Source organism: Acidovorax sp. DW039 (genome assembly GCF_037101375.1).
Lineage (GTDB): Bacteria > Pseudomonadota > Gammaproteobacteria > Burkholderiales > Burkholderiaceae_C > Acidovorax.
This window is the reverse complement of record NZ_AP029019.1, coordinates 2,755,007-2,812,336: the sequence shown is the minus strand read 5'-3', so window position 1 is coordinate 2,812,336 and position 57,330 is coordinate 2,755,007. Positions and strand designations below refer to the sequence as shown.

At 61.9% G+C, this 57,330-nt stretch carries 49 protein-coding genes, 1 tRNA gene and 1 riboswitch (1 of these 51 running past the window's edge); of the genes, 31 read left to right on the top strand and 19 right to left on the bottom strand.

Annotated elements, in window-relative coordinates; genetic code table 11:
* Positions 1–153 precede the first annotated feature (153 nt).
* A complete protein-coding gene (locus AACH87_RS12545; RefSeq protein WP_338794794.1) occupies positions 154–933 on the bottom strand; it encodes an enoyl-CoA hydratase in 780 nt (259 codons plus the stop codon).
* Between the two features lie 2 nt (positions 934–935).
* Positions 936–2,459, bottom strand: a complete 1,524-nt coding sequence (locus AACH87_RS12540) for a 3-hydroxyacyl-CoA dehydrogenase (protein WP_338794793.1) — start codon at positions 2,457–2,459, stop codon at positions 936–938.
* 73 nt (positions 2,460–2,532) lie between these two features.
* Here AACH87_RS12540 and AACH87_RS12535 point away from each other — a divergent pair, with 73 nt between their 5' ends.
* On the top strand, positions 2,533–4,791 hold the full coding sequence (locus AACH87_RS12535) for a hypothetical protein (protein WP_338794792.1): 2,259 nt from the start codon (positions 2,533–2,535) through the stop codon (positions 4,789–4,791).
* A 65-nt stretch (positions 4,792–4,856) separates the two neighbouring features.
* On the opposite strand, the gene AACH87_RS12530 is transcribed toward AACH87_RS12535, so the two are convergent.
* From AACH87_RS12530 to thiO, 4 genes are read right to left on the bottom strand one after another with little or no spacing between them, the layout of a single operon-like run.
* Entirely contained in the window at positions 4,857–5,762 is a 906-nt protein-coding gene (locus AACH87_RS12530; RefSeq protein ID WP_338798941.1) for a thiamine phosphate synthase, read from the bottom strand.
* Complete coding sequence (locus AACH87_RS12525; protein WP_338794791.1) at positions 5,749–6,561, bottom strand: thiazole synthase; 813 nt, start codon at positions 6,559–6,561, stop codon at positions 5,749–5,751. Before AACH87_RS12525 ends, AACH87_RS12530 begins: the two co-directional genes overlap by 14 nt.
* 13 nt (positions 6,562–6,574) lie before the next feature.
* Positions 6,575–6,772: a sulfur carrier protein ThiS gene (gene thiS, locus AACH87_RS12520; protein ID WP_338794790.1), complete on the bottom strand. Its 198-nt coding sequence runs from the start codon at positions 6,770–6,772 to the stop codon at positions 6,575–6,577.
* Positions 6,769–7,902: a glycine oxidase ThiO gene (thiO, locus tag AACH87_RS12515; protein ID WP_338794789.1), complete on the bottom strand. Its 1,134-nt coding sequence runs from the start codon at positions 7,900–7,902 to the stop codon at positions 6,769–6,771. The genes thiS and thiO overlap by 4 nt, the downstream gene beginning before the upstream one ends.
* A gap of 56 nt (positions 7,903–7,958) precedes the next feature.
* Positions 7,959–8,093, bottom strand: a riboswitch (TPP riboswitch).
* 67 nt (positions 8,094–8,160) lie between these two features.
* On the opposite strand from thiO, the gene thiD reads away from it, so the two are divergent.
* On the top strand, positions 8,161–9,012 hold the full coding sequence (gene thiD / locus AACH87_RS12510; RefSeq protein WP_338794788.1) for a bifunctional hydroxymethylpyrimidine kinase/phosphomethylpyrimidine kinase: 852 nt from the start codon (positions 8,161–8,163) through the stop codon (positions 9,010–9,012).
* Positions 9,013–9,024: 12 nt separating this feature from the next.
* Here thiD and AACH87_RS12505 read toward each other — a convergent pair whose 3' ends face one another.
* A complete protein-coding gene (locus AACH87_RS12505) occupies positions 9,025–10,302 on the bottom strand; it encodes a cytosine permease (protein WP_338794787.1) in 1,278 nt (425 codons plus the stop codon).
* 313 nt (positions 10,303–10,615) lie between these two features.
* Positions 10,616–11,545 carry a pseudouridine synthase gene (locus AACH87_RS12500; RefSeq protein ID WP_338794786.1) on the bottom strand — a complete coding sequence of 310 codons (930 nt, stop codon included), beginning with the start codon at positions 11,543–11,545 and terminating at the stop codon, positions 10,616–10,618.
* A 171-nt stretch (positions 11,546–11,716) separates the two neighbouring features.
* Between AACH87_RS12500 and AACH87_RS12495 the strand changes: the two genes are divergently transcribed.
* On the top strand, positions 11,717–13,708 hold the full coding sequence (locus tag AACH87_RS12495; protein ID WP_338794785.1) for a Cache 3/Cache 2 fusion domain-containing protein: 1,992 nt from the start codon (positions 11,717–11,719) through the stop codon (positions 13,706–13,708).
* A gap of 65 nt (positions 13,709–13,773) precedes the next feature.
* On the opposite strand, the gene AACH87_RS12490 is transcribed toward AACH87_RS12495, so the two are convergent.
* Entirely contained in the window at positions 13,774–14,847 is a 1,074-nt protein-coding gene (locus AACH87_RS12490; protein WP_338794784.1) for a DUF72 domain-containing protein, read from the bottom strand.
* 398 nt (positions 14,848–15,245) lie between these two features.
* On the opposite strand from AACH87_RS12490, the gene AACH87_RS12485 reads away from it, so the two are divergent.
* The 3 genes from AACH87_RS12485 to AACH87_RS12475 all read left to right on the top strand — a co-directional run bounded on the left by AACH87_RS12485 (position 15,246) and on the right by AACH87_RS12475 (position 19,752).
* Entirely contained in the window at positions 15,246–17,612 is a 2,367-nt protein-coding gene (locus AACH87_RS12485; RefSeq protein WP_338794783.1) for a Tex family protein, read from the top strand.
* A gap of 83 nt (positions 17,613–17,695) precedes the next feature.
* Positions 17,696–18,523, top strand: a complete 828-nt coding sequence (locus tag AACH87_RS12480; protein WP_338794782.1) for an HDOD domain-containing protein — start codon at positions 17,696–17,698, stop codon at positions 18,521–18,523.
* A 38-nt stretch (positions 18,524–18,561) separates the two neighbouring features.
* On the top strand, positions 18,562–19,752 hold the full coding sequence (locus AACH87_RS12475) for a patatin-like phospholipase family protein (protein ID WP_338794781.1): 1,191 nt from the start codon (positions 18,562–18,564) through the stop codon (positions 19,750–19,752).
* Positions 19,753–19,774: 22 nt separating this feature from the next.
* On the opposite strand, the gene AACH87_RS12470 is transcribed toward AACH87_RS12475, so the two are convergent.
* Both AACH87_RS12470 and AACH87_RS12465 read right to left on the bottom strand, forming a co-directional pair.
* Entirely contained in the window at positions 19,775–22,531 is a 2,757-nt protein-coding gene (locus AACH87_RS12470; RefSeq protein ID WP_338794780.1) for an EAL domain-containing protein, read from the bottom strand.
* 171 nt (positions 22,532–22,702) lie between these two features.
* Positions 22,703–23,839: an iron-containing alcohol dehydrogenase gene (locus AACH87_RS12465; RefSeq protein ID WP_338794779.1), complete on the bottom strand. Its 1,137-nt coding sequence runs from the start codon at positions 23,837–23,839 to the stop codon at positions 22,703–22,705.
* A gap of 129 nt (positions 23,840–23,968) precedes the next feature.
* On the opposite strand from AACH87_RS12465, the gene AACH87_RS12460 reads away from it, so the two are divergent.
* From AACH87_RS12460 to AACH87_RS12450, 3 genes are all read left to right on the top strand, one after another.
* Entirely contained in the window at positions 23,969–24,838 is an 870-nt protein-coding gene (locus tag AACH87_RS12460; protein ID WP_338794778.1) for a fumarylacetoacetate hydrolase, read from the top strand.
* An 87-nt stretch (positions 24,839–24,925) separates the two neighbouring features.
* Entirely contained in the window at positions 24,926–25,852 is a 927-nt protein-coding gene (locus AACH87_RS12455) for an alpha/beta hydrolase (RefSeq protein WP_338798940.1), read from the top strand.
* 4 nt (positions 25,853–25,856) lie between these two features.
* Positions 25,857–26,714, top strand: a complete 858-nt coding sequence (locus AACH87_RS12450) for a YbgC/FadM family acyl-CoA thioesterase (protein ID WP_338794777.1) — start codon at positions 25,857–25,859, stop codon at positions 26,712–26,714.
* A gap of 83 nt (positions 26,715–26,797) precedes the next feature.
* Here AACH87_RS12450 and AACH87_RS12445 read toward each other — a convergent pair whose 3' ends face one another.
* Positions 26,798–27,721 (bottom strand): folate-binding protein, encoded by a 924-nt coding sequence (locus AACH87_RS12445; protein ID WP_338794776.1) that lies wholly within the window; start codon positions 27,719–27,721, stop codon positions 26,798–26,800.
* Between the two features lie 45 nt (positions 27,722–27,766).
* On the opposite strand from AACH87_RS12445, the gene mltG reads away from it, so the two are divergent.
* From mltG to AACH87_RS12415, 6 genes are all read left to right on the top strand, one after another.
* On the top strand, positions 27,767–28,756 hold the full coding sequence (mltG, locus tag AACH87_RS12440; RefSeq protein WP_338794775.1) for an endolytic transglycosylase MltG: 990 nt from the start codon (positions 27,767–27,769) through the stop codon (positions 28,754–28,756).
* 86 nt (positions 28,757–28,842) lie between these two features.
* Positions 28,843–29,520 carry a dTMP kinase gene (gene tmk, locus AACH87_RS12435; RefSeq protein WP_338794774.1) on the top strand — a complete coding sequence of 226 codons (678 nt, stop codon included), beginning with the start codon at positions 28,843–28,845 and terminating at the stop codon, positions 29,518–29,520.
* A complete protein-coding gene (locus tag AACH87_RS12430; RefSeq protein WP_338794773.1) occupies positions 29,517–30,545 on the top strand; it encodes a DNA polymerase III subunit delta' in 1,029 nt (342 codons plus the stop codon). Before tmk ends, AACH87_RS12430 begins: the two co-directional genes overlap by 4 nt.
* A gap of 5 nt (positions 30,546–30,550) precedes the next feature.
* Positions 30,551–30,910 (top strand): PilZ domain-containing protein, encoded by a 360-nt coding sequence (locus AACH87_RS12425; RefSeq protein ID WP_338794771.1) that lies wholly within the window; start codon positions 30,551–30,553, stop codon positions 30,908–30,910.
* A 164-nt stretch (positions 30,911–31,074) separates the two neighbouring features.
* Complete coding sequence (locus AACH87_RS12420; protein WP_338794770.1) at positions 31,075–31,884, top strand: TatD family hydrolase; 810 nt, start codon at positions 31,075–31,077, stop codon at positions 31,882–31,884.
* On the top strand, positions 31,878–32,549 hold the full coding sequence (locus tag AACH87_RS12415) for an ankyrin repeat domain-containing protein (RefSeq protein WP_338794769.1): 672 nt from the start codon (positions 31,878–31,880) through the stop codon (positions 32,547–32,549). The genes AACH87_RS12420 and AACH87_RS12415 overlap by 7 nt, the downstream gene beginning before the upstream one ends.
* Positions 32,550–32,640: 91 nt before the next feature.
* Here AACH87_RS12415 and msbA read toward each other — a convergent pair whose 3' ends face one another.
* Positions 32,641–34,431, bottom strand: coding sequence for a lipid A export permease/ATP-binding protein MsbA (gene msbA, locus AACH87_RS12410; protein ID WP_338794768.1), 1,791 nt, complete (start codon positions 34,429–34,431; stop codon positions 32,641–32,643).
* A gap of 224 nt (positions 34,432–34,655) precedes the next feature.
* Between msbA and tolB the strand changes: the two genes are divergently transcribed.
* The 10 genes from tolB to AACH87_RS12360 all read left to right on the top strand — a co-directional run bounded on the left by tolB (position 34,656) and on the right by AACH87_RS12360 (position 42,876).
* On the top strand, positions 34,656–35,975 hold the full coding sequence (gene tolB, locus AACH87_RS12405; protein WP_338794767.1) for a Tol-Pal system beta propeller repeat protein TolB: 1,320 nt from the start codon (positions 34,656–34,658) through the stop codon (positions 35,973–35,975).
* Between the two features lie 45 nt (positions 35,976–36,020).
* The gene (gene pal / locus AACH87_RS12400) at positions 36,021–36,557 is read left to right on the top strand and encodes a peptidoglycan-associated lipoprotein Pal (protein WP_338794766.1); all 537 of its coding nucleotides are present in this window, start codon (positions 36,021–36,023) and stop codon (positions 36,555–36,557) included.
* Positions 36,557–37,339 carry a tol-pal system protein YbgF gene (gene ybgF, locus AACH87_RS12395; RefSeq protein ID WP_338794765.1) on the top strand — a complete coding sequence of 261 codons (783 nt, stop codon included), beginning with the start codon at positions 36,557–36,559 and terminating at the stop codon, positions 37,337–37,339. The genes pal and ybgF overlap by 1 nt, the downstream gene beginning before the upstream one ends.
* 11 nt (positions 37,340–37,350) lie before the next feature.
* The gene (locus AACH87_RS12390) at positions 37,351–38,154 is read left to right on the top strand and encodes a tRNA threonylcarbamoyladenosine dehydratase (protein ID WP_338798939.1); all 804 of its coding nucleotides are present in this window, start codon (positions 37,351–37,353) and stop codon (positions 38,152–38,154) included.
* 46 nt (positions 38,155–38,200) lie between these two features.
* Positions 38,201–38,276 (top strand) — tRNA-Lys (locus tag AACH87_RS12385).
* Positions 38,277–38,960: 684 nt separating this feature from the next.
* Complete coding sequence (locus AACH87_RS12380) at positions 38,961–39,674, top strand: YebC/PmpR family DNA-binding transcriptional regulator (RefSeq protein WP_338794764.1); 714 nt, start codon at positions 38,961–38,963, stop codon at positions 39,672–39,674.
* A gap of 170 nt (positions 39,675–39,844) precedes the next feature.
* Positions 39,845–40,126 carry a J domain-containing protein gene (locus AACH87_RS12375; RefSeq protein ID WP_338794763.1) on the top strand — a complete coding sequence of 94 codons (282 nt, stop codon included), beginning with the start codon at positions 39,845–39,847 and terminating at the stop codon, positions 40,124–40,126.
* Positions 40,123–40,707 (top strand): hypothetical protein, encoded by a 585-nt coding sequence (locus AACH87_RS12370; RefSeq protein WP_338794762.1) that lies wholly within the window; start codon positions 40,123–40,125, stop codon positions 40,705–40,707. Before AACH87_RS12375 ends, AACH87_RS12370 begins: the two co-directional genes overlap by 4 nt.
* A gap of 117 nt (positions 40,708–40,824) precedes the next feature.
* Positions 40,825–41,577 carry a hypothetical protein gene (locus tag AACH87_RS12365; protein ID WP_338794760.1) on the top strand — a complete coding sequence of 251 codons (753 nt, stop codon included), beginning with the start codon at positions 40,825–40,827 and terminating at the stop codon, positions 41,575–41,577.
* 18 nt (positions 41,578–41,595) lie between these two features.
* Positions 41,596–42,876, top strand: coding sequence for a hypothetical protein (locus tag AACH87_RS12360; protein ID WP_338794759.1), 1,281 nt, complete (start codon positions 41,596–41,598; stop codon positions 42,874–42,876).
* 115 nt (positions 42,877–42,991) lie between these two features.
* Here the strand turns inward: AACH87_RS12360 and AACH87_RS12355 are convergent, their stop codons facing one another.
* Positions 42,992–43,210 (bottom strand): hypothetical protein, encoded by a 219-nt coding sequence (locus AACH87_RS12355; RefSeq protein ID WP_338794758.1) that lies wholly within the window; start codon positions 43,208–43,210, stop codon positions 42,992–42,994.
* On the opposite strand from AACH87_RS12355, the gene AACH87_RS12350 reads away from it, so the two are divergent.
* From AACH87_RS12350 to AACH87_RS12325, 6 genes are all read left to right on the top strand, one after another.
* On the top strand, positions 43,209–45,446 hold the full coding sequence (locus tag AACH87_RS12350; protein WP_338794757.1) for an EAL domain-containing protein: 2,238 nt from the start codon (positions 43,209–43,211) through the stop codon (positions 45,444–45,446). The two genes, AACH87_RS12355 and AACH87_RS12350, sit on opposite strands and share 2 nt — an antisense overlap.
* Before the next feature lie 145 nt (positions 45,447–45,591).
* Complete coding sequence (locus AACH87_RS12345; protein WP_338794756.1) at positions 45,592–46,761, top strand: GGDEF domain-containing protein; 1,170 nt, start codon at positions 45,592–45,594, stop codon at positions 46,759–46,761.
* Between the two features lie 100 nt (positions 46,762–46,861).
* Positions 46,862–47,449 carry a DUF1569 domain-containing protein gene (locus AACH87_RS12340; protein ID WP_338794755.1) on the top strand — a complete coding sequence of 196 codons (588 nt, stop codon included), beginning with the start codon at positions 46,862–46,864 and terminating at the stop codon, positions 47,447–47,449.
* Positions 47,450–47,740: 291 nt separating this feature from the next.
* A complete protein-coding gene (locus tag AACH87_RS12335; protein WP_338794753.1) occupies positions 47,741–48,838 on the top strand; it encodes an HlyD family efflux transporter periplasmic adaptor subunit in 1,098 nt (365 codons plus the stop codon).
* Positions 48,835–51,606: a ribosome-associated ATPase/putative transporter RbbA gene (gene rbbA, locus AACH87_RS12330; RefSeq protein ID WP_338794752.1), complete on the top strand. Its 2,772-nt coding sequence runs from the start codon at positions 48,835–48,837 to the stop codon at positions 51,604–51,606. The genes AACH87_RS12335 and rbbA overlap by 4 nt, the downstream gene beginning before the upstream one ends.
* A gap of 1 nt (position 51,607) precedes the next feature.
* Entirely contained in the window at positions 51,608–52,783 is a 1,176-nt protein-coding gene (locus tag AACH87_RS12325; RefSeq protein WP_338794751.1) for an ABC transporter permease, read from the top strand.
* A 79-nt stretch (positions 52,784–52,862) separates the two neighbouring features.
* On the opposite strand, the gene AACH87_RS12320 is transcribed toward AACH87_RS12325, so the two are convergent.
* The 5 genes from AACH87_RS12320 to AACH87_RS12300 form a co-directional block, all read right to left on the bottom strand.
* Complete coding sequence (locus tag AACH87_RS12320; protein ID WP_338794750.1) at positions 52,863–54,131, bottom strand: amidohydrolase family protein; 1,269 nt, start codon at positions 54,129–54,131, stop codon at positions 52,863–52,865.
* 19 nt (positions 54,132–54,150) lie between these two features.
* Positions 54,151–55,074 carry an ABC transporter permease gene (locus AACH87_RS12315; protein WP_338794749.1) on the bottom strand — a complete coding sequence of 308 codons (924 nt, stop codon included), beginning with the start codon at positions 55,072–55,074 and terminating at the stop codon, positions 54,151–54,153.
* Positions 55,075–55,188: 114 nt separating this feature from the next.
* Positions 55,189–56,250 (bottom strand): ABC transporter permease, encoded by a 1,062-nt coding sequence (locus tag AACH87_RS12310; RefSeq protein ID WP_094291069.1) that lies wholly within the window; start codon positions 56,248–56,250, stop codon positions 55,189–55,191.
* Positions 56,240–56,926, bottom strand: a complete 687-nt coding sequence (locus tag AACH87_RS12305) for a hypothetical protein (RefSeq protein WP_338794747.1) — start codon at positions 56,924–56,926, stop codon at positions 56,240–56,242. Before AACH87_RS12305 ends, AACH87_RS12310 begins: the two co-directional genes overlap by 11 nt.
* A gap of 2 nt (positions 56,927–56,928) precedes the next feature.
* Positions 56,929–57,330 carry the 3' portion of an ABC transporter ATP-binding protein gene (locus AACH87_RS12300; protein ID WP_338798938.1) on the bottom strand. Its footprint extends 1,152 nt past the window's final position, so only the last 402 of its 1,554 coding nucleotides appear in the window; its start codon lies off the right edge, out of view; it ends in the stop codon at positions 56,929–56,931.

Genomic DNA, 57,330 nt, shown 5'->3' with positions numbered 1-57,330 from the left:
CGTGAGGGACCCGGCCATTTGCCGAGGGTTGTCACCTGTGTGTCTCTCAAGAATGGGTTGCAAGCGTATGGCTGGTGCTCCAACAAAAATGCCCTGGCCGGAGGGCACAGGGCATCGTTTCAAAAGGCCAGGGGCTGCGTTGCCTCGGTGGCTTCATTCGTAGCGCGGGCTGCGTTTTTCCAGAAAGGCGGCGATGCCTTCTCCGGCGTTGGGGTGGTGTAGATTTCTGACGAAGTGGTCCCGCTCGCTGTTGAGGTGGGTGCTCAACGGCTGGTGGGGCGCTTCGCCCAGCAGTTCCTTGATGCTGGCAAGGGCATTGGGGGCCCGCTGGTTCAGTCGTTCTGCCAGCTGCAGCGCGGTGTTCAGTGCATCACCTGGGTTGCTCAGGCGGTTGACCAGGCCGAGGGCGTGAAGGCGCTCTGCAGGCATCTTTTCGCCCAGCATGAGCAGTTCTGTGGCCAGCGTGCGGGGCAGGGCGTGGGCCAGGCTCCAGCTGGCTCCTCCGTCGGGGGATAGCGCCACGTTGCTGTATGCCATCAGGAAGACAGCATTGCGTGCAGCCACTACCATGTCGCAGGCCAGGGCCAGCGAGAAGCCCGCACCTGCTGCGGCACCTTCTACCGCTGCAATGACGGGTTTGGGAAAGGTGCGGATAGTCTCAATCCACTGGTGCAGGCCTTCAATGCTCTGCGCCTGCACTTCCGCGGGCTGCTGGCGGTTGGCCTGCAGGCGCTGCAGGTTGCCGCCGGAGCAGAACATGCCCCCCGCGCCGGTAATGACGACGCTGCGCACGTCAGGGCTGCGCTCGGCCACATTGAGCGCTTCGATGCCCGCCCAGTACATGGTGGGTTCGATGGCATTGCGCAACTCGGGGTTGCTCAGGGTCAGGACCAGGGTCTGGCCTTCGCTCGTGCTCAGCAATTGGGCGGGCATGGTCAGTTCTCTTCCACGTGGGTGAGGCTCAGCCCGATGGCACCGCGGCGGCGCAACCAGGGGCTGGGGCGGTAGCGGGTGTCTCCGTAGACGGTCTGCATGTTGAAAAGCACCTCCAGGATGTTGGTGGGGCCCCAACGGTCGCCCATCGCCAGCGGCCCCAGCGGGTAGCCCAGGCCCAGTGTCACGGCGGTTTCCAGATCTTTTGGAGAGCAGATTCCCTGCTGGCAGATGTCGCTGGCGATATTGACGATGGTGGCTACCACGCGCTGTGTGACAAAGCCGCCGCTGTCACGGATCACGCTCACGGGTTTGCCGTCCCGCGCGAAAAGGGCGTGCGCAGCGTTGCGAATGTCTACCCGGGTGGCCGGGTTGGTGGCGAGCACTCGCCGTTTGGTGGCGCTTTCCTCCACCAGCATGTCGATACCGATGGTGCGGGCAGGGTCCAGCCGTTCCACCACCGCCACGGTTGTCACATCAAACCCCAGCGGGGCCACGAGGGTGATGGCTTGGACAGAGGGCGAGCTGCCTGTCTCAATGGTGGCGCCCAGGTCCTTCAGGAGTTGGTAAATCTCCATGCGGCGAGAAGCCCGGGGAGAGACCCACACTGGCGGAATGTCCTGTACGACGGGTGCAGGTGGTTCTGCCGGCACCTGGGCTATGCCATCGGCGTAGCGATAAAAACCATCGCCCACCTTCTTGCCAAGAACGCCACCCGCGAGACGCTGCGCAGTGATGACACTGGGCCTGAAGCGCGGTTCCTCGTAGTACTGGTGGTAGATGGACTCCATGACCGGATGGGAGACATCCAGTGCTGTCAGGTCCATCAGCTCAAACGGGCCCAGCTTGAAGCCGACCTGATCACGCAGGATGCGATCCACCGTGGCAAAGTCCGCCACACCTTCGCTCACGATGCGCAGGGCTTCGGTGCCAAAACCGCGGCCCGCGTGGTTGACGATGAAGCCTGGCGTGTCCTGCGCCTGCACGGGGGTGTGGCCCATCTGGCGTGCATAAGTGGTCAGGGCTTCGCACAGGGCAGGTGCTGTCTTCAGGCCTGCCACCACTTCCACCACTTTCATCAGGGGAACGGGGTTGAAGAAGTGAAAGCCTGCGAGCCGCTCGGGCTGCTTCAGCGCTGCGCCAATGGCCGTGACAGACAAGGAAGACGTATTGGTGGCCCACACGGCCGAGGCGGGCAGCGTGCGTTCCAACTCTGCGAAGAGGGCTTGCTTGATGTCCAGTCGCTCTACCACTGCCTCAATCACCAGCTGGCAGGGCTGCAGGTCGGCAACGGTGTTGGCTATTTGCAACTGTTCACCCCAAGCTTTGGCTTGCTCGGCAGTGATGCGTTCTTTGACTACAAGCTTGCTCCACTGCTCCTGAATTAAATGCCTGGACTTTTCTGCCGCCCCAGGTTGGGTGTCCAGCAACCAGACCTGGCTGCCAGCTTGTGCAGCGATTTGCGCGATGCCCCGGCCCATGGCCCCGGCTCCCACGATGGCGATGGTGGAAAATTGAATTTTCATAGCGCCATTATGGCTGTGGCCCTGGGCGCGCACTTATGTGCAAGAATGGGACGCACCTCAAACAGAATTTATTGTGAAAATCCGTAACGCCATTCTGGGAGCCGGTTTGTGGGTGGTTGCCGCCGGCGCTTCTGCGCTCTCGCTCGGGGCGAGCCGGGGCTCTGTGGTGCTTGGAAGTCCGCTGGATCTGACCTTTGAAGTCCAGCCTGATGCAGGGACGGATGTCGCATCCTCCTGCGTGACGGCCAGCGTGAAGGCCGGCGACATCCCGTTGAGCGATGCCCAGGTCCGCCTCACTCCTCTGGCCGCGGGCGTTCGGGTGCAGGTTCGCAATGTTGTGGACGAACCTGTCGTGCTTGTCACCTTGTCTGCAGGCTGCGCTGGTCGCACCACCCGCACCTACACCTTCCTGGCTGACCCGCCTCAGGCTTTGCAGCGTGGGGGGCGCGCACCTGCAGGGACTACGCCTCTGGCCTCAGTACCGCTGGTGGTGGAGGCGGCTCGTGATCGCACAGTGCCCCCGGTCGTCGAGGCTGACACTGGTGCGTCGTCGAAGGCTTCGTCACAACCCCGTCCTCCCTACCGCACCCCGTCGGTGCGCAAGGAGGCACGTCCCGCCCCTGCGGCGGGCGGTGTTGACAAGGCATCTTCCCGATCTGCGCGCGCGGTAGCTCCCAAGGATGCTGATCGATCGCGTCTGGTCATGGAGCCTTTGGACACATGGCTGGAGGTACCCCTCACCCTGCGCTCCACTCTGGAGCTGCCGCAGGCCCCTGCTTCCGAGACCAACCCGCAGCGTGAGCAGGCCGCAGCCCTGTGGCGGAACCTCAATAGAGATCCTCAGGCGCCAGTCGAGGATGTAGATGCTCGGCGCAAGCTGGAGAGCGAACTGACCCAGTTGCAGGCTCGCACGACACGCGACCAGGCAGCCGCCGTGGAGCTGCAGCGTCAGTTGGACGAGGCTGAGGGACGCTTTGACCCCTGGATTGTTTACGCCTTGGCTGCCGCATTGGCCGCAGCTTTGGGCGGTATGGCATGGATGTGGCGACGCAGCGGCCAAACTGCTGCCACAGCTGCCCGCTCATGGCGGGAGTCGGTGGCAGTCAGCAAACGCAAGGCCGAGCCCAAGGACATTGTCGAACTGGAGCGGCTGGAAGAAGTTCCTTCCCACCCCGCCGACCGCTGGGGGCGCCCTGTATCCTCGCCTGCGGCTGCCAAACCGTCCTCTGCTGCCAGCAGCGTGGACATCTTGCTGGAGCCAGAGCACGTTACCCCTGAGATGGCGGGTTTTGTTGAGACCCCTGTGGTGGCGGGTGGTAACCCAGAACCCGTGCTGCAGCACATCATCAACCCGGAGGAACTGTTTGACATCCAGCAGCAGGCCGAGTTCTTCGTTTCTGTGGGCGAGCACGATCAAGCCGTTGAGGTGTTGCGCCAGCACATAGACGCGCACGAGGAAACCTCGCCTGTTGCGTATCTGGAGTTGCTGCGTCTTTACCGGACACTCAGCCGCGCTGCTGATTTCAACGTGCTGCGCCAGCGTTTCATGCGGCATTTCAATGCCAATGTGCCTGAGTTTGCGTCGTTTGACCGCCGGGGCAAGTCGCTGGATCAATACCTGGACGCGCTAGCAGAGATCGAAGCCCAGTGGAGTTCGCCGGAAGTGCTGTATGTGCTGGAAAAGCACATGTTCTACAGATCTGGTGAAGGTCGCAAGACAGCATTTGATCTGGCGGCCTACGACGATTTGCTGCTGTTGCTGGCCATTGCACAGACTACGCCTGCCACCGCGCGGGGGGCTCCACCACCGCGCAAACGGACGACGCCCATGCCTCAGTCGTTCGAGGCCGCGGCGGCACATGCACTGAGCGCGCTGACGCCCTTGAGTCCCATGGACACCACACCGGACTTTCCGCTGGATTCTTTGGCGGCTGCGCTGGAGTTCGGGTTCGAGCCGCCCGCACCTCCGGCACCTCCTGTGTCTGCAGCCGTGGAGCCCGAGGCATCCTTGCAGGAAGTGGATGCAGCCAAGGGGCCTGAGACGATGCCCCAGGCGCCTTTGCTGGCAGATCTCGTGGTATCCGCTCCGGCGCCGCTGGCTGGTGCATCGCGTGCCTATCGCCCTGCAGCCACAGTGGCAGCGCCTGCCTCCACTTTCACGCTGGACATTGATCTGTCTGATCCCGTGCCCATCACGATCAGCGACTTGCCTCCCGTTCCAGTGACCCCTCCGCCGCCACCGGGGCAACCCATCGGTTTTGGTTCATCCAACGATCTGATGGAGTTGAGTCTGGAGTTGGAGCCTCTCAAGCCTGGCGAAAAGAAACTCTGAACTGGGGAGTCAATCCAAGGGAGTCACTCGGAGGCCAGCCACGCGCTGGCCTTTTCTTTTCCGGTTCAGCCTTGGAGTGATTTCATCAGTGCAGTTGCTGCTTGCTCCGGGTGGTCTGCGTTGACCAATGCGCGAACGACGGCAATGGACCCCACGCCGGTGGCCTGCACTTCCGCGAACTGCTCTTGCCCAATGCCTCCAATGGCTACCAGGGGGTAGTGGCGCATCAACCGGGCGTAGGCGTGGAGGCGGCCCAGGCCCTGAGGGGCGGTTGCCATTTTCTTGAGCGTGGTGGGGAACACTGCACCCATGGCAATGTAGCTGGGGCCTACCGCGTCCGCCCGCACCATTTCTGCATAGCCATGCGTGCTGACGCCAAGCCTCGCGCCTGATTGCCTCAGGGTCTGCAGCTCTTGGGGCGTCAAGGCGTCCAGGTCTTCCTGCCCCAGGTGTACGCCATATGCTCCTGCTGCGATGGCCTCGCGCCAGTGGTCGTTGATGAACAGGAGCGCACCTGTGCCTTGTACTGCAGACACCGCTGCGCGCACTTCTCTTGCCACGGCGTCGAGATCCGCGGACTTGAAGCGCAATTGAACGGTAGGTACCCCAGCACGCGCCATGCGTCCCACCCACTGTGCATCGGGCAGCACTCCATACAGCCCGAGGCGGGGTGGGCATTCTGCGAATCTTTGTGAGCGAGGCACGGGCTGGAGGCCGAAGTCTTCGGGCTCACAGGGCCAGAGTGCGGGGTCCAGCTTTCCCAATCGTTCGGTTTGGGCATGCCACGCTCTGGCCAGGCACTCTGCGTCGTGGGGTATGAAGCCCAGTCTGCTACAGGCTTCAAGCGCAGCAAGATAAGCTGCGGATGTCAGGGTTGGCGAGGGGCGGGGCAGCGGCTCGAAGCCGGCAAAAGTCTGCGCATGCAGCGTGTAGATGGCTTGCGCCAGAGCGGAAGCGTCAGGCGTGGTCATCATGGTGCCAGAAGGGGGTGCCGAGAACGGGGGTGCTGGGTTGTGCGGAGTTTTGCGCAGTCATCGCACCGGCTTGGTAGGCCGCGCGTCCGGCATGAACCGCGTCAGCAAACGCACCAGCCATGGCTACAGGGTCTTGCGCCAACGCCACTGCGGTGTTGAGCAGCACACCGTCGTAGCCCCATTCCATGACCTGGCAGGCATGTGATGGCAGGCCCAGGCCCGCATCCACCAGCAGCGGTACATCCAGACGCTCGCGCAGGGTTTGCAAAGCGTAGGGGTTGACGGGGCCTCGGCCCGTGCCAATGGGGGCAGCCCACGGCATGACGGCCTGGCAGCCTACATCGACAAGGCGCTGGCACAGCACCAGATCTTCAGTGCAGTACGGCAGCACCTGAAACCCCTCTTTGATGAGGTGCTCTGCGGTGCTCACCAGGTTCAGTGTGTCAGGTTGCAGTGTGTAGTCGTCCCCGATCAGCTCCAGCTTGATCCAGGGAGTGTTGAACACCTCGCGTGCCATCTGCGCCGTGGTGATGGCCTCCTGTGCGCTGTGACAACCCGCCGTGTTCGGCAGCACGGGAACGTTCAGTTTGTTCAGCAGTTCCCAAAAGCTGGCTCCGCTTTCTGCCGGGTTGCTGCCCTGGCGGCGGAGCGATGCAGTCACCATCGCGGGTCGGGAGCGGCGCACAGCAGCCTCCAGTACGGCGGGCGAGGGGTAGCGGGAGGTGCCCAGCAGAAGGCGGCTTGCAAAAGTTTGCCCGTAAAGGACCAGGGCGTCTTGGGGAGTGTGCGTTGTCATGGAATGTGCGGTATCAGCCGCCCGTCACAGGAGAAATGATTTCCACCCGGTCGCCCGCTTGCAGCACATGGTTTGCGTAACGCGTGTTGGGCACAAAGGTGGTGTTGACTGCCACAGCAAATGGTGGGCGCGCGGCAATGGCCGCCACAGCATCAGCCACCGAGGCACCATCGGGCAGTTCGTGAGGAGTCTGGTTGATGAAAATCTTCATGCAAGAGCAGGGGCCGTGCTGGCAGGGGCTTTGTGTGGCTCCTGCTGTAGTTCCAGCCGCAGATCGAAACGTTGTGAAAGCGCTGATTGTCCTGTGTTCAGGATTTCCATCGTCACATCCAGCATGGCGGGGGAAATCATGAAGCCGTGACGGTACAGGCCGTTGACCTCCAGCACCCTGGGGCTGGGCTGCCGGATGGCGGGTAGATTGTCGGGCAATGTGGGGCGGCATTGGGTCGCCATTTCAATGACGCGGGCTTCCGCAAAGCCGGGGTGCACCGCATAGGCTGCGCTGAGCAGCTCCAGTGTGGAGCGCACACTGGCTGCAGACATGTCGTCAGACTCGATCTCGGTGGCTCCGATCACGAAAACGTTGTTCTCTTTGGGGGCGATGTAGATCGGGTAGCGTGGGTGCACCAGACGGGTGGGGCGCTGAAGGGTGACGCCCGGGGCGTGTAGTCGCACCACTTCGCCACGCACGCCGCGCAGGTGCGTCCAATCCATGCGGGCACCCAGGCCGCGGCAGTCCAGCAGCCAGTCGGGTTGCCCTGGGGTTCCGGGTTGAAATTCCTGTGGCGTGCGCGAGGTACCCCAATGCACTTGCACGCCCAGTCGCTGCATTTCGGTCACCAGTGCGGCGAGCAACTGGCGGTTGTCCAGTTGTCCTTCTCCGGGCAGGTAAAGCCCTTGGGCAAAGCGCTGTGCCAGAGCGGGCTCTGCAGCCGCAAGTGCGGTGCTGTCGAGTTTTTGCAGCGCAGGCAACTCCGGGGTGGTGCGCTGGTTGGCTTCCAGCACTTTGGTGAAGCGCTGTGCCTCGGCGATATCTTGCCGGTGCCACACGATGAGCGTTCCCGCCTGCTGGAAGAAGACCGGTTCTGGCAGGCTCGCCAGAATCTGCTGCCAACGTGGCAGGGCGTAATGCCCCATCCGTACCACACCCGGTTCTGTAATGGCGGACTCGGCCAGAGGGGCCAGCATGGCCGCAGCCACGGTTGCCGCGGAGTGTTCGGCCGCAGGGCCACCGGCATCGTAGATGTCCACCCTGTGGCCCTGGCGGGCCAGTTCTACCGCAAGCAGCCGGCCCATGAGGCCGGCACCCAGGATGGTGAACGAGGAAGAAGGTAATGGCATAGGTCCGTGCAACGTCCGTCTGTAAAAGGGCAACAGTGGACAAAACGGAAGGCTCCGTGCCGTTGAAGGAAACTCCCCACGCCAGCATGATCTGGATCGGGTAGCGGGGCGCAGTGCTGGTGCCAGCGGGCCCCAGGGTATTTCTCAGCCACACACCGCATTGCTGCGGCAGGACACCCCTGTTTCGTCCGAGAAAAGAATTACAGCACATCCTTCTTTTGCTGCGCTTGACCTGGCGCATAGGCCATAATTTTTGCCATGATTTCTCACAGCCACAGGCCCGAAGCAGGCCGTCGATACGCACGTGTTCTCTCCATTGCTGGCTCTGACAGTGGCGGTGGAGCAGGCATTCAGGCCGATCTCAAGACCCTCAGTGCGCTGGGGTGCTATGGCATGACTGCCATTACGGCCATCACGGCACAAAACACCTGTGGTGTGACGGGCATTCATGGCGTGCCGCCTGAGATGCTCAAGGCCCAGATTGATGCCGTGGTGCAGGACATCGGCGTGGACGCTGTGAAGATCGGCATGCTGCATTCCCCCGAGGTGGTGGAGATCGTGGCGCAAGCCATCCGCTCCTATCGCCTGCCGCATGTGGTGCTTGATCCGGTGATGGTCGCTACCAGCGGTGACCGCCTCATTGCGGAGGAAACGGTGGGCGTTTTGGTGAGTGAGCTTTTCCCGTTGGCTGAGGTGATCACCCCCAACCTGGATGAGGCGGGCTGGTTGCTCAAGCGGCAGGTCAGTGGGGTGGAAATGCTGGAGACTGCGGCGCTGGATCTTGTGTCCTTGGGCGCGAACGCGGCTTTGCTCAAGGGGGGGCATTTGCCAGGCGATCTGGTGGTGGATGTGCTGGCCGTGCGTGGCAGCCAGGCCCTTCACCGTCTGCAATCTCCGCGGATTGCCACCCATAACGGTCACGGCACAGGCTGCACGCTGTCATCTGCCATTGCTGCACACCTTGCCTTGGGTTTGCCCTTGCAGCAAGCCGTGGAGCAAGCGCGCAGCTACATCCTGGGGGCTATCGCTGCAGGTGCTGATGTGGTGACCGGCCAGGGGCACGGCCCGCTGAACCACGGTTATGCACCCGTGGCGCAGCGGGTGCTGTAATGGCCTACGTTGTTAGTGCCTTGGGCGCGTAGCCCAAGCGACGGCAAAGCTCAAGAACAGCGCAGGCAAGGCAGAGCCTGCTTCGGGCACGAGGCGAGGTGCCAAGTGATAGACTGCGATGCCTAAAAGCCAGATGCCTACGGGCAGCCAGTTCACCCGTGGTGCGCGCTGCAGCAACGCCAGCGTGTTCGCACCGAAGGCCAAGCGACCGAGGATGACACCGAACAGCGGCACAAATACCGAGCTGAGCAGCAACAGGAACGGCTCGATGCTGTGCATAGGCAGCACCAGTGCCATGGCGGTGCAAGCGGCTGCCATGCCCAGGCCCCAGCGGCGTACGCTCCAGCGCGGCAGCAGGCTGTGGGCGGAGACTGCACCTGAGTAGGCGTCGCCGTAAGCGTTGTCCACCTCGTCAATCAGTATCAGAGAGAGGGCAATCAGGCCGCCCTGGGCTAGCAGCAGGGCCTGAACCAGGTCTTTGGATGGCAGCGTCAACGCCACCAGTACCCCCAAGGCGTAGCACCAGATGTTCGCGAGCGCGTATCCCAGCCACGTGCCCCGCTGAGCACCGGCACCGCTGGTGCCATGGCGCGCATAGTCTGCCACCAGCGGAAGCCAGGAAATGGGCATGGCGATGACGAGATCCAGCGCGGGCAACACGGCCATCCCTCCCTCGCCGCGCCTGTGCCACAGGTTTTCCAGGCCTTGGGCATGAGCCAGCATGAGAAATTGCCAGCTCAGCCACAGCAACGACAGCACCACCAGGGGCAAAGCCACGCGTGCCACGACCTTGCGCACCAGACGCACCATGGACCCGCTGATAAGCGCCATCACCACTGCTCCCCACAGCAGCGTTGCAAGAACGGGCCAATGCGATCCTGACAGCCCTGCAGCCTGCCCGCCGATGGCCACGGTGGCATCTCTCATGACCACCAGTTCAAACGTTCCCCAGCCCATCAACTGAACAATATTGAGCCCGATGGGCAGTCCCGCAAAGCTGCGCCCGTAGACGGCATGCATGAGGCCTGCGCTGGCCAGGCCGCTGTCACAGCCCAGGCGGGCAACCCAACCCAGCAGGCCTGCGCCGATGACCGATCCTGCAACGATGGCGGCAATGGCCTCTTGCGTTCCAAGCGCAGGCATCAGGTAGGCCCCGACTTGCATGACCAGCAGCCCAACCCCAAGGCTGAACCACAACGAAGCATGGTCATGCCAACGGAAGACGCGCTCGCCCGCCGGTACGGGGCGTAGAGCTTCGTTAGACGGGATACCGGGTTCGGACGATGGCATGTGGAAACTCCGTGGCAAATCGGGTGTGCGCCGGAAAACGCGCCCGAACTGGCCATGCCTTTTGGCGACGGGCCACACGGTATCGCTTCCCTGCGCGAGGATGATCTCGGACTGTGGGCAAAGCGGGCTTTGCCTTCAGTGCATTCAGGTTCAAAGGGACTCTCTCAGCCGCCCCTTGACGTTGTCCAGCACTCCGGGAAAGGAAGAGATGTTTGCGCATGGTTCCCAGCACTGGTAACGCCAAACAGGCGACACCCCTAGCAGGCCTGGAGACCGGGAAGTCCCCAGGCGGTTGCGGATTGTAGGGCGTTGCCTAGGGTGTGCTGGTGGGCGGTGGCCACTGCAACTGTCTTGCGCTTTCAAAGTGCCGCAGCTCGCCTGTCAGTGGGTCCTGAAAATGCAGGCTACGCGCCAGCAGCTGAAGCGGGCGCGAATAGTCGCCCTCTGGTGGGTCGTTGACTTCCGGGTAAAACGGATCATTGCGGAGAGGCAGACCGAGCGCCGCCATATGCACCCTGAGCTGGTGGCGTTTGCCGCTGATGGGTGACAGCTGGTACAGCGCCCAGTCTCCATGGATCGCCTTCAGCTCGATGTGGGTGAGGCTGTTGGGTTCACCTGCCACCTCCTGCATGCGGAAAAACTGAGGCGCTTCCTGCATGCGGCTTGCGTAATCCATCGGTAGCACCATGGCTGGGTTGTATGGAGCGACAGCCTCGTAGTGCTTGTGAATGGCTCTATCGCGGAACAGCGTCTGGTATGCGCCGCGCGTGCCCTGCTGAACAGAAAAGAGCACCAGGCCAGCGGTATCCCGGTCAATTCGGTGGATGGGGGAGAGCTCTGGCAGCCCCAGTTGGCGCTTTAACCGCACCAGAAGGGACTGCTGCACGTATTTGCCAGTAGGGGTGACCGGCATGAAGTGCGGTTTGTCCGCCACCAGCAAGTGCTCGTCCTGGTACAGCACCTGCTCGGTAAAGGGCAACTCCGCTTCGTGCTCCAGATGGCGGTAGTAGAAGAGCCGCGCGCCCGGCGCAAATGCCTGGCTGGGTGCGATAGGCACGCCAGCGTGGTCCACCACATCCCCGGCCAGCAAACGGCGATGCCACTCCTCCTGGGAAATAGCCCGCAAATGAGTTGCCAGAAATTCCAGCACGGTCGCAGGTCCCTTCTGGGGGAGCACCACAGAGCTGGGGCTCACACCATCGCGCATGGGTATGGGCAAAAAAGGAAGGCGAGGGCGGCTCATTGCAGAACGAAGTTAGGGGTAAACACGAATGGCAATTGTTGTAAAAAGTTCTCTTCTTTTTGATATTGATTTATATCAATATCAATTTTGTAAATATCATGTAAGCAAAGTTTGCATTTCGCTCTTTTAAGTGATTGAATTGATATAAAAATTAAATATGCAGAGGGTGCTATGAACTCCACTCCCCGGCGATCTGTCGCGTTCAAGTTGTCTGCAGCAGCGCTTCTTAGCCTGCTTTTGGTTTTGCTGGGCACGATGACCGTGGTCAGCGTGTTCATCTGGCAGGATTTTGGCGACATCTCCCGCACTGCCACGCGCCAGTATGCGGCCCAGGTGCGCACCCTGGTTCAGAGCTTTGATGAAACAGCGCAAGACCAGGCGCGCCGGGATTTTGGGCAGTTCAAAGCCAACTTTCCAGAGTCTTTCAGTGTTTCCGAGTCTGAAGGGGGGGATGGGAAAAAGGAGGCCGTGCTGAGCTACGGCGGTGCTGCGCTGAACGGCAATTTCGAGGTCGTGGATCGTTTCACCAAAAACAGCTCGGGATCCATTGCCACCATCTTTGCCCGCACGGGCGATGACTTCGTGCGTGTTACTACGTCGCTGAAGAAGCAGGACGGCGAGCGAGCCTACAAGACCCTGCTGGATCGCAATCACCCTGCCTATCCACTGATGAACGAGGGGAAGACCTACATCGGCAGAGCCAGCCTTTTTGGCAAGGAGTACATGACGGTGTATGAGCCCATCCGGGCGGGCAACCAGACGATTGGCATCCTGTTCATCGGCACAGACATCGGCGGCATTCTCGACAAGCTCGGGCAGGCCATGGCGGGGCAGAAGCTCTTTGACAGTGGTGCGGTGTATGCCGTCAACGTGTCCTCAGGTCCAGCGCGGGGCAAGCTGTCCGGGCTGTCTGCAGCTACTGCGCCTGTGGACGAGAAAACGGAAGAAGGCAACGCCTGGATGGGAATGGTCGCAGCCAAGGAGCAGGCCGCTGAATTTGAAACTTCCTGGACGCCGAGATCGGGGGGAAGCAAGAACGGGCGGCACTTTGTCGCAGTCGAACGTTACAAACCCTGGAACTGGGTCATCCTGGCTGAGGCACCCCTGGCTGAAATGATGGAAGATGCCCGCGTGGTGCTGATCTGGCTGTGGGTGGGCGTCTTTTCGGCGCTCGTTCTGCTGACCCTGGTGCTCATCTACGCCACCCGCAGGCTGGTGGGCAGACCGGTGCAGCGTCTCAGTGCAGCGCTGGTGCATCTCTCGCAAGGAGACTTGACCCAGCCGGTGGATATCCAGTCCAACGATGAAATCGGTGCGCTGGGTCAGGCCATGGAGGGTTTTCGCCAGCGTCTGGCGCAAAGCCTTGCCACGGTGCGTCGCAGTGCCGAAAGCGTCTCGTCTGCCAGCCACGAAATCGCGCAGGGCAATCACGACCTTTCGGCCCGGACGGAAACCCAGGCCAGTTCTCTGCAACAGACGGCGGCCAGCATGGAAGAGCTGGGCTCCACCATTCGTCACAACGCCGACAACGCTGTGCAGGCCAGCAAACTTGCCGTAGGTGCCAGTCAGGTGGCAGAGGAGGGTGGGCAGGTGGTGGCCCAAGTGGTCTCCACCATGCACAACATCAACAGCAGCAGCCAGAAGATTGCCGACATCATCGGTGTGATCGACGGCATCGCTTTTCAGACCAACATCCTGGCCTTGAATGCTGCCGTAGAGGCAGCCCGTGCAGGTGAGCAAGGCCGCGGCTTTGCCGTGGTGGCCAGTGAGGTGCGCAGCCTGGCGCAGCGCACCGCCGCAGAGGCCAAGGCCATCAAGGAACTGATCGGAGCCAGCAGCGCCATGGTGCAGGAGGGATCGGTGCTGGCCGACAAGGCAGGCACCACGATGGGCGAAGTGGTCAATGCCATCCGCCGGGTGTCGGACATCGTCTCCGAAATCAGCGCGGCCACCAACGAACAAAGCTCCGGCGTGGGACAGGTCGGCACTGCCGTCACCCAGCTGGATCAGACTACCCAGCAAAACGCGGCCTTGGTGGAAGAGATGGCCGCTGCCGCCAGCAGCTTGCGTACCCAGGCCGAGCAAATGGTGGATGCGGTAGCCCAGTTCCGTCTGTCACATCAGGCCACAGGCGGTGCTGACTTGCCGCAATTGGAGAATTGATTGCTATGCTTTTTATAGCTGCTTGCGCTTTTCCTATAAGCGCTAGGGGCTGAAAAACATACTGATCAAAAAGCTGGTTTGTCGCGGGATACGTGTTGTGCAAGCCTTTGCACTGTCAGTGGCGCGCATCCTTCGGCATGGTTGCTGATGGTCACATAGGCGTTGTGACCGGCTCCGGTCACGCCTTGGATCACCTTCGCCAGCGCCTCATGGGTGTCTGGGTCCAGATCTCGCAGCCTGTCGTATGGCGCGTATTTTTGCTCCGCCTCTTCGTAGCCGTAGGGCCCGTGGATGACGTTGAGGTTCCAGCGGCACACCAAAGGCGTGGGCCATAGAGCGCGCAGCACGGGTAACTGGTGCGCCAGGGGTGGCAGTTTGGGGTGCAGACCCAGGCAATAGGTGGCTCCGGTTTCGCGCAGCACGGCTGCGAATTCGGGGATCAGCCACTCGGGGTCACGAACCTCTACCGCGACGACTGCGTCTGGCGCTCTGGGCTGCAGTGCGGGTAGCGCCTGCAACATGGTCCTGAGCTGTTCCAGAACGGCGGGCAGGCGGTGCAGCAGGCCCTGCGGCAAGGGACTGAGCTGAAAGACCAGCGCTCCCAGTTTTGCCCCCAGCCCCTCCAGCGCTGGCTCTGCAAACTCACTGCAGGCGAGTTGCGGGCTCAGAAAGGCGGGGTTGGCCTGCTTGCCGCGACCATCTTCCGCACGGACCAGAGCATCGGTAACCAGCGAGGGTGCTTTGACCACAAACCGGAAGTCGTCTGGTACCTGCTCGGCATAGCGCAGGTACTGGCTCACCGTCAGTGGCCGATAAAAGTTGCGGTCCAGGCTTACGGTGCGCAGCAGCGGGTGCTTCGCATAGGCCTCCAAACCTTGCTTGGAGAGCTGGGTTTCCTCATATTCCGCGTCCCACACCAGCTCTTTCCAGGCGGGGTAAGTCCAGGACGAAGTGCCCAGCCGCAAGCTGGGGGGCAGGGCAGCCGCCAAGGCATGGACAGCATCTGGCTGCTCTGCTGCAGCCACGCGCAGCCCTGCTTTTCGTCGGGCAGGCTTTGCTGGGGCCTGGCTGTGGGGTTGCTCTTTGTCTGCAGGCGATGGCGGAGGTAGAGTCGGTTCGCCAAAAAGGTCTTCTTGCATCAAGGCGCGGTGTAACAGTCCGTAGCGTCAAAGGATCTAGGAGCGGGGCGGATTAGAGCCTGTTTGCGATCTCCCAGGGGTCGCGCAGCGGTCTTTTCGGGATGGGCTGCCAGGCGCGGTGCGCAGTGGATAGCCTGGCTATCCACAAGCGCCGCAACGCAGCAGACCGCCCGCAAAGACCGCTGCCCGGAGGGTTGGAGCGAAATCGGGCGATTGAATGCTCCGGCTGCTTGCATGGGCATGAACCCATGCGGCGCACCCGAAGCAACCACTCATCCCGATTGCGCTTCAACGCGATCCCCTGCGAGATCGTAAACAGACTCTGGTGCAGATCCTCTGTGGCAAACTCCCGCGCTTCGCCTTTTCCGTTTGTTTGAGTCTCAGAGAGTTCGCCACACATGCAGCAGATCATCCGGCAGCTGGCCGCAGAAATCAAAGTAGGAGAACAGCAGGTACGTGCAGCGGTGGAGCTGCTGGACGGAGGTGCTACCGTGCCCTTCATTGCCCGCTACCGCAAGGAAGTGACGGGCGGGCTGGACGATATTCAGCTGCGTGAGCTGGAGGCGCGCCTGTCCTATCTGCGCGAGCTGGAAGACCGCCGCGTGGCCGTGCTCAAGGCGATTGATGAGCAGGGCAAATTGACCGACGCGCTGCGTGCCGCCATTGCTGCTGCTCCGACCAAGCAGGAGCTGGAAGACATTTACCTGCCCTTCAAGCAAAAGCGCCGCACCAAGGGCCAGATTGCCCGCGAGTTCGGTATCGAGCCGCTGGCCGACAAGCTCTTTGCCGACCCCACGCTGGACCCTGCCGTGGAGGCCGCAGCCTTCACAAAGCCGCCTGAAGTGCTGGACGATGGCAAGCCAGGCGCCGATTTCTCGACCGTGCCCGCTGTGCTGGACGGCGTGCGTGACATTCTCAGTGAGCGCTGGGCTGAAGACCCTGCGCTGGTGCAAAACCTGCGTGAATGGCTTTGGGCCGAGGGCCTGCTGCGCAGCAAGAAGGTCGAATCCAAAAACGAGAACGACCCCGAGGTCTCCAAGTTCCGCGACTACTTTGACTACGACGAGCCCATCGGCCGCGTGCCCTCGCACCGCGCGCTGGCGGTGTTCCGTGGGCGCGGGCTGGAGATTCTGGAAGCCAAGCTGGTGCTGCCGGTGGAGCCCGAGCCGGGCAAGCCCAGCATCGCCGAAGGCAAGATCGCCCTGCACCTGGGCTGGAGCCACCAGGGCCGCAAGGCGGACGACCTGATCCGCAAATGCGTGGCCTGGACCTGGCGCGTGAAGCTGAGCCTATCGACCGAGCGCGACCTGTTTGCGCGCCTGCGCGACGAGGCCGAGAAGGTGGCCATCAAGGTGTTTGCCGACAACCTGCGCGACCTGCTGCTGGCCGCCCCTGCAGGCCCGCGCGTGGTGATGGGCCTGGACCCAGGCATCCGCACAGGCGTGAAGGTGGCAGTGGTGGACGCTACCGGCAAGCTGGTGGACACCGCCACGGTTTACCCGCACGAGCCCAAGCGCGATTGGGATGGATCGCTGTTCACGCTGGCCAAGCTGTGTGAAAAGCACGGCGTGAACCTGATCGCCATCGGCAACGGCACGGCCAGCCGCGAGACCGACAAGCTGGCTGCCGACCTGATCAAGATGGCCGCCAAGGCGGATCGCAAGATTGAAAAGGTGGTGGTGAGCGAGGCTGGGGCATCGGTGTACTCCGCCAGCGAATACGCCAGCCAGGAGATGCCCGATGTGGACGTGAGCCTGCGCGGCGCAGCCTCCATCGCCCGCCGCTTGCAAGACCCCCTTGCCGAGCTGGTCAAGATCGACCCCAAGAGCATCGGCGTGGGCCAGTACCAACACGACGTGAACCAGAGCGAGCTGGCACGCACCCTGGGCACGGTGGTGGAAGACTGCGTGAACTCGGTGGGCGTGGACCTGAACACGGCCAGCGTGCCGCTGCTCAGCCGTGTGTCGGGCCTGTCGGGCAGCGTGGCCAAGGCCGTGGTGCGTTGGCGCGAGGCCAATGGCGCATTCAAGAGCCGCAAGCAGCTGATGGAAGTGGCAGGACTGGGTGCCAAGACGTTTGAGCAGAGCGCGGGGTTCCTGCGCATCCGAGGCGGCGAGAACCCTTTGGACATGACGGGCGTCCACCCCGAGACCTATCCCGTGGTCGAGCAGATCATGGAAAAAACCGGCAAGCCAGTGGCCGAGCTGATGGGGCGCGCAGACATGCTCAAGACCCTGAAGCCAGAGTTGTTTGCCAATGAGAAGTTTGGCGTCATCACCGTCAAGGACATCCTCTCTGAACTGGAAAAGCCTGGCCGTGATCCCCGCCCTGATTTCAAGGTGGCGCGCTTCAATGACGGCGTGGAAGACATCAAGGACCTGAAGGAAGGCATGATTCTGGAAGGCACCGTGAGCAATGTGGCCCAGTTTGGCGCGTTTGTGGACCTGGGGGTCCATCAGGACGGCCTGGTGCACGTGAGCCAGCTGGCGCACAAGTTTGTGAACGATGCGCGCGAGGTGGTCAAGACGGGCGATATCGTCAAGGTCAAGGTCATGGAGGTGGATGTGGAGCGCAAGCGCATCGGCCTGTCGATGAAGCTGGGCGACGCACCACCGCGGCAGGGCGACCGTGGGGCCTCGCGTGACAACCGCTTTGAAGGTGCAGGGCGGGGCTATGCGCAACCCCAGCGCCGTGCACCGGAGCCTGTGCAGCAGTCGGCCATGGCCTCTGCGTTTGCCAAATTGCAACAGGCCAAGGGGCGTTGAACTCTGCCTGCGGCGGTTGGGGCTTGGGCCGTGGGTGCCAAGGCCATAATCGCCGCAACACCAACCGAGGCATCGCCTGATCCATGGAGCTGAACGCACTGCTGGCCCAACCCGTGGCATTGCCTAGCTTGCCGCGCACGGTGGCTTTGCTGATGAACGAGCTGGCCCACCCGGAGCCCAGCTTGCGTCGGCTCAATCTGCTGTTTGGTTCAGACCCCGCGCTGGCAGCCCGGTTGCTGGAAGCGGCCAATTCGCCAGCCCTGCAGATGTCCCGTCAAGTGGCGGGCATTGCAGAGTCGCTGGCTTTGATGGGGGTGGGGCAGTTGCGCGCCCTGGTCTCCACGGCCACGCTAGGTACGGCAACCCGGTCGATTCCGGGTGTCAACCTGCAGCAGTTCTGGCGCTACAGCCTGCATACGGCCAAACTGGCCCAATCGCTGGCGCGTGTGGTGTATCAGCATCCCACGGCAGCCTATACCGCAGGCCTTTTGCACGGCCTGGGCGAACTGGTCATCCACCTTGCCAGGCCCGACAAGGCCCAATCCATCAACACGCTGGTGTCGCCGCTGGACATGCGCCGTGGCAAGGTGGAGCACAAGATTTTTGGCTTTTGCTACAGCGATGTCTCGGCTGCATTGGCACGCCGGTGGCTGTTGCCCCAAGTGGTGGTAGACGCGTTGCAGTACCACGAAGCCCCTTTTGAAAATACTGCATACGAACCATTGGCGGGGGTAATACACCTCGCATCCTGGCGAGTGCGCGCACGCGAAGCCCAGTATTCAGACAAGGAACTGGCGGTTTCTTTTCCCGGAGAGGTGGGGCTGGTGCTGGGCCTGGATATCGATATGGTGCTCCAACAGGACCCGATCGATTGGACGGCGCGGCCTGATGCTGCTGACTACATGGTGTAGCGGCTCCGCAGGGTGAGCCGCGCGGCGACAATCCTTGCATGAGAGCATTGCGTATTCACGCCGGGCCGCACGCCCTGGCCCACCTCGCCGAACATGGTTTGCGGCCTCACGATGTGGGTGCCGTGCCCGCAGCTGCGGGTGGCCCCAAGGGGCTGATCCTGGGGCCCTTGGACCGATTTATTTTTGGGCAATGGTTGCCGCAGTCTCGTCAACCGGTGCACTTGGTGGGTGCTTCGATTGGTGCCTGGCGCATGGCTACGGCATGTCTCGATGACCCTGAAGCAGCCCTGCAAGCTCTGGAGGACGCGTATATCCGCCAGCATTACGAAGTGCCGCCGGGCAAGAAGCGCCCTCCAGCGGAGCTGGTGAGTGAGCTGTTTTCCCAAAACCTGCAGACGTTCTACGCGGGTCGGGTGGGTGAGGTTCTGCACCACCCTCGCTATCGATTGCACCTGATCGCGGCGCGTGGACGTCACATGCTGGGGCGGGAACACCCGCTGGCAACTCCTGTGGGATATCTGGGTGCATTTCTCAGCAACGCCCTGCACCGCAAGGCGCTGGGTGCCTGGCTGGAGCGGGTGGTCTTTTCTTCACCCATGCAGGGGCCAGGCGGGGTGGCTCCGCTTCCTTTTGGCACAGCAGACTTTCGCACCCGGCAGGTGGCGTTGACCGAAGGCAACTTCAGGGCGGCTTTGCAGGCAAGCTGCTCCATACCGTTTGTACTGCGGGCCGTACCCCACATTGACGGGGCTCCGCGTGGCGCGTACTGGGATGGCGGGCTGACGGACTACCACATGCATCTGCAGTTCAATCTGCATCAGGATGCTATGGATAATGTAGCTGCCCGCGCTGATAGAGCGGGCGCTGCAGCGAGTTCTCGTACGCAATCCGATGCTGCCGATGGCGATGCGCAAAAATGCGCAGGCTTGGTGCTGTACCCCCATTTCCAACGCCAGGTGGTTCCGGGCTGGCTGGACAAGGCACTGCGCTGGCGGCATAAAAGCACGCAGGCGTTGGAGTCCATGATTGTTCTCTGCCCCGACCCGGAGTGGGTAAAGACCTTGCCTCATGCCAAACTGCCAGACCGTCAGGACTTTGTGCATTACGGACATGACTTGCCGGGCCGGATGCGCGCCTGGCAGGCTGCTACGAGCGCAGCGCAACAGCTCGCGGACGAGTTTGCCCAGTGGCTTGAACGTCCGGACATGCGGCAGGTGAGTTCTCTCTGACCTGCCGCTTGCCAAACCGACGTCAGCGCGACAGCGACTCCTGAGAAAGGCTGCGCTGATAGCTCCGAGCCCAGTCGGCCAGCTCTCGCCCGGGCATGGGATGGGCGATGGCATAGCCTTGTGCCGTGTGGCAGCCCAGCTTGCGCAGTGTTTGGCAGTGGGGCACAGACTCCACGCCTTCCGCCACCAGAGTCCACTGCAGGGCCTCGGCCATGGTCACCATGGTGCTGACGATGGCCGCATCCTCCGCGCTGTGCAAAGCCGCCTTCACGATGGACTGATCGATCTTGAGAGTGTCCGCGGGCAGCTGTGCCACCCAGGCCAAGGTGGCCTGCCCAATGCCGACATCATCCACCGCCCAGCGAATACCCAGCCGGTCCCTGCAATCCTTCATCACGGAGTGCACAGCCTGGGGATCGTGCAAACCAGCGCTTTCTTTCACCTCCAGCTGTAGCAAGTGGGTGGGGAGCGGCTCAAACAGGGCCAGCAGGTCATGTAGGCGGGCTGCAAAGTTGCTGCGCAGCAGATGGGGGGTGGCGATATTGACCCCGACGGTCCAGTTCAAGCCCCGGGCGTGCCATTGCTGCAGTTGTGCCAGCGCTTCTTTCAGCACCCATTCACCCAGCTCGGCTGCCAGATCAGCATCTTCGATCAAGGGCAGCACCTGCTCTGGTCCCTGAATGCCCAGATCGGGGTGCTGCCAGCGCAGTAGCGCCTCCACACCACACACTTCACCTGTGTCCAGGCGCACTTGGGGCTGGTAGTGCAGGCGCATTTCGCCGGTGCGCAGTGCCTGGGCGATGCGGGTTTGCAGCGTGTGTGGGGTGGGCGTTGCCGCGTCCGTAACCGGATCAAAGATGTGGATCTGCTGTCGCCCTGAATGCTTGGCCAGGCACATGGCTTGGTCAGCGTGGCGAAGCAGGGCGGTTGGCGTCGCGTCTACCTGCGGATACAGGGCGATGCCAATGCTGGCGGTAATGGTCAGTTGAAGCTCATCTATGGCGTAGGGTTGGGCGAGCTGCGCCAACAGCTCCTGGGCCTGCGCCTGCACCGCGGCCCGGTCGGTCTGTTGCCCCAGCATGACGACAAACTCGTCACCGCCCATGCGAGCCACTGCGTCATGCGCGCCCGTCATCGCCCGCAGCCGCAGTGCTACCTCGCGCAGCACCCGGTCACCCGTTGCCATGCCGTGGAGCTTGTTGATCTCCTCAAAATGGTCCAGGTCGAGCATGCACACGGCCAGCAGCGTGTGATGCCTCTGTGCATTGAAGATGCCGTGCGTCAGGTGTTCAGCCAGCGCTGCACGGTTGTGCAGGCCGGTCAACGCATCATGGTGAGCCTGCCAGGAGATGGTGTGGCGGAAGTGACGGCTCTCGGATACGTCATGGAACACCAGCACACATCCCACAGCCACCCCATTGCTTTTACGGATAGGGGAGGCTGTGTAGGCGATGGCATAGCGCTCGCCCGACCGATGGATGAGCACCGGGTGAGATGCCAGGGCGTCCCCCGTGCCGCCGCTTTGCCCGTCAGCAGGTGCAGGCAACGATGGGGTTTGAGCGAGACGAAACACCTCTTCCAGCGGCCGTCCCATGGCTTGATGGGTTTTGAACCCCGTCAAAAACTGCGCTGCTTCGTTGATGGTTTCAATATGACCCTGAAGGTCGGTGGTGATGACGCCGTCCCCTCCCGGAACGAGGGGGGGCGGTGTGATGCCTGCCTGGTGTGCCCGGCGCAGGGCCTCTTGTGCACGGTGCCGATCACTGGCCGTGACCAGATGGGCGATGGCACCGGTCATGGGCTCAGGGGGGGCAGGGGGGTCAAGGCGGGAGCGGGATTGCCCCCCGGGTGCCAGCTTTGCAGGAGCAGGCGAATCCTGTTGCCCGGATTCCTCCGCCACGGCGTTGACCACGGGAAGACTTTCTCCAAAGCGCTGCATCCACTCTTCCTGCACGTCAATGCACGTACCGTCTTCCTTGCGCAGCGTGACTGGGTGAGGTGTTGCTGCAATCAGTAGCTTCGCCAGTTCCAGTTGTTCAGCCTGCTGCCGCAATGTGGTTTGCAGTTCTTCCCACTGGCTTTGGAGCTTGTCGGCCGCCATATTGAATTGTTCTGCCACCGCCCGCTCAGAAGGCATGCCCGTGACGCTCATGCGAACCTGCGGCTGTCCCCGCTGGAGCTGGCGCAGCGCGCGTAGGCTCCGGCCCACCAGCTGCACATGCCTGCTCACCAGCAGCCCCAGCAAGGTGATCACAAACAGAATGTTGAAAAGCGAAAACCGGGACTGCTGCCTGAGGTGTTGCCATATCTCGTCTGTGAAGACAGAGGCTTGCAAAGAGACTGTCAGAGTGCCCATCGAGGTGTCTGGCAACTCCTGTTTCAGTTCCAGCTCGGCGCTTCCCAGGTCAGCCAGCCGCACAAACCAACCCGGCGCTTCGGAAGACGCCGGAGGGCGTTGGGCAACCAGTGTTGTCTGGCCCGGTATTTGCCACTGCACAGATCTGAGCTGGGGGGCGAAGTAAACCGTGCTGTCTTGCAGCAATTGCTGGACTTGTTCCTTTTGCTCGGGCGGGATTCGCTGCAGCGCCTCCAAAAGCGCCTCTCCAATGCGTGTGGCCTCTGCCTTGGAGCGTTCGTTGGCCGCGGCAACCTCGGTGCGCATCAGGTGCTGATAGCGAAAAATGCCCACCACCACGATGACCAACAGCAGCGGTATGAACACGCGCAGGTACACGTGGCTGGCCTGCCAGCGGATCGAGGGGGTATCGGAAGGTTGCATGGGGCGGTCACAAACGGCCTGTCATGCCGAGAGGCTGACATTTTCCCCCGGCAAAACCTTGAGCAGGTTCCTGGAGGATGTAAATGCCCCTTTGGCAGCAGATCTGGGGGCCGAGTGTAAGGCGCTTGGGCCGTGTCCCAGGGGTGGCGCGGGGGTAGTGACGGTGGCGAGTCAGAGGCTTTGCGCCAGCAGCTCCCGATAGTCTTCCCGACTGGCGATGCGTGGGTTGGTCTTGTGGCAGTGGTCCGCCATGGCGCCATCAATCACCTGTTCAAAGATGTCTGGAGATACTCCCAGCGCGGCCAGTCCCGTAGGCAGGCCGAGTCGTTGGTTCATTTCTTCGACGGCGGCGGCTACATCGCCCGAAGAGGTAAGTCCCATCGCATGGGCCATGCGCTCCAGCCGTCGCTCGGATGCCACGCTCTCACAGGCAGCGTTGAAGCGGATGACCGCAGGCAGGAACATGGCGTTGAGGGTGCCGTGGTGCAGACGGGGGTTGATTCCGCCCAGGCTATGGCTGAGGCTGTGGACACAGCCCAGCCCCTTCTGGAAGGCCATGGCCCCCTGCATGCTGGCGCTCATCATCTGCAGCCGTGCCTGACGGTCGCAGCCATCACGGGTGGCTTGTTCGATGCTGGCCCAGCCACGTTGCAGTCCGTCCAGGGCAATGCCGTCTGCAGGTGGGTTGAACGCAGCGGACATGAAGGTTTCCATGCAGTGGGCAATGGCATCCATTCCGGTGGCGGCGGTCAGCATGGGCGGCAGCCCCAGGGTCAGCTCCGGATCGCAGATGGCGGCCTTGGGGACCAGGTTCCACGAATGAAAACCCAGCTTGCGATGGTCGTCCACGATGATGATGGCTCCACGCGCCACCTCGCTACCCGTTCCGCTGGTGGTGGGTACGGCAATCACGGGTGCGGTGCGTTCACTGATGCGGGGGGAGCCGCCTTCAATGGTGGCGTAGTGGGTCAATGGGCCTTCGTGTGTCGCCGCGATGGCAATCCCTTTGGCGCAATCAATGGCTGAGCCGCCACCCACGGCAATCAGGCCGTCGCAGCCTTGTGCCTTGTACATCTGCACGGCGGCACGCACCGCTGCTTCGGTGGGGTTGGAGGGGGTTTGGTCAAACACGGCCACGGGCAGGTCGGGCAGGGCATCCAGGGCTTTTTGCAGCACTCCGGCCGCTTTTACGCCCGGGTCGGTCACGATCAGCGGGCGCGTGATGCCGATGCGCTCGCATTCCTGCTGCAGTAGCTTGACTGCACCGAATTCAAACTGGATCTGGGTTACGTAGTTGATGAATGCCATGGCGCAAGAGCCTCCCAAATAGAGCCAGATGAATCGGACTGCCCGCTGCTGCTTCGTGTTGTCCGTCTGCGGCTACGATAGCGCGCCCGATTCCGTTGAAGTGAGCCACTTTATAAGGAGGAGACCCCCGTGAACACGAAGCAAACCCTGATGGCGGTGCTGTGCGCCGTCACCTGTGCGACAAGCGCACAGGCCGAGTGCCTGACCGATGCCCACGCGGCTGAATTGGTGAGCCACTACATGGCGCGCACGCCCGCTGCCAATCCGGAAGGCTTGTCCGACGCGGACGGAGCCTGCACCCGTGCGAAGGTCAATGCCCTGCTGGCCCAGCGCATGGGCAAGGTGGTGGGGTACAAGGCGGGGCTTACCAACCCTGCCGTGCAAAAACGGTTCAATACCGACAAGCCCGTGTGGGGCAAGCTCTATGAAGGCATGGTGTTGCCCAGCGGTGCCACTGTGGAAGCCAGCTTTGGTGCACGGCCCTTGTATGAAGCCGACATGCTGGTGCGCGTGAAAAGCGCCGACATCAACCGCGCCAAAACCCCTATGGACGTGCTGCAGTCCATCGACCAGGTCATTCCTTTCATCGAACTGCCGGATCTGATGGTGCAGGCTCCTCCCAAGCTCAATGGGGCAGGCGTCACGGCCATCAATGTGGGCGCAAGGCTGGGCATTGCGGGCGAGCCATTGCCCGTGCCCACCTACCGGGCCGAACGCTATGCCTTGCTGCAGGCGCTGGCCGACATGCAAGTGAGCCTGACCGATGGTGCCGGCGTGCGCCTGGGGGGCGGCAAGGGCAGCGACATTCTGGAGCACCCCTTGAATGCAGTGGTGTGGCTGGCCGGAGCGCTGACCCAAGAGGGGCTGGCCATGCAGCCGGGCGACCTCATCAGCCTGGGCTCTTTTTCGCCCTTGCTGCCGCCCAAGCCGGGCCTGTCTGTCACCGCAACTTTTGATGGCCTGCCGGGCGCGCAGCCTGTTCGGGTGACGTTCAAGTAGGCCTTATTGAGCACTGAATGGTTTGATGACCGGAGTTCTATTGTTGTGAGCGATCTGCATATTCACCACACCCGCCTGACTTCACAGATGCGCTCTGTGCTTCAGGGCATGGCTCGCGCAGGCCATCCCCCACTGCATACGCGCACACCTGCACAGGCGCGTGTGGCCTATGAAGCGGGTGCGGGCGTGCTGGAGTTACCCAAGGCACCTTTGCCACGTGTGGAGGATCTGCAGATTCCCGCCCGTGATGGCCACCCGCTACCAGCACGGCTTTATGCGCCCGTGGCGCGGGGCGAGGCAGTGCTGCCTGTGCTGCTCTATACCCACGGCGGGGGCTTCACCATTGGCAGCATTGCCACGCACGACGTTTTGTGCCGCGAGCTGGCAAGGCTTTCGGGGGCCATGGTGGTGTCGCTGGATTACCGCCTGGCACCGGAGTATCGGTTTCCGACCGCCACCAACGACGCCTGGGATGCGCTGGTGTGGCTGGCCCAGAACGCCCAGGCACTGGGGGCAGACCCCCAGCGGCTGGCGGTGGGGGGTGACAGTGCAGGCGGCACGCTGGCGGCAGTCAGTGCCATTCTGGCGCGTGATGCGGGCCTGCCGCTGGCGCTGCAGCTGCTGTTCTACCCCGGCTGCGCGGCTCACCAGGACACACCTTCGCACGCCACGTTTGCCCGCGGTTTGGTGCTGGAAGAACCCGCCATCAGCTGGTTTTTCGGCCACTACGTGCAAACCCGGCAGGAGCGCGAAGACTGGCGCTTTGCGCCGCTGCACGCTCCTGATGTGGATGGGGTGGCTCCCGCATGGATCGGCCTGGCCGAGTGCGACCCGCTGGTGGATGAAGGTGTGGACTACGCAGACAAGCTCCGGCTGGCAGGTGTGCCGGTGGACCTGGAGATCTACCGCGGCGTAACCCACGAGTTCATCAAGATGGGGCGCGTATTGCCTGAAGCCCGCAAAGCCCATGCCGATGCAGCGCGTGCGCTGCGGCAGGCTTTTGGAATGGAGTGATGTGATGCAACGGCAGGACTTCCGATGTGTGCACCGCATGAGGGTGCGCTGGGCCGAAGTGGACATGCAGAAGATCGTGTTCAACGCGCACTATCTGATGTATGTGGACTGCGCCATGTCCGAATATTGGCGGCAGCTGGCCTTGCCCTATGAATCCGGAATGCAGGCCCTGGGTGGCGAGATGTATGTGAAGAAGGCCACGCTGGAATACCACGCCTCAGCCCGGCTGGATGATGTGCTGGATGTGGGCCTGCGTTGCGCGCGCATCGGCAATTCGTCCTGCCTCTTTCAGGCGGGCATCTTCAGTGGCGACCAGCTTCTGGTCTCCGGCGAACTGGTCTATGTTTTTGCCGACCCTGTGACCCAGTCATCTACGCCTGTGCCTGGAGCCTTGCGCGCCATGCTGGAAGGGTTTGAGGCGGGTGCCGAGATGGTCGAGATCCGCACGGGTGACTGGAATGCCCTGGGGCGGGATGCGGGCCGGTTGAGAACCGCGGTGTTTGTGCGTGAACAGGGCATTGCCCCGGACATCGAGGCAGATGCCCTCGACGCCAGCGCGCGCCATGCCGTGCTTTACAACCGCATTGGTCAGGCAGTGGCGACAGGGCGCTTATTGCAGGAGGCTCCTGGAATTGGTCGCATCGGGCGCATGGCGGTAGACCGCTCGTTGCGTGGTGCGCACTGGGGGCGCACTTTGCTCCATGCGCTACTGGATGCGTCACGCACGCGGGGTGACCGCCACGTGCAACTGCACGCGCAGTGCAGTGCCCAACATTTTTATGAACGCGCGGGGTTCGTTGTGCAGGGTGCCCCGTACCAGGAAGCGGGTATCGCCCACGTTCTCATGGGCAAGAACTTGTGAGTCTTTGACCCGGCGACCGGTGGGCCAGGGGTTCTACGCTCGCTGGCCCATCGCTCGCTGTTTTGGATCTTTGGATCGCTGCTTCAGATGTCTTCCAGCAAGGGGTAGGGCAGGGGGCGCAGTTCCAGCGCAACACCGTCCGTCGCACCCACTTGCAGTGTTTGGTCGGTGGCCGCGATTTGCAGGGACACCAAAGCATCAAAACCACCCGTGGGGGCGGCTGCGACCTGCACTACGGTGCCGCAAGGTTGTTCCAGATCGGCGGTCGTAAACACCTCAGCCCCCACCTGCAGGCTGGCGCTGGCATGGGCCAGGTAGGTGCGCCGCTTCAGTGTGCCCCTGAACTGGCTGCGTGCCACCACTTCCTGGCCGGGGTAGCAGCCCTTCTTGAAGTTGACCCCGCCCACCGATTCGTAATTCAGCATCTGTGGCACAAAGGCATCCACCAAGGGGGCGGTCAGCGTAGCCACACCGCTTTGCACTTCGCTCCACAGCCAAACGCTTGGGTCCATGGTGGGGCAAGAAGCGAAAGAGGGGATGGGTTGCCCTTGGGGCGCAATCCACAGGGCACGGGGCTGTCCTGCTGCAGGGTACAGATGGACAAGGGTTTGATGGTCGAAATCGGCCTTGGACCAGGCAGGTTGTGCGCTGGCAGCTACGGTTTGTATAGCGTCTCCAGCCAGGCCATACAGCGCATAGTCGTTTGTGGCGTCGCTCAGCTTGGCCTTGGCGCGCAATACAAACATGGACAGGCGCTTGAGGGTAGGGGCCAGCAGGTCAGCACTGCACAGCAACAGAATTTCGGTAGCGCTGCGCTTGAAGCCGATGAAGCTGGCCTGCATGCGGCCTTTGGCAGAAAGGAAGGCTGCCAGCCGGGCGTGGTTCATGTCCAGCAGGGCGAAGTCCTGCGTGAGCTGACTGTGGAGGAATTTGGCGGCGTCTTCGCCTTCCACGCGAATCACGCCGAGGTGGGACAGGGGGGCAATACCGTTCAAAAGCTGCGTCATGGCTGAATTATGATGCCCGCTCCTTTTCATACAGGCAGCAGGGTTGTGCGACGTTTATTGGCTTGGGTATTGGTTTGCGTGATCGCTGCAGGCGCCGCTGCTGCCTGGTGGCTGAACGAGCCTTTGGCGCGCTCGGCAGAGCCGCTGGAGCTGGCGATTGAGCCCGGCACCACTCCCCGTGGCGTTGCCCGCGATGTGGTCCAGGCCGGGGCCGAGGTCAACGCCCAGTTGCTTTACGCATGGTTCCGTCTCTCGGGGGAGGATCGACTCATCAAGGCCGGCAACTACGAAATCCCCGCGGGCACCACGCCGCGCAGCCTGTTGCGCATGCTGGTGCGGGGGGAAGAGGCTCTGCGTGCCCTCACACTGGTAGAGGGGTGGAGCTTCCGGCAGATCCGTCAGGCGCTGGCCAAGGAAGACATGATTCGTCAGGACACCGCCTCGCTCTCGCCGGAGGAGATCATGACCCGGCTGGGACGCCCGGGGATACCGGCCGAGGGTCGCTTCTTTCCGGACACCTATTCGTACGCAAAGGGCTCCAGCGACCTGGCCTTGCTGCGCCGCGCCATGCACGCCATGGACCGGAAGCTGGAGGCTGCATGGGCTGCGCGTGCTCCTGATCTGCCGCTGAAATCACCGGAAGAAGCGCTCATCCTTGCCAGCATCGTCGAGAAGGAAACGGGGCGGGCCAATGATCGTGCCCAGATTGCGGGCGTGTTTGTCAATCGCCTGCGCACCGGAATGCTGCTGCAAACAGACCCCACGGTGATCTACGGTATGGGCGAGCGGTTTTACGGCAATCTCCGCCGCCGTGATCTGCAAACCGACACCCCCTGGAACACCTACACGCGCCCAGGTCTTCCTCCCACTCCCATCGCCATGCCGGGCAAGGCTGCCTTGCTGGCGGCGGTGCAGCCTGCACCCACGCGCGCGCTGTATTTCGTGGCCAAGGGGGATGGCAGCAGCCATTTCAGCGCCACGCTGGATGAACACAACCGGGCTGTCAATCGCTATCAGCGGGGCCAGTCGCAGTAAAGTGCCGTGACCGTGGTTGCGATCGTGCTGCAGCTTTTCGTGTGTGGCACGCAATCGGGTCCTCCTCTTCAGGTTCAAAGGTTTTCATGTCCCGTTCTGGCTTGTTTATTTCGTTTGAAGGCATTGACGGTGCAGGCAAGTCTTCGCACATCGATGCACTGGCGCAGGCGTTTCGTTCGCAGGGCCGCTCCGTCACGCTGAGCCGCGAGCCTGGGGGCACGCCTCTGGCGGAAAAGCTGCGCGAGATCGTGCTCAACGACGCCATGGACCCGCTGACCGAGTCGCTGCTGATCTTTGCCGCCCGCCGTGACCACCTGTGCCAGGTGATCGAGCCAGCCCTGGCGCGTGGCGACGTGGTGCTGTGTGACCGCTTCACCGACGCCACCTTTGCCTACCAGGGAGCAGGGCGCGGTTTTGATACCAGTGTGCTATCACTTTTGGAGCGGCTTGCGCAGACCCACGTTGCGCCAGAGCCCGATTTGATGCGTGAACCTGATTTGACCATCTGGTTTGATCTGCCTCCCGAAGTGGCAGCAGAACGCCTGGCCGGAGCGCGCGTACCGGATCGGTTTGAGGCGCAACCCATCGAATTCTTCCGGCGCGTTGCGCAAGGCTATGCCGACCGTGCCCAAGCAGCCCCCCAGCGGTTTGCGCGGGTGGATGCGGCGCAGGAGCGCCACCGGGTCTGGCAGCAACTGGTGCAGGTATTTGTGCGCAAGGGTTGGCTGTCGATCATGGTGCCCGCGCCTGGAGGTTTGGCATGAGCAACGCTGCTGCCGAAGCCGCAGTGCCTCTGGCACCCTGGATCGCCTCGCAGCGTGACGCCTTGCTGGCGCAGCGGGGGCACGCATGGCTGCTGCAGGGGCCATCGGGCTTGGGGCAGTACGCGCTGGCGCTGGAGATGGTGCGCGCCTGGCTGTGCGATACCCCGACCGCCCACGGAGCCTGCGGCCACTGTGCCAGTTGCCATGCCATCGATGTGCGGACCCACGCCGACGTGTGTGTGCTGATGCCTGAAGTGCAGATGATGGAGCTGGGCTGGCCTTTGTCTGAAAAGGCCCAGGCAGAAATCGACGACAAGAAGCGCAAGCCCAGCAAGGAAATCCGCGTGGAAGCCATGCGCGATGCGGTGGAGTTCTCGCAGCGCACCTCGGCGCGCGGACGCGGCAAGGCGGTTTTGGTCTACCCTGCCGAGCAGATGAACCATGTCACAGCAAACGCCTTGCTGAAAACGCTGGAAGAACCACCGGGAGATGTGCGCTTTGTGCTCGCCAGCGAGGCTGCACACCAGTTGCTGCCCACCATTCGCAGCCGCTGCCTGGGGCACACCATGGCGTGGCCCGCTCAGGCAGATATGTTGCAGTGGCTGCAGTCGCAGGGCATACCCTCTGACGCAGCCGGGGCATTTTTGCGTGCGGCAGGCGGTCGGCCAGACGATGCCCTTGCCGCGGCGCGATCCGGTCGCAGCCCGCAGGCGTGGGCCTCGCTTCCGCAGGCGGTTGCCCGAGGAGACGTTACCGCGCTGGGTGACTGGCCGCCCGCCCAGGCGATTGATGCATTGCAAAAGCTCTGCCATGACCTGCTGGCGGTGAAAGTTGGCGCTGCGCCGCGGTACTTTGCCTTGGCTGACCTGCCCAAACCACCTTCGCTGCAGGCTTTGACCCGCTGGTCCAAGGCCCTTGCCAAGGAAGCCCGCACCGCAGAGCACCCGTTCAATACCGGCCTGATGCTGGAGGCGCTTGTTGCACAGGCGCGAAACACCCTACACTCAAGGCAACCAACGCATTGATTCCCATGAGCACACCATCAACCGCACCACGCCCCAGCGTCATGCAGCTGGCCATCAAGGAAAAAGGTGCCTTGTACGCCGCTTACATCCCGTTTTTTGTAGAAGGGGGCATTTTTGTCCCTACCCAGCGTGACTACAAACTGGGCGATGACGTGTATGTGCTGCTGACGCTGCCTGATGACACGCAGCGCTACCCCGTGGCGGGGCGCGTGGCTTGGGTAACCCCCGCGCGCGCGGCGGGCAACCGCACCCAAGGGGTGGGAATCCAGTTCCCTAAAGACGATAAATCGCGTTTGCTGAAGCTCAAGATTGAGGAAATCCTCGGAACTGCTCTGGGCTCAGAGCGTCCTACGCAAACGATCTGACGATTGCTGATTTTCCTTTTGCACGCCTGAAAAGGCCTAGTTGCACACTTACGGAGCGCCACTTGGCGCTCTAGTTCTTTTTGACACAGATCTGCCACCAAAGAGGGGCAGCGTTTGCAGCCCCTGTCACCTGGCTTGTCAACATCGTTCTGAATTGACTCTGCATGTTTACCGATTCGCATTGCCATCTTTCCTTTCCTGATCTGGTCAACCAGTTGCCAGCCATTCGTGATGCAATGGCTGCAGCCCAGGTGGACCGGGCCCTGTGCATATGCACCACCATGGAAGAGTTCGCCGACGTGCATGCGCTGGCTGTGCAGTACAACAACTTCTGGAGCACGGTGGGCGTGCATCCCGACAATGAGGGTGTTCTGGAGCCTTCGGTGGATGATTTGCTGGCCAAGGCGGCATTGCCTCGTGTCGTGGCCATTGGTGAGACCGGGCTGGATTACTACGGGATGGAAGACCGCAAGGGCGGGCGCAGCGTGGCAGACCTGGAGTGGCAGCGCGACCGTTTTCGCACCCATATCCGTGCGGCACGGGCCTGTGGCAAGCCGCTGATCATCCACACCCGCAGTGCCTCGGATGACACCCTGGCGATCCTGCGGGAAGAGGGCGAGGATGGGGCTGGCAATCTGGCGGGGGGGGTGTTTCACTGCTTCACCGAGTCGATGCAGGTGGCCCGGGCTGCGCTGGATCTGGGCTACTACCTCTCGTTCTCCGGCATCATCACTTTCAAGAACGCCCAGGATCTGCGCGATGTGGTGGCGTTCGCCCCCCTGGACCGGATATTGATCGAGACCGACAGCCCTTATCTGGCGCCGGTACCGTACCGGGGTAAAACCAATAATCCTTCCTACGTGCCTTACGTTGCGCAGCAGGTTGCTCAATGTAAAGGGGTGGCGGTGGAAGAAGTGGCGCAGGCCACCAGCCGTAATTTCGAGCGCTTGTTCAAGGAGGTCTCAGCATGCTGAGGCGCCGTCACGCTCTGTGCGCAGTGCCCTTGTGGGCGCTGGGAATCTCTGCATTGGCAGGTTCGTACGATGACTTTTTCACCGCCATCCTGCGCGACGACCCGGACACGATTACCGCACTTTTACAGCGCGGCTTTGATCCCAACACCCGTGATGCGAAAGGGCAGGTGGGCTTGGTGATTGCTTTGAAGCAGGAGTCCTTCAAGGCATTTGCTGCTTTGATGTCTTCCCGGCAGACAAAGGTCGAGGTACGCAACGCCCAAGATGAGAGCCCGTTGATGCTGGCGGCCATCAAAGGCAACCTCGACGCCGTAAAGCAGCTGGTTGCAAGGGATGCAGACGTCAACAAGACCGGCTGGGCCCCCCTGCATTACGCCGCATCGGGTGGCACTGAGGAACATTTGCGCATTGCGTCGTACCTGTTGGAAAACCATGCCTACATTGACGCAGCCTCTCCCAATGGGACCACACCGCTTATGATGGCTGCGCAGTATGGTTCAACCGATATGGTCAAGCTGTTGCTGGAGGAGGGGGCAGATCCGACCCTGAAAAACCGGCTTGGTTTGACGGCAGTGAACTTTGCTCAACGGGTCGGGCGGACTGAAACCGCTGCCCAACTTGCAGCCGCCATCCGCAAGCGCCAGCCCAATGCGGGGAAATGGTGATGGGCGTGCGCAGCGCGCGTTAGTAGCGCTTAAGCTTCCGACCGTGTCTCGTGTCGAGCAGACACTCAGACCCGCCTGGCGGCGCGCGCGCTCAATCCGCAGCCGTTGGGTGCGAACGGCTTTGCAGGCGGGCATAGAGGCCGCCAGAGGCCATCAGCTGCGCGTGGGTGCCTTGCTCCACGATGGCACCTCGCTCCATGACCACCACGCGGTCCGCGTGCTCGATGGTGGAGAGGCGGTGGGCGATGACCAAAGTGGTGCGGCCTTGCATCAGTCTCTGCAGGGCGTCTTGCACCAGTCTTTCCGATTCGGTATCCAGCGCTGACGTGGCCTCATCAAGAATCAGGATAGGTGCGTTTTTGTACAGGGCGCGGGCAATCGCAAGCCGTTGGCGCTGGCCACCCGACAACTGGGTAGCGTTATGCCCCGCCACGGTGTGGATGCCCTGAGGCAGGCCCGCCACATGGGTGGACAAATTGGCAGCGGCCAAGCATTCGTGTACGCGCTGTTCATCCATGGGGCTGCCCAGGGCCACGTTGGCGGCTATGGTGTCGTTGAACATGACTACATCCTGGCTCACCATGGCAAACTGGCTGCGCAGCGAGGCCAGGTCCCATGATTCGGTGGCGTGCCCATCCAGTGCAATGGTGCCTTCGCTGTGCGTGATGAAGCGGGGCAGCAGGTTGATCAATGTGGTTTTACCGGCCCCCGACGGCCCTACCAGGGCGACGACTTCCCCGGGGGCAACTCGCAGGTTCACGTTGTTCAGTGCTGGCGCCTGATCGGAGCCAAAACGCACGGTGACGTTGGTCAGCACAATTTCTCCGCGAGCGCGATCCGCTTTGTGCTGGCCTTGCGTCTCTGCCCCCGTCTCGCCGAGCAGGGACAAGCCCCGCTCCAATGCAGCAACTCCGCGCGTGATGGGATTGGCCACATCGGCAAGCCTGCGTATGGGGGCAATCAGCATGAGCATGGCTGTGATAAACGACACGAAGCCGCCCACCGTGACATCTTTCACCGCGTCAGACTGCACCGCCCCACGGCTTTGCCAGAGCGCAATGCAGATCACCACGGACAGCGCTGCCGCTGCCAATAACTGGGTCAGGGGCGTCATTGCAGCAGAGGCGATCGTGGACTTGATGGCCAGTCGTCTGAGGCTCTGGCTCAATCCAGCAAAACGCTGTGCCTGGCTCTCCTGAGCCCCATGCAGCCTCACCATGCGGTGGGCCAATACGTTTTCTTCCACCACATAGGCCAGTTCATCGGTGGCTTGCTGGCTTACTTTGGTCAGTTGGTACAGCCTGCGTGACAGGGTCTTCATGATCCAGGCCACACCCGGCACCACCACGGCCACGATGAGGGTCAGTTGCCAGTTGAGATAGAGCAGGTAGCCCAGTAGCGCAATCAGTGTGAATCCGTCGCGCGAAAGGCCCAACAATGCCTGCACCAGCAGGTTGGAGCCGTTTTGAACCTCGTACACCACGGTGTTGGACAGTGCGCTCGCTGATTGCCTTGCGAACAGCCCCATTTCTGCTGCAAGCACCCGGTCAAACAGCGCTTTGCGCAACAGGAGCATGCCTTCATTGGCAATCTTTGCCAACGCATACTGGCCTACAAACTGTGCCAATCCGCGGATCACGAACACGCCCATGATGGCCAGGGGAACGGTCCAAAGCTGTAATGTTCCCTGCGTGAACCCCTTGTCCAGCAAAGGTTGCAGAAGTGCAGGAATCATGGGCTCTGTCACCGCACCCACCAGAGTGGCTGCAATGGCCAACCCCCAAGCCATGCGCTGCAGGCCAAAGTAGGCAGCCAAGCGTGCCAGCCGGGTCATCAAAGGAAGAGGGGGAGAAGGCTCGGTGGTGGGGGCTTGTGCTTGCATGTCCCTCGGATTCTACTTTTGGTGACAGTGCGCAACCGCATTCGCTTCTGCATCACAAGGCGCCAGAATCCTGGGGTGACGTGTGTGGGCCGCAGCGGAACTCATTGTTTCCAATTGACTCCACCTTGAATCAGCACAGTTTGTCACAGGGGTTGCCCGCCTGTGTGTAACATTCGGGCCTGTCCTACGCCATGCGGCGCTTGTTCGGCTAATGCTGGATGCCAATGACCATCGACCAAAAAACACCATCTTCCTTCTTTGCGGCCATGCCGTCTCTTCGCCGTCGTCATGCGGTGGCCACCATCTCAGCGGTTGCGGGCATGCCTGTATTTGCGCAGTTTCGTGTGGAAGTGACAGGGGTGGGGCTGACCCAGCTACCCATTGCAATCGCACCCTTCCGGGGTGATGCGCAGTCTCCCCAGAAAATTGCCTCCATCGTGCAAGCCGACTTGGAGCGTAGTGGTCAGTTCCGGTCCATTGACGCTTCGTCCGCATCTCTGGACGAGACCTCACGCCCCGATGTGGCGATGTGGCGTCAGAAAAGCGCGGATTCGTTGGCGACCGGCAGCATCACGCGGCTAGCGGATGGCCGCTATGACGTTCGCTTCCGCCTGTGGGATGTCGTGAAAGGGCAGGACCTGGGTGGACAAAGCTTTGTCGTGACCCAAGGTGACCTGCGTTTGGTCGCCCACCGGATTGCTGATTTCATCTACGAAAAACTCACGGGTGAGCGAGGCGTGTTCTCGACGCGCATCACCTATGTCACCAAGACTGGCTCGCGTTACAGCCTCTGGGTTGCCGATGCGGACGGCGAGAACGCCCAGTCCGCGCTGTCCAGTCCGGAGCCCATCATTTCTCCCGCGTGGTCTCCCAACGGCTCACAGATTGCGTATGTGTCGTTCGAGTCACGCAAGCCGGTGGTCTACGTGCATGAGGTAGCCACTGGTCGTCGCCGGTTGATTGCAAACTTCCGCGGCTCCAACAGTGCTCCTGCATGGGCTCCTGATGGCCGCACGCTTGCTGTCACCCTGAGCCGGGATGGCGGCTCGCAGCTCTACACCATCGATGCCAATGGCGGAGAGCCGCGTCGTCTCATGCAGAGTGCGGGCATCGACACGGAGCCGGCTTTCTCCAGCGATGGTCGCAGCATCTACTTCGTCAGCGATCGTGGCGGTGCTCCTCAGATTTATCGGGTCTCCACCTCAGGCGGTAACGCAGAGCGCGTCACTTTCACGGGCACTTACAACATTTCACCCGCCATCAGTCCCGACGGTAAATGGCTTGCCTACATCTCCCGCGTGAATGGTGCCTTCAAGCTGCATGTGATGGACATGGCATCAGGCACCGTCAGCGCCATCACGGACACAAGCGCGGATGAGAGTCCCAGTTTTGCACCCAACAGCAAACTGCTGGTGTACGCAACTCAGCAGCAAGGCAGAGAAGCGCTGATGACGACGACTTTGGATGGGAAAATCAAGGCACGCTTGGCTGGCCAGGCTGGAGACATTCGCGAACCCGATTGGGGATCGTTTCAAAAACAATGAGCTTTTGAAGTTTTTTAGCAATCCGTATTTTTTGGAGATTTTTGGATGATCAAACACGCCACCCTCGCTCTCTCTCTTGTTGCTCTTCTGGCTGCCGGTTGCAGTTCTGGTGTCAAGCTGGACGATGTTCCTGTCGAAGACAAAGCGGCCATGTCCACTACCGGCAATGGTCCTAACAGTGGCACCCCTTCTCAGAGCGGTGTCACTGGCGTGGACATCGGGCAATCCGCTCGTGATGGAGCTGGTCCGGTAGGTGTGAGCCGCATCGTCTACTTCGACTACGACAGCTATGTGATCAAGCCAGAATTCCAGGCCGTGATCGAAGCCCATGCACGTTTCATCAAGGCTGGCGGTAACCGCAAACTGATGGTTGAAGGCCACACCGATGAGCGTGGCGGCCGCGAATACAACTTGGCTTTGGGTCAAAAGCGTGCCGAAGCTGTGCGCCGCGCTCTGGCCTTGCTGGGCGTGCCTGATGCTCAGGTTGAAGCCGTGAGTTTCGGCAAGGAAAAGCTGGCAGCACAAGGGAACACCGAAGAAGTGCACGCCAAGAACCGTCGCGCTGAACTGTCCTACCGCTGATGCGTACGCCCTTCACTGCCAAGCCGATATCGTCCCTGCTGACTGCTTTGCTGGTGGGGTTGATTGCGTCCACCAGCCATGCTGCCATTTTTGAGGATGGCGAAGCGCGCAGAGCCATTCTGGAGCTGCGCCAGCGAGTTGATGCCCTGCAGGCCGGTCAGCAGCGCACGTCAGACGAACTGCGGCAAGAGAGCGATCAAGTACGCAGGAACCTGCTTGATCTTCAAAATCAAATTGAGCAGTTGCGCGCGGAGCAGGCCAAGCTGCGAGGACAAAACGAGCAGTTGCTTCGCGATGTCGCTGACTTGCAGCGTCGCCAGAAAGACATTGCCCAAGGTGTTGATGAGCGCCTGAGCAAGTTTGAGCCCGTCAAGGTCGCAGTGGATGGTCAGGAGTTTCAGGCAGATCCTGCGGAGAAGCGCGATTTTGAGGCTGCCCTCGCCGTGTTTCGCTCCGGCAAATTCGCTGAGTCCATCACTGCTTTCGTCGGCTTTGTTCGCCAGTATCCACGCAGTGGCTACCTGCCCTCGGCACGCTTCTGGTTGGGCAATTCTCAATATGCGCAGCGCGAGTACAAGGACGCGATTGGTAACTTCAAGCAGCTTTTGGCCGATGCTCCGGGGCACGCCCGCGCGCCTGAGGCCGCTTTGTCCATCGCGAATTGCCAGCTTGAGTTGAAGGATGCCAAGTCAGCCCGCAAGACGCTCGAAGATTTGGTGAAGGCCTATCCGCAATCTGAAGCCGCCATGGCGGCCAAAGAACGACTCGTTCGCCTCAAGTGACCGAGTCACAACTGCATTCATCGGAACCTCAGGCCATCCACACATCCGAGGGTGATATCACCCAGAGAAGGTTTGGAGGGCTTGAGCGGCTGTATGGGATAAGGGGCGCTCGTCGTATTCGTGGCAGTCATGTTGTGGTCGTTGGTATCGGTGGTGTAGGGTCTTGGGCTGCCGAGGCTTTGGCCCGCAGTGGTGTGGGGCGAATCACCCTTATCGACATGGACCATGTGGCCGAGTCAAACATCAATCGCCAGATCCACGCTACCACTTCCACCATAGGGCAAGCCAAGGTTCTTGCCATGCGTGACCGCATCGCGTTGATCAACCCCTCATGTGAGGTGCGCTGTATCGATGACTTTGTTGAGGTGGAGAATTGGCCCGGCCTGTTAGGGAAGGAGGGTGTCGATGCTGTTATCGACGCCTGTGATCAGGTCAAAGCCAAAGTGGCCATGGCTGCATGGGCTTTGCGGGGCAGGCATCTGTTCATCAGTGTGGGTGCTGCTGGTGGCAAGCGCCATGCGCACAGGGTAGATATCGATGATCTGTCCCAGACGACCCATGATCCTCTTCTGGCCCAGCTGCGCTATCGTCTGCGTAAGCAGCACGGTGCGGCTAAAGATGGAAAGAAGATCGGTGTCGCCTGCGTGTATAGCAAGGAAGCCGTCGCTGCGCCGGACGCCTCATGCGCTGTGTCGGGAGATGGCACGCTGAACTGCCACGGTTATGGCTCGGTTGTTGCGGTGACAGCGACTTTTGGCCAGTGCGCGGTGGGCTGGGTTCTCGACAAAATTTCGGCAGTTTCGTCGAAGGCTTGAAAATCACGCTATAATCTAAGTCTTCGCAGCAATGCAAAGACAGGTTGGGACGTTAGCTCAGTTGGTAGAGCAGCGGACTTTTAATCCGTTGGTCACAAGTTCGAATCTTGTACGTCCTACCACCGAATTCAGGCAAAAAAGCCAAAAACCCACTATTGAAAAATAGTGGGTTTTTTGTTTTGGACTCGCTGTTGGGCCACGAGTGATTGTTAGGTGATACGTACCAAAATAAAAGGTCTGTTATCGAAACAGACCTTTTGGATGCAATTACTTGCGTGCACCTGCCTTGTTGGTATGGGGCTTAGCTGTTCGCTTGTGGCTGTGGGGCTTGGCCTTGTTGCGGCTTGTTGAGTGGTGAGGCTTTGCGTGGCTGCTTTTTGCCGAGGGTCCATTCGCGCTGAAGCTGGGGCTCTTTGCCATGGCCAGAGGAGCCAAGGCGAGTGCAAACGCGAGGACGAGGACTTTCTTCATGTTGTGTGTACTCCTGATACCGAAATTGGCGCAGCGATGTTGCGCGAAGTTTGCCTCGTTGGCAACTGCTAACAAGAGGTTTGTGCTTATCTTCGGCATACCCATCTCACAATGTTGCGCCAACGCACACATTCATTGAGTCTGCCGCTTTCACTCTCGTCTTTATGATGTTTCTGGGCCGCAATGGCTGGCCCGTACGTGTATAAACCCGCCGGTCGTTCCGGAAGAAATAGCCAAAGTTCTGAGGCTATGTGAGACGGGCCGTTTGAATGCAGATATGCAGTGTGCGTCGAGACGCATGAACCGATCAACCAACCAAGAAAAGAGAAATTGCTATGGGCGCGCAATGGAAAGCCAAGGGCAAAGCACTGGTGGCCGATGCCAAAGGAAAGCTGTTTGGCAAGCTGGTCAAAGAAATCACGGTAGCGGCTCGTGGTGGTGCTGATCCTGCCAGCAATGCGCGTTTGCGCCTGGTGGTCGAGCAGGCCCGCAAGGCCTCCATGCCCAAAGATACGCTGGAGCGTGCCATCAAAAAAGGCTCGGGGACCGGTGCTGATGCTGTCAACTATGAGCGGGTGATCTACGAAGGCTTTGCACCGCACCAAGTCGCTGTCATGGTGGAGTGCCTCACTGACAACGTCAATCGAACCGCGCCAGAAATGCGGGTTCTTTTCCGCAAAGGGCAATTGGGTACGTCAGGTTCTGTGGCATGGGATTTCAATCATGTCGGCATGATTGAAGCTGAGCCCTCAAGGCCCGACGCTGATCCAGAGCTTGCTGCGATTGAAGCCGGTGCACAAGACTTTGAAGCTGGTGATGAAGAGGGCACCACCATGTTCTGGACTGACCCTACCGATCTGGATCTCGTCAGCCGGGCATTGCCTGCGCAAGGTTTCAATGTGCTGTCTGCGAAGCTGGGCTACAAGCCCAAGAATCCGGTCAATCCTGCCAACCTCACCGCAGAGCAGCTGGAGGAGGTGGAGGCCTTTCTCGCGGCCATTGATTCCAATGATGATGTGCAGAACGTGTTTGTGAGCTTGGCAGGCTGAATCAGCATTGCGGCAGCACAGGGCAAGGGATGTGTGTCTCTTGCCTTCCGTCTCTTTGCCCCCATTTCAGGAGCCAGTTGCGCTGTTGCGGGCTGTCTCGGGGCCTAGTGCTTGGGCTACGACTGGCCGCAGGCTTTCATGAGCTTCTTCTCAATGATTTGACTGATTCGATGAGCGACCATTACGCAGCACTGGGGCTTGCCCCCAACGCAAGCCTTGCAGATATCAAAAAGGCATACAGGCAAAAGGCGTCCTTCTATCACCCCGATAGAAATGACGCGCCTGACGCTGCGCGGCAGTTTGCTGCGGTTCAAAAAGCCTATGAGGTGCTGTCGGACGAGACGGCTCGCCAGGCTTATGACGACAATCGCCGACGCAACCTGCTGGATGACCCCCTGGAAACAGCTCAGGAAATCTGGCGTACCTATACCCACAACATTCTTGCCTCGTGAAAATTTCTCCGTTTTTCCATGATCTGCGTTCGGCCTACCAAGCCGAGATTGACGACCTGACCGAAGACTCTGAAGGAAAAGATGTGTTGCGCAAGCGTCTTGCGCAGAAGCGTTCCGAGATGGGTTTTCTGGTGAAGATGATGGATGCTGCGCCTGAAATGGTGGCAGTGGCTTTCCACCAGGGCTTCCGCTTCAATGACCTGAAATCTATGGAAGCCGTGATTTCGCAAGGCCATGCTGACTTGCCTGCGTGGTCCTCACTGACTCATGCGGTGGTTCTCGAGCCTTGGGCGCAGGCGCTTGTGAAATCCGTGCTGGCGGAACCTGGTGGAGATCGCTTCATGGTGGTGGCCGCCGGGCTGGAATACCTGCAGCAGCAGGCCCGATTCGCCCAAGCCAGCAGGTCTGCAGACGATTCGGATGCGCAAGACAGTGAAGACGACGACATGGATGCGGCGGAACACGACGATGACTACGACGCACTGAGTGCGGACGACGCGGTAGATCCACAGAACAGTCGCAGCCGTGAAGAGGCCAGTGCCAACTGGCTGGCCGACGTGGGCTTTGAGCGCAAGGATTGACGGCCCTGTACACGCAGGCATCACTGGCTCTTCATTCGCCCCGTGCCCGCCGGGCTGCAGCCCGGCAAGATATTTTCAGTTTTCCCAACAGGCTTCACGAGTGAGGTACACGTTCCCATGAGCAACCATCTGGCCCTGATCACCAAAACCACCAGCCTTATCGCCGCTGGCGACATCGTCGGCGCAGAGTCCGCATTGGCTGAGCTGGCTGATTCCGAGGGCGATCGTGCGCTGATGGTGGTGCTCGATCAGCTCGCCCCCAAGGATGTCTTGGCCGTGATGCGCGAGTACGACGATTCCAAGGCCTCTGTCGTCAACATGCTGGTGACTCCCGAGCAGTTCGCACGGGCCATGGTGCTGGAGAAGCAGTACAAGGACCTCACGCACACCCACCTGCGCAGCATGGTCAACTCAGTCGTCTTCCGTGACGACGCAGACCCTGTCGAGTTTCTCACCGCCATTGGTGATATCGAAGGCGGCGCGGAAGCGCTGGCCAACTACTTTGCAGAGAAGTGGAGCCGCCTGGAGGCCTTTGCGCGCACTGGCACTTTTGATGCGACAGAAGATTACGGCCCCACGCTGACGGACGATGAGTTGCTTGCCTCTGGCTACGTGCAGCCCAAGGTGGAACTGGATGAGGTGGCCGACCGCGACTGGATGCAGATGGCCTGGTTGCTGCGCTACGAGTGCCGGGATCTTTTCATTGAAACCTTGCTGGTCTTGCGTGCCAAAGCGCGAGCGTTTGATCTCGGTCTGGATGAGTCCGACGAACCTGCCGAGGAGGACGACGGCAAGTTTGAGACCAGTGAGACAGACCGCGGCAAGGCGACGCCCGCCGCCCGGGTTTCGGACGAAGAGTCGGCGATCTGATCGTTACCAGGAGCACCCATGTCTGACCAGACTCCTGCTGCGCCTCAGGCTATTGGTGCCGGCGCACTGCAGCTGCACGACGCACGCCCATTTTTTGACAAAGTCCTCGTCCACGGGGTTCGTCATGGCATTCTGGATGCAGAGAAGCTGGCGGCAATCCAGGCCGATGGCCCGAAAGGCATTGTGCAGATTGCCCGCTATTTCGGCAGTGAGTTTTTGAGACCCGAGCTGGAAAAAGCGCGGGATCGTATGGTCAATCTCATCAGCCTGCACCTGATGGATGCCAGCGGGGGGGATGTGCCCAAGGCGGCAGTTCTGCTGCGCGACAACTCGCTGCTATCGCGCTCCAAGGCGGGCTCCGACATGCTCAAGCGGCTGATTGCCATGCCCGAGAGCAGCAATTTCGGAATGGCTGGATATGACGACGCGCAGACCTCGCTGCTGGCGCTGTGGTCATTGCGATCTTACGAAGACTATCGTGCCGAGCTGGCTCGGCGCAGCGAGATTGCACAGACCATCGCCGCAGCACAGTGGTTTGCCGAGCAGTACGACCTGGATACCGATGAGCTGGAATCATCCGGCGCAGATGCAGAAGCCGTCATTCGCGCCGCCTTGCTGATGCAGGTGTTGGCACCGCAGGCGCAGGATTTGGGCGAATGGCCCCACACAGCCAGCTTGACCCGCTACGTCACTGCGTTGCGCAAAAGAAAGGCAATCCCCTCCCAGATGAGCCTGCCAGCAGGGCTGCCCCGTACGCTGCATGAAACCGTGCAAAAGCACACTGCTGCAGTGCTGGCCGACGTTCGCAAGCTCGCGGACCCGGCGCTGGTGCTGCGAACTTTGATGCGGCCTACGGGGGCTTTCCGTGCGCGCTATTTCCTTCTGGATGATCCTCTGGCAGAGGTGGATGAATATCACCGGGCGCTGGAGGTGGCTGATGACGACGCTGAAACTGCTACCCCTGGCTCCAAGTTGTGGGTCAGAACCGTTCAGGGGAATGAGGACGAGCATTCCCTGCTCACCCTGTTTTTGTGCCTGGCCGCGGGTGTACCCAAAAAGACTGTGTTGACAGAAAAGACCGCAGCGTCCCTGGTTCGCAAGGTTCGCAAAAGTGGTCTGCACCCCGAGTTGGCCGCCGAATTCATTCGCTTGAATGCCCCTGGCACATACCGGGATGACTATCTGGCCCTCTGGAACAGCTTTGTCCAGGAAGCCCACAAGACACTCACCAGTGACATGGACTATCAGATGCATGATGCCCTGGCGTTGCTGCGTCGGGAATGCAACGTCGCCGCCTGAACCTGTTGTTGGGTAAGTCAGCCGTTGGCCACCCCCCTTTGAATTCTCCTTTTTGCACACCGTTCGCAAATAAAACTTAGCAAAGTCCCAATTGTTGGGGACAATTTGTTAACTTTTATTGCAGAACGGTATCCATGCCGACTTTGACCGCCAGGATGGAATGGAGGGCGGGCAGAGCGACGGCATGGCAAACAGGCACTGAGCCGCAGGGGAAGCGAGCCGTGATCGACTGGTTGCTGAACAAGGTTTCTCCGTTTCGAAGCGTCCGCGCACGCTTTTCCACGGTGATGGGTGGCTCGGGCATTGTGCTGGGCTTGGCCTTGACGTTGTTCATGGAGTGGCATCTGGAGGCGGGCCTGCGTGCTGCAGCGCGCGATGCACTCAATGCATTCGCCAGCGAAATTGCCCACAAGCTCACCGAAGACCTCTCCAACCGCCAGCGCGAAGTGGTGTTGATGGCCGACTTGGTGGGGCGCAACACCATCGTCGATCCTGAGGCCATTCAAGAAGTGCTGGACGAGCTGAAGCACCGTCAGGCCGCCTATGCCTGGGTGGGTTTGACCGATGCTTCTGGAAGGGTCACCGCAGCCTCTGGCGGCTTTCTCAAAGGGCAGGATGTTTCTGCCCGTCCCTGGTTTGCCGGGGGCATGAGCGGCGATTTTGTCGCGGACCCGCATGACGCAGTGTTGCTGGCCAAGTACATGAAACCCCGGCCAGACGGGGAGCCGCCTCGGTTTCTGGACGTTGCGGCACCCGTCAAAAGCGGGCAGGGCGCTACGTTGGGAGTTCTGGCTGCCCACCTGCATTGGGACTGGGTGAACGAAGTGGTAACCGAAACCCTTCGCAAGCGCCGCAAAGACACTCCGCTGGAAGTGTTGATTGCCAACCGCAAAGGCGAGTGGCTTCTGGGTGGCGGCAAACCCGGTATTCCCGATTTGGAGTCCATCGGAGCCGATACCTCGCATCTGGTCGCTACGCAGAACGTCGTCACCCGCAGGCCGGCAGATGGATTGGGCTGGACAGTGGTGGTGCGCGAAGACTTGCGTTATGCGTTTGCTCCCGTGAACGAAGTGCGCAAGCTCATGCTGGCGTTCACCGCGCTGGTGGCGGCATTGTTTGCGTGGGCCTCTTGGATGATTGCAGGCCGTGTGGTGCGCCCCATTGTGGAGCTTGCAGACGCTGCCAAAACCCATGCTGGCGAACCATCTGCAGGAGTGGGCAAATCCCTCAAAGGTGCGGATGAAACGGGCGTGCTGGGGCGTGCCATGGATCGCTTGGCGCACAACGACCGGTTGACGGGGCTGATCAACCGCAGCGAGGCGCTGATGCGCGTCGAGCAGGCCCTTTTGCGCGCCTCAGGGCAGCACAGCCATGGCGCATTGCTGCTGGTCAACCTCGACAACGTCGGCGTGCTCAACAGCACCCTGGGGCACGAGGCGGGGGACCAGCTGCTGACCATGACGGCGCGGCGATTGCGCAAGCTGGAGGCTCAGGGGGCCATCGTGGCCCGGCTCGGTGGCGATGAATTTCTGGTGTTGCTGGAGGACCTGGCTCCACAGCGCGTACAAGCGCAGCACAATGCTCTGGAGTTCGCCAGCATGGTCATGCATTTGCTGGATGAACCTATGGAATTGGACAGTGGCCCCTACGCGGCACAAGCCTCCGTGGGAGTTGCGCTGCTGGGGGATGCCCCTCTTACGGCGGACGACGTTCTCCAGCGCACCGAACTTGCCATGCTGGAGGCCAAGCGCCGCGGCAAGCACCAAGCAGTGATGTTTGACCAGTGCATGCAGGATGCACTGCGCGCGCGTGTCCAGTTCGAAGAAGCGCTGCGCAAAGCCATTCCCTACCAGCTTACCGTGCTGTACCAGCCGCAGGTGGATCAGCAAAGCGGTTTGCTGGGTGCCGAGGTATTGGTGCGTTGGTGCCACCCGGAGCAGGGGCTTGTATCCCCGGCGCGCTTCATCCCTTTGGCCGAGGAGACGGGGCTGATCTTCCCCATGGGGCAATGGGTACTGGAAACCGCTTGTCGGCAGCTTCATGCCTGGCAAAAACTGCCCGATGCAGCGGCATGGGTGCTGGCCGTCAACGTGAGCGTCAAGGAGTTTTGCGACCCCCGCTATGTGGATGGGGTATGCAGAATCCTTGAGCAGACCGGCGCGGACCCCCATCGGCTCAAGCTGGAGCTTACTGAAAGTGTGCTGGCCCAAGATGTGGACGAGGTGGTTGCCAAAATGCAGGCGCTCAAGGCCATGGGGGTGCGTTTTGCGTTGGACGATTTTGGAACCGGTTTTTCGTCTCTGAGCTACCTGCAGCGCATGCCGCTGGACCAACTCAAGATCGACCAGTCGTTCGTGCATGACGTCGCGACCCAACCCCACGATGCCTCCATCGTGCGCACCGTGATTGCCCTGGGCCAGGGGCTCGGTCTGCACGTCATTGCGGAGGGGGTGGAAACGGCCGCGCAGCAGAGCCTGCTGGAGTCTTACGGCTGCACCAGCTACCAGGGCTACCTGTTTGGCCGCCCCATGGCGATTGCCGACTTTGAGAGGACATACGTGAGCCATTGAGGGGCGGACGCAGCGAATTCATCCCTTCGTCAAAGCGCTCGGTTAATATTTGATACAAATAATCTGTTTTTGACACACCCGCAACGGGAGGGTGGGCTCAGCGCCCGCCCGTTTTTTGCTTGCCCCACGCTTTTGCGAATTTTCTGTGCACGGTCCCACACTCGTCGTTTTTGCAGCCATTCTTGCCGCACTGGTCACCGCGGTGCTGCATGCTGTGTGGTTCTTCAACAAGAACATTCCCGGCCTTCGGCTGTGGACGTTTTCCTATCTCTTTGCCACCGTTTTCTGTGTGAACCTGCTGGTGCAGGAGCACCTGCCTGAGGCTGTGTCGGTGGTGCTCACGCAGACGAGTACAGCGCTCACGGCCTATTTCTGCTTTCTGGGCGGGCGGGCCTATGCAGGGCGCTCGCCGGTGCCCCATGGCTATGCCGCCGCAGCTATCGCCGTGATGGTGGCCGTGTCGCTTTACTTCACGCTGGTTGTTCCGCACATGGGCGCGCGGTTCGCTCTTGCGGGTGTCATCAGTGGGGTCTATTTCATTCTGACGGCCCGCACCCTGGCCACGGGCGGTTTCCAGCGGTGGCCCATCCGCTATCTGTTCGCGGGCATGGTGGGTTTTCACGGTGCTTTTGTGCTGTTGCGCCCACTCTTGTTTCGCCTGTCCGTGCCTGCCGGGGCGGACCTGGATGCGTCCATGATCGAGCTGGTCTCGCAGTATGTGGTGCTTGAGGCCACTATTGCCCTGGTCATGATCGCGTTTGGCTCTGTCATGCTGGCCAACGAGCACATCACTGCAGAGCTGCGGCACCTGGCTGAAGTGGACCCATTGACCTGTGTCTTCAACCGCCGTGCCTTCTTGACCCTGCTGGACAAGGCAATCAGCGCGGGAGAGCGCATGCGCCGCCCCTTGCCGGTGCTGGTGCTGGACCTCGATCACTTCAAAGTCATCAACGACACCTGGGGGCACAGCGGTGGGGACGATGTGCTGCGCCAGTTTGTGGTGTTGGCCCACCGCTGCCTGCGCAAGGAGGACGTGATGGGCCGCCTGGGAGGCGAGGAATTTGCCATCTTCCTGCCCAATGCAGATACAGACGGTGCCTTGCTGGTGGCAGAAAGGCTGCGCGCCCTGGTGGCATCTCAGCCCGTGGAGCACAGCCCGCAACCCATTGCTCTCACGGTCAGTGTAGGCGTAGCGGTTTACGCCAGGGGCGATTCTGCCCAGGCCGTGCTGCAGCGGGCCGACGCGGCCATGTACCGGGCCAAGCAGGCAGGGCGCAACCGGGTGGAGCTGGCCGATACGCTGATCTCGTTGTAGCGTTGGCTGTGTCGCTTGCCCGACGCTGCAGCGAGGGGCGTGCGGGAGAAATGCCGTGTGCGGCATGAGAATATTTTTTCTTTGTCTCTTGCCTTGCACCATGTCCACAGGGTCCTCATCAGCCCCCGCTGCCCGATTCACACGCCGCCGCGCACTGGCAGGCGGCGTTGGCCTGTTGGCCGCAGGTGGAGTCGGCTACCTGGCTTACCAGCCCGGCAATGACCGCCAGCTTGTTTTTGGCAGCCTACGGCAGGCCATGCAGGAGGTGGAACGCTTGAACGCTGCAGGTTCCCGCCCTCTGGGGCCTGCCACAGCCTGGAACTGGGCTCACACGCTGGAGCATTGCGCGCAGAGCATTGAGTTCTCGCTCCACGGCTTTCCCCAGCCCAAGTCCGCCCTGTTTCAGAAAACGGCAGGTGCAGCCGCTTTCAGCGTATTTGCGTGGCGTGGGCGCATGAGCCACAGTCTGGCCGAGCCCATCCCCGGCGCTGCAGCGCTCACTGCGGCAGACCCTGCCACAGCGCTCGCCCGGCTGCGCCAGGCCGTGGCAGATTTTGCGCAGCACCCAGGCCCCTTGCACCCCCATTTTGCATACGGAGCCCTGAGTCGCTCCCAGTACGAGCAGGCGCATGCCATGCATCTGGCCAACCATCTCTCTGCATTTGATGCGGTGGCTCAAGGCGGCTAACGTAACCCCCTTGGCACTGCCTGTGGCGGGACGCCTAGCATTTTGTTTATATTTTTGCTATTAAATTGGTAGCTGCTTGCGCTCATATTTAAAGCGCTACAAGCAGTTTTAGCTGTTGCTCTTCCTTTGGCTGCTCCGATCAGCGACTCAACACGCCAATGGAGTTGATGCAAGTCAAGAGACGCGCAGTTGCCCCCCAGCGGGGCACCCCATTGTTCTAGGATTCCTTTGCTGCCGGATTCGGCACGGCTTGCAGAGATATCGCAACGGTATCGCGCCAGAGGAAGAACCATGAACAAGAATCTGAAGACCATCGCCACAGCCGCTGTATTGCTGGGGTTGGTGGGAGGAGGGCTTTGGTACTGGGCCCCTTGGGCCCCCAAGGGGCCGGGTACCGGGTTTGTCAGCGGCAACGGGCGCATCGAGGCGACGGAAGTTGCGGTGGCTACCAAGCTGGCGGGCAAGGTGGTCGATATTGCGGTCAGCGAAGGCGACTTTGTCACGGCAGGCCAGACCGTGGCCCGCATGCAGATCGACAGCCTGCAGGCCCAGCGCGACGAGGCCGTGGCCCGCTTGCAGCAGGCGCGCCTGGCCGTGAGCAGCGCGCAGGTGCAAGTGGCCCAACGCGAGAGCGACTACCAGTCGGCCCTGGCCGTGGTGGCCCAGCGCGACAGCGACCTGGACACCGCCAAGCGGCGCCTGCCGCGCTCTGAGCAACTCGCGCGCGACGGCTTCTTCTCCACCCAACTGCTGGACGACGACCGCGCCAAGGTGCGCAGCCTGCAAGCTGCGCTGACGGCGGCCCAGTCGCAGGCCAAGGCCGCGCAGGCAGGCATTGGTGCCGCCCGCACCCAGGTGACGAGTGCCGAGGCCAATGTGCGAGCCCTGGAGGCCACGCTGGTCCGCATTGAGGTGGAACTGGCCGACAGCGAGCTGAAGGCCCCGCGCGATGGGCGCGTGCAATTCCGCGTGGTGCAGCCCGGTGAGGTGGTGGGCGCAGGTGCCCGCGTGCTGCAACTGGCCGACCTGACCGACGTGTACATGACCTTCTTTCTGCCCGAAACCGTGGCGGGTCGCGTGGCGCTGGGCAGCGAAGTACGCATCGTGCTCGACGCTGCGCCTGACTTTGTGATTCCCGCCAGCGTGTCGTTTGTGGCCAGCACCGCGCAGTTCACCCCCAAGACGGTGGAGACCGCCAGCGAGCGGCAAAAGCTGATGTTCCGCGTGCGCGCTCAAATTCCCAAGGAGCTGCTGGTGCGCCACCGCGAACAGGTCAAGACCGGCCTGCCCGGCGTGGCCTGGCTGCGCATTGACGCTAACGCCGCATGGCCCCAGCAACTGGCTGTGAAGGACAGCATGCAAACCGCAGCCCCCAAGGCCGCACAGTGACTGCACCTGTTGTCACTCTCACCGGCGTCAGCCAGCGCTACGGCACCACGGTGGCGCTGCACGGCATTGACTTGCAGGTGCCTGCGGCCTGCATGGTCGGCCTGATCGGGCCCGATGGCGTGGGCAAATCCAGCCTGATGGCGCTGGTGGCTGGGGCCCGCGCCGTGCAGCAAGGGCAGGTGCTGGTGCTGGGTGGCGACATGGCCGATGGCCGCCACCGCGACGCGGTGTGCCCGCGCATTGCCTACATGCCGCAGGGCCTGGGCAAAAACCTGTACCCCACGCTGTCGGTGGAAGAGAACCTGCAGTTTTTTGGCCGCCTGTTTGGCCACGACGCGGCCGAGCGCCGCCGCCGCATTGACGACCTGACCCGCAGCACCGGGCTGCACCCGTTTCTGGCGCGGCCTGCGGGCAAGCTCTCGGGCGGCATGAAGCAAAAGCTGGCCCTGTGCTGCGCGCTCATCCACGACCCCGACCTGCTCATCCTGGACGAGCCCACCACCGGCGTGGACCCGCTGGCCCGTGCCCAGTTCTGGGATCTGATTGCCCGCATCCGCGCCAGCCGCCCAGGCATGAGCGTGCTGGTGGCCACTGCTTACATGGAAGAAGCCCAGCGCTTTGACTGGCTGGTGGCCATGGACGAAGGCCGCATCCTGGCCACGGGCACGCCTGCCGAGCTGATGCAGCGCACCAGCCACACCAGCCTGGAGGCCGCCTTTGTCGCTCTGCTGCCCGAGGCCAAGCGGCGCGGGCACCAGCCGGTGGTCATCACGCCTTTGCAAGCCGATGCTGCAGCAGAGATCGCCATCGAGGCCCAGGGCCTGACCATGCAGTTTGGCGACTTTGTGGCGGTGGACCATGTGAGCTTTCGCATCCAGCGCGGCGAGATTTTTGGCTTTTTGGGCAGCAATGGGTGTGGCAAGTCCACCACCATGAAAATGCTCACCGGCCTGCTGCCCGCCACCGACGGCAAGGCTTGGCTGTTTGGCCAGCCGGTGGACCCGAAAGACATGGCCACGCGCCGCCGCGTGGGCTACATGTCGCAGGCGTTCTCGCTGTACAGCGAGCTGTCGGTAGAACAAAACCTGGTGCTCCACGCCCGGCTGTTCCATGTGCCCGAGGCCGAGGTGCCCCAGCGTGTGCAGACCATGCTGGAGCGTTTTGACCTGCAGGCCGCCCGCAGCACGCTACCCATGCAGTTGCCGCTGGGTATGCGCCAGCGCCTGTCGCTGGCCGTGGCCATGGTGCACGAGCCGGAGCTGTTGATCCTGGACGAGCCCACCTCGGGCGTGGACCCGATTGCGCGCGACAACTTCTGGCGGCTGATGGTGGAGCTGGCCCGGCGCGACAAGGTCACCATCTTCATCTCCACCCACTTCATGAACGAGGCGGAGCGGTGTGACCGCATCTCGCTCATGCACGCGGGCCGGGTGCTGACCAGTGCGGCCCCGGCAGACATCGTGGTCCAGCGCGGGGCGGCCACGCTGGAAGAAGCCTTTATCGGCTACCTGCAAGAGGCCGCGGGCAGCACGAGCCCGGCAGAGCAGGGGGGCGATGCGCCAGCAGATTCACCCGCTGTACCCACGCCCGCACAGCCCCAGCAGCACATCACGCCCGTTGCCCCCGGCTGGGCCACCCGCCTGCGCCAAAGCCTGGTCCGCATCCACAGCACGCAGTGGCGCGAGGCGCTTGAGCTGCGGCGCGACCCGGTGCGCAGCGCCCTGGCCCTGCTGGGCTCGCTGCTGCTGATGTTTGTGATGGGCTACGGCATCAGCATGGATGTGGAGAGCCTGCGCTTTGCCGTGCTGGACCGCGACCAGACGGCCACCAGCCGCGCCTATGCGCTCAACCTGTCGGGCTCGCGCTATTTTGTGGAGCGCCCACCGCTGGCCGAATATGCCGAGCTGGATCGGCGCATGCGCTCGGGTGAGCTGTCGCTGGCCATCGAGATCCCGCCCGGCTTTGGTCGCGATGTAGAGCGGGGCAAGGCCGTGCAGATTGCCGCCTGGGTGGACGGTGCCATGCCCCAGCGCGCACAGACGGTGCTGGGCTATGTGCAGGGCATGCACCAGCAGTGGCTGGTCGATGCGGTGCGCAGCCGCACCGGCGTGGCCCCCACGGCCTTGCTGGAGGTGGAAACCCGCTACCGCTACAACCCCGACGTGCGCAGCTTGCCCGCCATGGTGCCCGCCGTCATCCCGCTGCTGCTGCTCATGCTGCCCGCCATGCTCACCGCCTTGGCGGTGGTGCGTGAGAAAGAAATGGGTTCCATCATCAACCTCTACGTCACGCCCACCACGCGCACCGAATTCATGCTGGGCAAGCAACTGCCCTATGTGGCGCTGGCCATGCTCAACTTTGGGCTCATGGCGCTGGCGGCGGTCACGGTGTTTGGCACACCCATTACGGGCAGCTTTGCCACGCTGACTGGGGCGGCGCTGCTGTTCAGCCTGTGCTCCACGGGCATGGGGCTGCTCGCCTCCACCGTCACGCGCAGCCAGATTGCGGCCATGTTTTTTGCCATGGTGGGCACGTTGATTCCGGCGGTGCAGTTTGCGGGGCTCATCAACCCCGTGTCTTCGCTGGTGGGCGTGGCCCGGTGGATTGGCGAGGTTTACCCCGCCAGCCACATGTTCACCATCAGCCGGGGCGTGTTCAGCAAGGCGCTGTCGTTGCACGATCTGCAGCCTGAGTTCTGGGCTCTGGGCATCTCGGCCCCGGTCATCATCGGCACTGCGATTGCGCTGCTGCGCAAACAGGAGAGCTGACATGCAGGCGGCCCCATCACCACAACACGGCAGGCGCGGCTGGGCGGCGTTCGCGGCGCGCTGCGCCACCATCTTCCGCCTGGGCATCAAAGAGCTGTGGAGCCTGTGGCGCGACCCGATGATGCTGGTGCTGATCGTCTACACCACCACGCTGGCGGTCTACAGCGCAGGCAAGGCCCAGCCTGAGACGCTGAACCACGTGCCCATCGCCATCGTTGACGAGGATGTCTCCACCCTCTCGCAGCGCATTGCCACCGCCTTTTTTGCGCCGCAGTTTGTGGGGCCAGACCTGATCGCCCCGCAAGACGTGGACCCCGGCCTGGACGCGGGCCGCTACACGCTGGTGCTGCACATACCGCCCAACTTCCAGCGCGATGTGCTGGCAGGCAAGGTGCCGCGCGTGCAGCTCAATATGGATGCCACGCGCATGATGCAGGCCTTCACCTCCAACGGCGCGGTGCAGCAGATCGTGCAACTGGAGGTGGCCGAGTTTGTGCAGCGCTACCGGGCCGTGTCTGCGCCCGCCATCGATCTTGCCGTGCGCGCCCGGTTCAACCCGGCTTTGACGCCCGCATGGTTTGGCTCGGTGATGGAGCTGATCAACATCGTCACCATGCTCTCCATCATCCTCACCGGCGCGGCGCTGATCCGCGAGCGCGAGCACGGCACGGTAGAGCACTTGCTCGTCATGCCCGTCACCCCGGCCGAGATCATGCTGGCCAAGGTGTGGGCCATGGCGCTGGTGGTGCTGGTGGCCACCTGGGTGTCGCTCACGGTGGTGATCCAGTGGGCGATTGGTGTGCCGATTGAAGGCTCTATACCGCTGTTTTTGCTGGGCACGGTGCTGCACCTTTTTGCCACCACGTCCATGGGCATCTACATGGCCACCCTGGCGCGCAGCATGCCGCAGTTTGGCCTGCTGATGGTGCTGACCATGATGCCGCTGGAGATGCTCTCAGGCGGCGTCACCCCCCGCGAGAGCATGCCGCTGTGGGTGCAGTACGTGATGGCGCTGGCGCCCACCACGCATTTCACCGAGCTGTCCCAGGCCATCCTGTATCGGGGCGCAGGGCTGTCCGTGGTGTGGACATCGCTGGTGTGGTTGCTCGCGATTGGCTCGGTGCTGTTTGCCCTGGCGCTTGCGCGCTTTCGCAAGACCATTGCGCAGATGGCTTGATCTTGCGAGCCCATTGCTATGGGGTTGCTATTGATTTAGTAGCTGCTTGCGCTTGCCAAATAAGCGCTAGAGGCTCTTTTTACATAAAACCCACGGTGCCCGGCCTGCCAGGCAGATTCAGTGCCGCCGTGGGCGCAGGCTGGCTCGCCACGCGCTGTCCCCGCCGCCACACGCCCAGGCGCGCCGCCCGCAGGCGAATGGCTTCTACCGGGTTGCGCGCATGCAGCAGCACAAAGTCTGCATGGCAGCCGGGGGCCAGGCCGTAGCCCTCCAGCCCCAGCAGGCGGGCGGGGTTCACGGTCACCGCATCAAAGCACTGGCGCATGCCCGCCTGGCTGGTCATTTGCCCCACATGCAGGCCCATGTGCGCGGCCTCCAGCATGTCGCCGCTGCCGCCGCTGTACCAGGGGTCGAGCACGCAGTCGTGGCCAAAGGCCACCGTCAGGCCTGCGGCCATCAGCTCGGGCACACGGGTCATGCCCCGGCGCTTGGGGTAGGTGTCGTGGCGGCCTTGCAGGGTGATGTTGATGAGCGGGTTGGCCACCACGCCCAGATCGGCCTCGGCCATCAGGGGGATGAGCTTGCTCACGTAGTAGTTGTCCATGCTGTGCATGGAGGTCAGGTGTGAACCCGTGACGCGGCCCTGCAGGCCCAGGCGCTGGGTTTCATACGCCAATGTTTCGACATGGCGTGAATGCGGGTCGTCGCTCTCGTCACAGTGCATGTCCACCCGTTTGCCGCGCTCGGCGGCCAGCTCGCACAGCAGCCGCACGCTCTCTGTGCCGTCTGCATAAGTGCGTTCAAAGTGCGGAATGCCGCCCACCACGTCCACACCCAGGTCGAGGGCGCGCTTGATATTGTCCAGCCCGCCAGTGCGGCGCAGCACGCCGTCTTGCGGAAAGGCCACCAGCTGCAAGTCCAGGTAAGGCGCCACGCGCTGCTTCACATCCAGCAGCGCTTGCACCGGCAGCAGGCTGGGGTCGCTGGTGTCCACATGGCTGCGGATGGCCAGCAGCCCGCGTGCCACGGCCCAGTCGCAGTACTGCAGCGCGCGCTGCACGATGGCGTCGTGCGTGAGCTGGGGCTTCAGCTCGCCCCACAGCGCGATGCCTTCGAGCAGCGTGCCGCTCTCGTTCACGCGCGGCTGGCCGTAGCTCAGGGTCGAATCCATGTGGAAATGCGCATCCACAAACGGCGGGCTCACCAGCAGGCCGCCCGCGTCCACGGTCTCGTGCGCAGGGGCTTGCAGGCCTTCGGTCACTTCGGCAATGCGGCCGCCTTGCACGGCAATCGACATGTTCTGGCGACCATCGGGCAGGGTGGCGTGGGTAATGAGGAGATCAAGCATGGGTGGAGATTCCGTGGGATCAGCGCTCGCCTTTGCGATAAGGCTTCATCAGCGCCTGAGGATAAGCCGCCTTGCGCGCCACCAGCACCAGCGCCAGGATGGACAGCAGGTAGGGCAGCATCAAATACACCTGGTAGGGCAGCCATGCATCGCCCGCCTGCTGCAGCCGCAACTGCAGCGCATCAAAAAAAGCAAACAGCAGCGCACCCAGCAGTGCCTTGCCGGGCCGCCACGAGGCAAACACCACCAGGGCCACGCAGATCCAGCCGCGCCCGTTGATCATGTTGAAGAAAAACGCGTTGAAGGCCGACAGCGTGAGGAAGCTGCCAGCGATGCCCATCAGCGCCGAGCCCGCAACGATGGCGCCCGTGCGCATCGCCGCCACCGAGATGCCCTGGCCCTCGGCCGCCTGCGGGTTCTCGCCCACCATGCGTACCGCCAGGCCCAGCGGGGTGCGCATCAGTACCCAGGTGAGCAGCGGAACCAGCAGCAGCGCCAGCAGTGTGAGCGGCGTCTGCGCCGACAGGATGGGAATGCCCAGCCATTCCATGGGCGCAAACGGCTCAATGGTGGGCGGCGTGTTCACCTTGGGAAAACTCACCCGGTAGCCGTAGTAACTGAGCGCCGTGGCTAGCAGCGTGATGCCGAGGCCGGAGACATGCTGCGACAGCGCCAGCCCCACGGTGAGCCATGCGTGCAGCAGCCCAAACACCGCACCCGTGAGCGCCGCCACCAGCACCCCTGCCCACAACCCGTGGCCTGCATACACCGTGAGCCAGCCGGTGAAGGCCCCGGCCACCATGATCCCTTCAATGCCCAGGTTCAGCACCCCGGCGCGCTCGCACAGCAGCACGCCCAATGTGCCCAGGATGAGCGGTGTGGCCACGCGCAGGGTGGCAATCCAGAACGCGGGGTTGGCGAGGATGTCGAGCAGCTCGGTCATGCGCCCACCTCACTGCGATTCACTATATTTTTGATAGCTGCTTGCGCTTGCTGGATAAGCGGTAGAGGCTGATTTGGCTTAAAGCTCTGATGCATTGGCTTGTTCATGGCGTGCTCACTTCCAGCGCACCCGGTATTGGGTCAGCAGCCCCGCCACCAGCACCGCAATCAGCGACGTTGCCACGATCACATCCGCAATGTAGGTGGGCACACCCACCGCACGGCTCATGCTGTCGGCCCCCACCAGCACGCCCGCCACAAAGGTGCCTGCCGCAATCACGCCCAGCGGGTGCAGCCCGGCCAGCATCGCAATCACGATGCCGCTGTAGCCGTAGCCGGGCGACATGTCGAGCGTCACATAACTCGTGCGGCCCGCCACTTCAATGGCACCCGCCAGACCGGCCAGACCGCCTGAGAGCAGGGCCACCAGCACGACCGTGCGCGTGATCGGCACGCCCGCAAACGCCGCCGCCCGCGCATTGGCCCCTGCGGCGCGGATATCAAACCCCGGCACCGTGCGCGCCAGCAGCGCCCACAGCATCACGGCCAGCGACACGGCCCACAGCAGCCCCGTGTGCAGCCGTGTCTGTGGCACCAGCTTGGAGAGTTCCAGGTCGCCTTGCAGCGCCACGCTCTGCGGCCAGCCCATGGAGAGCGGGTCTTTCATTGGCCCATCCAGCAGCGCCGAGACGAGCAGCAGCATGATGAAGTTGAGCAGCAGCGTGGTGACGACTTCATCCACCCCTAGCCGCGCCTTCATCAGCGCCGGGCCCAGCAGCAGCGCGGCACCTGCCAGTGCGGCGGCCAGCATCATCAGCGGAAAGAGCACATACGGCGACCATTCCAGCCCTGTGCCTCCATGCATGCCGCCCACGGCCACGGCGGCCAGCGCCCCGGCATAGAGCTGCCCTTCGGCCCCGATGTTGAACAGCCGCGCGCGAAAGGCCACGGCGGCTGCCAGCCCGGTCAGGATCAGTGGCGTGGCGCGCGTGAGAGTTTCGGTCAGCGCAAACACCGAGCCGAAGGCGCCCTGCAGCAGCAGCGCATAGGTCTGCCCCACGGGCGCACCAGCCCACAGCACCAGCAGGGCGCTGACGATCAATGTGAACACCACGGCGCCCACGGGTGCCAGCACGTAGGCTGCGGGGGAGGTGTGGTTGCGTTTTTCAAGCCGCATTGGGAAGGGCCTCTAGATATTGATTGATTTCTTCGCCAGCAACTTTCAGTTGACCAATAACAAGATCGATCACGGATTCCAAAAACGTAAAAGCTTCGACGCGAGCGTATTGGGCGAGTGGATCAAAAACGATCTTGTACTCATCAGCGGAAAGAGAGAGCGGAGCGGGTATCACCGCTGAGTGCTTCGACTCGTTACTGAGTTCGCTCAAGTGTTTGAACGCTGGGTCTTGCGAAATACCCGTGATGGCTCGAGACAAAGGGATTCCTTTAGCAATCAGTTGATCTCGGATTTGCCATGAGTACTTCAGTGATCTCGAATCCAAATCCATCTTGGCAATCTTTGCCACTCCTTTGGCCAAACAATCGAGCGTGCAGTGAATGTCGTGGAGTGCACCAACCAACTCTCTTCGAATTTTGTACAGAGCGTCGTTGAAGTCGTCTTGCAGTTCAGATGCACCAAACAGGGCAAAACCTAGTTCATCCAAATCAGCTAAAGCAGCGATGTCGGCCGAGAGAAATGTTCTGGCAGAGGCAATTCGGTCCGATGCAAAGTTCAAGCGCTGTACAACCGCCCCAAAGTGCTTGATAACGACTAGCGTGTCGGAAATACCAAACTTAGCTTCAAGCAGCGCTCGCGTTCTTCTTGAGTCCCAATCAATAGTCTTGACCGCCATAGTCAATTCGCCCCAGCCATGGCGAGACCAACAGCCTCGCGCGTCCACTCCTCCGCAGGCTTCGCGTTGCTCAGGCGGCCGTCGTGCATCACCGCCACGCGGTCACCCAGCGCAAGCACCTCGTCCAGATCGTCAGAAATGAGCAGTACGGCGGCTCCAGCATCGCGCGCTGCAATGAGCTGTTGCTGCACAAACATCACCGCGCCAATGTCCAGCCCCCAGGTGGGCTGGTGCGCGACGATGAGTTGGGGAGCGGGGGCCGAGTTGCCCGCCGCGTCCTGTGGCGGCATCAGCGCCCGGCCCAGGATGAGCTTTTGCATGTTGCCGCCCGACAGCGACCGGGCGGGGGTATCCGGCCCGCCGCCACGCACGTCAAAGGTCTCGGCCACACGTTGCGCATGTTG

Excerpts from the sequence above, each read along its gene's own strand:
- AACH87_RS12545 (WP_338794794.1), bottom strand. The coding sequence starts at position 933 with ATGCCCGCCCAATTGCTGAGCACGAGCGAAGGCCAGACCCTGGTCCTG.
- AACH87_RS12540 (WP_338794793.1), bottom strand. The coding sequence starts at position 2,459 with ATGAAAATTCAATTTTCCACCATCGCCATCGTGGGAGCCGGGGCCATG.
- AACH87_RS12530 (WP_338798941.1), bottom strand. The coding sequence starts at position 5,762 with ATGACCACGCCTGACGCTTCCGCTCTGGCGCAAGCCATCTACACGCTG.
- AACH87_RS12525 (WP_338794791.1), bottom strand. The coding sequence starts at position 6,561 with ATGACAACGCACACTCCCCAAGACGCCCTGGTCCTTTACGGGCAAACT.
- thiS (WP_338794790.1), bottom strand. The coding sequence starts at position 6,772 with ATGAAGATTTTCATCAACCAGACTCCTCACGAACTGCCCGATGGTGCC.
- thiO (WP_338794789.1), bottom strand. The coding sequence starts at position 7,902 with ATGCCATTACCTTCTTCCTCGTTCACCATCCTGGGTGCCGGCCTCATG.
- thiD (WP_338794788.1), top strand. The coding sequence starts at position 8,161 with ATGATTTCTCACAGCCACAGGCCCGAAGCAGGCCGTCGATACGCACGT.
- AACH87_RS12505 (WP_338794787.1), bottom strand. The coding sequence starts at position 10,302 with ATGCCATCGTCCGAACCCGGTATCCCGTCTAACGAAGCTCTACGCCCC.
- AACH87_RS12500 (WP_338794786.1), bottom strand. The coding sequence starts at position 11,545 with ATGAGCCGCCCTCGCCTTCCTTTTTTGCCCATACCCATGCGCGATGGT.
- AACH87_RS12495 (WP_338794785.1), top strand. The coding sequence starts at position 11,717 with ATGAACTCCACTCCCCGGCGATCTGTCGCGTTCAAGTTGTCTGCAGCA.
- AACH87_RS12490 (WP_338794784.1), bottom strand. The coding sequence starts at position 14,847 with ATGCAAGAAGACCTTTTTGGCGAACCGACTCTACCTCCGCCATCGCCT.
- AACH87_RS12485 (WP_338794783.1), top strand. The coding sequence starts at position 15,246 with ATGCAGCAGATCATCCGGCAGCTGGCCGCAGAAATCAAAGTAGGAGAA.
- AACH87_RS12480 (WP_338794782.1), top strand. The coding sequence starts at position 17,696 with ATGGAGCTGAACGCACTGCTGGCCCAACCCGTGGCATTGCCTAGCTTG.
- AACH87_RS12475 (WP_338794781.1), top strand. The coding sequence starts at position 18,562 with ATGAGAGCATTGCGTATTCACGCCGGGCCGCACGCCCTGGCCCACCTC.
- AACH87_RS12470 (WP_338794780.1), bottom strand. The coding sequence starts at position 22,531 with ATGCAACCTTCCGATACCCCCTCGATCCGCTGGCAGGCCAGCCACGTG.
- AACH87_RS12465 (WP_338794779.1), bottom strand. The coding sequence starts at position 23,839 with ATGGCATTCATCAACTACGTAACCCAGATCCAGTTTGAATTCGGTGCA.
- AACH87_RS12455 (WP_338798940.1), top strand. The coding sequence starts at position 24,926 with ATGCGCTCTGTGCTTCAGGGCATGGCTCGCGCAGGCCATCCCCCACTG.
- AACH87_RS12450 (WP_338794777.1), top strand. The coding sequence starts at position 25,857 with ATGCAACGGCAGGACTTCCGATGTGTGCACCGCATGAGGGTGCGCTGG.
- AACH87_RS12445 (WP_338794776.1), bottom strand. The coding sequence starts at position 27,721 with ATGACGCAGCTTTTGAACGGTATTGCCCCCCTGTCCCACCTCGGCGTG.
- tmk (WP_338794774.1), top strand. The coding sequence starts at position 28,843 with ATGTCCCGTTCTGGCTTGTTTATTTCGTTTGAAGGCATTGACGGTGCA.
- AACH87_RS12430 (WP_338794773.1), top strand. The coding sequence starts at position 29,517 with ATGAGCAACGCTGCTGCCGAAGCCGCAGTGCCTCTGGCACCCTGGATC.
- AACH87_RS12425 (WP_338794771.1), top strand. The coding sequence starts at position 30,551 with ATGAGCACACCATCAACCGCACCACGCCCCAGCGTCATGCAGCTGGCC.
- AACH87_RS12420 (WP_338794770.1), top strand. The coding sequence starts at position 31,075 with ATGTTTACCGATTCGCATTGCCATCTTTCCTTTCCTGATCTGGTCAAC.
- AACH87_RS12415 (WP_338794769.1), top strand. The coding sequence starts at position 31,878 with ATGCTGAGGCGCCGTCACGCTCTGTGCGCAGTGCCCTTGTGGGCGCTG.
- msbA (WP_338794768.1), bottom strand. The coding sequence starts at position 34,431 with ATGCAAGCACAAGCCCCCACCACCGAGCCTTCTCCCCCTCTTCCTTTG.
- tolB (WP_338794767.1), top strand. The coding sequence starts at position 34,656 with ATGACCATCGACCAAAAAACACCATCTTCCTTCTTTGCGGCCATGCCG.
- pal (WP_338794766.1), top strand. The coding sequence starts at position 36,021 with ATGATCAAACACGCCACCCTCGCTCTCTCTCTTGTTGCTCTTCTGGCT.
- ybgF (WP_338794765.1), top strand. The coding sequence starts at position 36,557 with ATGCGTACGCCCTTCACTGCCAAGCCGATATCGTCCCTGCTGACTGCT.
- AACH87_RS12380 (WP_338794764.1), top strand. The coding sequence starts at position 38,961 with ATGGGCGCGCAATGGAAAGCCAAGGGCAAAGCACTGGTGGCCGATGCC.
- AACH87_RS12375 (WP_338794763.1), top strand. The coding sequence starts at position 39,845 with ATGAGCGACCATTACGCAGCACTGGGGCTTGCCCCCAACGCAAGCCTT.
- AACH87_RS12365 (WP_338794760.1), top strand. The coding sequence starts at position 40,825 with ATGAGCAACCATCTGGCCCTGATCACCAAAACCACCAGCCTTATCGCC.
- AACH87_RS12360 (WP_338794759.1), top strand. The coding sequence starts at position 41,596 with ATGTCTGACCAGACTCCTGCTGCGCCTCAGGCTATTGGTGCCGGCGCA.
- AACH87_RS12350 (WP_338794757.1), top strand. The coding sequence starts at position 43,209 with ATGGAGTGGCATCTGGAGGCGGGCCTGCGTGCTGCAGCGCGCGATGCA.
- AACH87_RS12355 (WP_338794758.1), bottom strand. The coding sequence starts at position 43,210 with ATGAACAACGTCAAGGCCAAGCCCAGCACAATGCCCGAGCCACCCATC.
- AACH87_RS12340 (WP_338794755.1), top strand. The coding sequence starts at position 46,862 with ATGTCCACAGGGTCCTCATCAGCCCCCGCTGCCCGATTCACACGCCGC.
- AACH87_RS12335 (WP_338794753.1), top strand. The coding sequence starts at position 47,741 with ATGAACAAGAATCTGAAGACCATCGCCACAGCCGCTGTATTGCTGGGG.
- AACH87_RS12325 (WP_338794751.1), top strand. The coding sequence starts at position 51,608 with ATGCAGGCGGCCCCATCACCACAACACGGCAGGCGCGGCTGGGCGGCG.
- AACH87_RS12320 (WP_338794750.1), bottom strand. The coding sequence starts at position 54,131 with ATGCTTGATCTCCTCATTACCCACGCCACCCTGCCCGATGGTCGCCAG.
- AACH87_RS12315 (WP_338794749.1), bottom strand. The coding sequence starts at position 55,074 with ATGACCGAGCTGCTCGACATCCTCGCCAACCCCGCGTTCTGGATTGCC.
- AACH87_RS12310 (WP_094291069.1), bottom strand. The coding sequence starts at position 56,250 with ATGCGGCTTGAAAAACGCAACCACACCTCCCCCGCAGCCTACGTGCTG.
- AACH87_RS12305 (WP_338794747.1), bottom strand. The coding sequence starts at position 56,926 with ATGGCGGTCAAGACTATTGATTGGGACTCAAGAAGAACGCGAGCGCTG.